The sequence below is a fragment of the Pseudomonas sp. KBW05 genome (genome assembly GCF_003852405.1).
Classification (GTDB): Bacteria; Pseudomonadota; Gammaproteobacteria; order Pseudomonadales; family Pseudomonadaceae; genus Aquipseudomonas.
In genome coordinates, this window is record NZ_QAJM01000011.1 from 1 (window position 1) to 49,664 (window position 49,664).

The 49,664-nt window shown below is 62.1% G+C and carries 38 protein-coding genes; 10 read left to right on the plus strand and 28 right to left on the minus strand.

All coding sequences use genetic code 11. The features are described 5' to 3' along the window. Positions 1-125: 125 nt before the first annotated feature. Both DBR46_RS11655 and DBR46_RS11660 read right to left on the minus strand, forming a co-directional pair. Positions 126-1,142 carry an ABC transporter substrate-binding protein gene (locus DBR46_RS11655; protein WP_124526313.1) on the minus strand — a complete coding sequence of 339 codons (1,017 nt, stop codon included), beginning with the start codon at positions 1,140-1,142 and terminating at the stop codon, positions 126-128. A 132-nt stretch (positions 1,143-1,274) separates the two neighbouring features. Further along, the gene (locus DBR46_RS11660; protein WP_177414039.1) at positions 1,275-1,724 is read right to left on the minus strand and encodes a hypothetical protein; all 450 of its coding nucleotides are present in this window, start codon (positions 1,722-1,724) and stop codon (positions 1,275-1,277) included. A 416-nt stretch (positions 1,725-2,140) separates the two neighbouring features. Here DBR46_RS11660 and DBR46_RS11665 point away from each other — a divergent pair, with 416 nt between their 5' ends. Then, on the plus strand, positions 2,141-2,416 hold the full coding sequence (locus tag DBR46_RS11665; protein WP_124526315.1) for a hypothetical protein: 276 nt from the start codon (positions 2,141-2,143) through the stop codon (positions 2,414-2,416). Positions 2,417-2,526: 110 nt separating this feature from the next. Then, positions 2,527-2,757, plus strand: coding sequence for a hypothetical protein (locus DBR46_RS11670; protein WP_017735805.1), 231 nt, complete (start codon positions 2,527-2,529; stop codon positions 2,755-2,757). Between the two features lie 11 nt (positions 2,758-2,768). Here the strand turns inward: DBR46_RS11670 and DBR46_RS11675 are convergent, their stop codons facing one another. Together DBR46_RS11675 and DBR46_RS11680 are read right to left on the minus strand one after the other, a co-directional pair. Next, positions 2,769-4,352, minus strand: coding sequence for a methyl-accepting chemotaxis protein (locus DBR46_RS11675; RefSeq protein ID WP_124526316.1), 1,584 nt, complete (start codon positions 4,350-4,352; stop codon positions 2,769-2,771). Between the two features lie 180 nt (positions 4,353-4,532). Then, complete coding sequence (locus DBR46_RS11680) at positions 4,533-4,937, minus strand: TraR/DksA C4-type zinc finger protein (RefSeq protein WP_010564800.1); 405 nt, start codon at positions 4,935-4,937, stop codon at positions 4,533-4,535. Positions 4,938-5,311: 374 nt separating this feature from the next. On the opposite strand from DBR46_RS11680, the gene DBR46_RS11685 reads away from it, so the two are divergent. Next, on the plus strand, positions 5,312-10,018 hold the full coding sequence (locus DBR46_RS11685; protein WP_124526317.1) for a hypothetical protein: 4,707 nt from the start codon (positions 5,312-5,314) through the stop codon (positions 10,016-10,018). An 88-nt stretch (positions 10,019-10,106) separates the two neighbouring features. On the opposite strand, the gene DBR46_RS11690 is transcribed toward DBR46_RS11685, so the two are convergent. The 10 genes from DBR46_RS11690 to iolC all read right to left on the minus strand — a co-directional run bounded on the left by DBR46_RS11690 (position 10,107) and on the right by iolC (position 22,014). Then, positions 10,107-11,129 (minus strand): ABC transporter permease, encoded by a 1,023-nt coding sequence (locus tag DBR46_RS11690; protein ID WP_124526318.1) that lies wholly within the window; start codon positions 11,127-11,129, stop codon positions 10,107-10,109. A gap of 28 nt (positions 11,130-11,157) precedes the next feature. After that, positions 11,158-12,711 (minus strand): sugar ABC transporter ATP-binding protein, encoded by a 1,554-nt coding sequence (locus tag DBR46_RS11695; RefSeq protein WP_124526319.1) that lies wholly within the window; start codon positions 12,709-12,711, stop codon positions 11,158-11,160. A 56-nt stretch (positions 12,712-12,767) separates the two neighbouring features. After that, on the minus strand, positions 12,768-13,703 hold the full coding sequence (locus DBR46_RS11700) for a sugar ABC transporter substrate-binding protein (RefSeq protein WP_124526320.1): 936 nt from the start codon (positions 13,701-13,703) through the stop codon (positions 12,768-12,770). A gap of 48 nt (positions 13,704-13,751) precedes the next feature. Then, positions 13,752-13,928, minus strand: a complete 177-nt coding sequence (locus DBR46_RS30310; RefSeq protein WP_167337367.1) for a hypothetical protein — start codon at positions 13,926-13,928, stop codon at positions 13,752-13,754. Between the two features lie 128 nt (positions 13,929-14,056). Continuing rightward, on the minus strand, positions 14,057-15,085 hold the full coding sequence (locus DBR46_RS11705; protein ID WP_124526321.1) for a Gfo/Idh/MocA family protein: 1,029 nt from the start codon (positions 15,083-15,085) through the stop codon (positions 14,057-14,059). 159 nt (positions 15,086-15,244) lie between these two features. Next, complete coding sequence (locus DBR46_RS11710) at positions 15,245-16,255, minus strand: Gfo/Idh/MocA family protein (RefSeq protein WP_017735811.1); 1,011 nt, start codon at positions 16,253-16,255, stop codon at positions 15,245-15,247. Between the two features lie 19 nt (positions 16,256-16,274). Further along, positions 16,275-18,206, minus strand: coding sequence for a 3D-(3,5/4)-trihydroxycyclohexane-1,2-dione acylhydrolase (decyclizing) (gene iolD / locus DBR46_RS11715; protein ID WP_124526322.1), 1,932 nt, complete (start codon positions 18,204-18,206; stop codon positions 16,275-16,277). Positions 18,207-18,216: 10 nt separating this feature from the next. Next, complete coding sequence (gene iolB, locus DBR46_RS11720) at positions 18,217-19,005, minus strand: 5-deoxy-glucuronate isomerase (RefSeq protein ID WP_124526323.1); 789 nt, start codon at positions 19,003-19,005, stop codon at positions 18,217-18,219. Continuing rightward, positions 19,002-19,895 carry a myo-inosose-2 dehydratase gene (gene iolE / locus DBR46_RS11725; RefSeq protein ID WP_124526324.1) on the minus strand — a complete coding sequence of 298 codons (894 nt, stop codon included), beginning with the start codon at positions 19,893-19,895 and terminating at the stop codon, positions 19,002-19,004. Before iolE ends, iolB begins: the two co-directional genes overlap by 4 nt. Positions 19,896-20,076: 181 nt before the next feature. After that, a complete protein-coding gene (iolC, locus tag DBR46_RS11730; protein WP_124526325.1) occupies positions 20,077-22,014 on the minus strand; it encodes a 5-dehydro-2-deoxygluconokinase in 1,938 nt (645 codons plus the stop codon). 284 nt (positions 22,015-22,298) lie between these two features. Here iolC and DBR46_RS11735 point away from each other — a divergent pair, with 284 nt between their 5' ends. Next, complete coding sequence (locus DBR46_RS11735) at positions 22,299-23,207, plus strand: MurR/RpiR family transcriptional regulator (protein WP_124526326.1); 909 nt, start codon at positions 22,299-22,301, stop codon at positions 23,205-23,207. Positions 23,208-23,325: 118 nt separating this feature from the next. On the opposite strand, the gene DBR46_RS11745 is transcribed toward DBR46_RS11735, so the two are convergent. The 5 genes from DBR46_RS11745 to DBR46_RS11765 form a co-directional block, all read right to left on the minus strand. Next, positions 23,326-26,436, minus strand: coding sequence for an efflux RND transporter permease subunit (locus DBR46_RS11745; RefSeq protein ID WP_124526327.1), 3,111 nt, complete (start codon positions 26,434-26,436; stop codon positions 23,326-23,328). After that, the gene (locus DBR46_RS11750) at positions 26,433-27,644 is read right to left on the minus strand and encodes an efflux RND transporter periplasmic adaptor subunit (protein ID WP_124526328.1); all 1,212 of its coding nucleotides are present in this window, start codon (positions 27,642-27,644) and stop codon (positions 26,433-26,435) included. The genes DBR46_RS11745 and DBR46_RS11750 overlap by 4 nt, the downstream gene beginning before the upstream one ends. After that, positions 27,637-28,875 carry a TolC family protein gene (locus DBR46_RS11755; RefSeq protein WP_124526329.1) on the minus strand — a complete coding sequence of 413 codons (1,239 nt, stop codon included), beginning with the start codon at positions 28,873-28,875 and terminating at the stop codon, positions 27,637-27,639. Before DBR46_RS11755 ends, DBR46_RS11750 begins: the two co-directional genes overlap by 8 nt. Positions 28,876-28,971: 96 nt before the next feature. Then, positions 28,972-29,310: a hypothetical protein gene (locus tag DBR46_RS11760; protein WP_124526330.1), complete on the minus strand. Its 339-nt coding sequence runs from the start codon at positions 29,308-29,310 to the stop codon at positions 28,972-28,974. A gap of 26 nt (positions 29,311-29,336) precedes the next feature. Continuing rightward, on the minus strand, positions 29,337-30,758 hold the full coding sequence (locus tag DBR46_RS11765) for a PLP-dependent aminotransferase family protein (RefSeq protein ID WP_124526331.1): 1,422 nt from the start codon (positions 30,756-30,758) through the stop codon (positions 29,337-29,339). A gap of 92 nt (positions 30,759-30,850) precedes the next feature. Here DBR46_RS11765 and DBR46_RS11770 point away from each other — a divergent pair, with 92 nt between their 5' ends. After that, positions 30,851-32,089: a multidrug effflux MFS transporter gene (locus DBR46_RS11770; protein ID WP_124526332.1), complete on the plus strand. Its 1,239-nt coding sequence runs from the start codon at positions 30,851-30,853 to the stop codon at positions 32,087-32,089. Between the two features lie 147 nt (positions 32,090-32,236). Here DBR46_RS11770 and DBR46_RS11775 read toward each other — a convergent pair whose 3' ends face one another. Beyond that, the gene (locus DBR46_RS11775) at positions 32,237-33,121 is read right to left on the minus strand and encodes a hypothetical protein (RefSeq protein ID WP_124526333.1); all 885 of its coding nucleotides are present in this window, start codon (positions 33,119-33,121) and stop codon (positions 32,237-32,239) included. 411 nt (positions 33,122-33,532) lie between these two features. On the opposite strand from DBR46_RS11775, the gene DBR46_RS11780 reads away from it, so the two are divergent. Together DBR46_RS11780 and DBR46_RS11785 are read left to right on the plus strand one after the other, a co-directional pair. Beyond that, positions 33,533-34,216, plus strand: a complete 684-nt coding sequence (locus tag DBR46_RS11780; protein ID WP_003219726.1) for a response regulator transcription factor — start codon at positions 33,533-33,535, stop codon at positions 34,214-34,216. Continuing rightward, entirely contained in the window at positions 34,194-35,585 is a 1,392-nt protein-coding gene (locus DBR46_RS11785) for a HAMP domain-containing sensor histidine kinase (RefSeq protein ID WP_124526334.1), read from the plus strand. The genes DBR46_RS11780 and DBR46_RS11785 overlap by 23 nt, the downstream gene beginning before the upstream one ends. Before the next feature lie 136 nt (positions 35,586-35,721). Here the strand turns inward: DBR46_RS11785 and DBR46_RS11790 are convergent, their stop codons facing one another. From DBR46_RS11790 to DBR46_RS11805, 4 genes are read right to left on the minus strand one after another with little or no spacing between them, the layout of a single operon-like run. After that, the gene (locus tag DBR46_RS11790) at positions 35,722-36,132 is read right to left on the minus strand and encodes an SRPBCC family protein (RefSeq protein WP_124526335.1); all 411 of its coding nucleotides are present in this window, start codon (positions 36,130-36,132) and stop codon (positions 35,722-35,724) included. Between the two features lie 57 nt (positions 36,133-36,189). Next, positions 36,190-37,485 carry an FAD-binding oxidoreductase gene (locus DBR46_RS11795; protein WP_124526336.1) on the minus strand — a complete coding sequence of 432 codons (1,296 nt, stop codon included), beginning with the start codon at positions 37,483-37,485 and terminating at the stop codon, positions 36,190-36,192. After that, entirely contained in the window at positions 37,482-38,570 is a 1,089-nt protein-coding gene (locus DBR46_RS11800; RefSeq protein ID WP_124526337.1) for a polyamine ABC transporter substrate-binding protein, read from the minus strand. Before DBR46_RS11800 ends, DBR46_RS11795 begins: the two co-directional genes overlap by 4 nt. Before the next feature lie 23 nt (positions 38,571-38,593). Then, positions 38,594-39,952 (minus strand): glutamine synthetase family protein, encoded by a 1,359-nt coding sequence (locus DBR46_RS11805; protein WP_124526338.1) that lies wholly within the window; start codon positions 39,950-39,952, stop codon positions 38,594-38,596. A gap of 129 nt (positions 39,953-40,081) precedes the next feature. Between DBR46_RS11805 and DBR46_RS11810 the strand changes: the two genes are divergently transcribed. Beyond that, the gene (locus tag DBR46_RS11810; RefSeq protein ID WP_124526339.1) at positions 40,082-40,969 is read left to right on the plus strand and encodes a helix-turn-helix domain-containing protein; all 888 of its coding nucleotides are present in this window, start codon (positions 40,082-40,084) and stop codon (positions 40,967-40,969) included. Positions 40,970-41,101: 132 nt separating this feature from the next. Here DBR46_RS11810 and DBR46_RS11815 read toward each other — a convergent pair whose 3' ends face one another. Genes DBR46_RS11815 through DBR46_RS11825 form a run of 3 tightly spaced genes read right to left on the minus strand, consistent with a single transcriptional unit; the run spans position 41,102 to position 44,225 of the window. Continuing rightward, complete coding sequence (locus DBR46_RS11815) at positions 41,102-42,205, minus strand: acetoin dehydrogenase dihydrolipoyllysine-residue acetyltransferase subunit (RefSeq protein WP_124526340.1); 1,104 nt, start codon at positions 42,203-42,205, stop codon at positions 41,102-41,104. Next, entirely contained in the window at positions 42,202-43,221 is a 1,020-nt protein-coding gene (locus DBR46_RS11820) for an alpha-ketoacid dehydrogenase subunit beta (protein WP_124526341.1), read from the minus strand. Before DBR46_RS11820 ends, DBR46_RS11815 begins: the two co-directional genes overlap by 4 nt. 26 nt (positions 43,222-43,247) lie before the next feature. After that, positions 43,248-44,225: a thiamine pyrophosphate-dependent dehydrogenase E1 component subunit alpha gene (locus DBR46_RS11825; RefSeq protein ID WP_124526342.1), complete on the minus strand. Its 978-nt coding sequence runs from the start codon at positions 44,223-44,225 to the stop codon at positions 43,248-43,250. Between the two features lie 299 nt (positions 44,226-44,524). On the opposite strand from DBR46_RS11825, the gene DBR46_RS11830 reads away from it, so the two are divergent. Continuing rightward, complete coding sequence (locus DBR46_RS11830; RefSeq protein WP_124526343.1) at positions 44,525-46,387, plus strand: sigma-54-dependent Fis family transcriptional regulator; 1,863 nt, start codon at positions 44,525-44,527, stop codon at positions 46,385-46,387. A 128-nt stretch (positions 46,388-46,515) separates the two neighbouring features. On the opposite strand, the gene DBR46_RS11835 is transcribed toward DBR46_RS11830, so the two are convergent. Beyond that, on the minus strand, positions 46,516-47,295 hold the full coding sequence (locus tag DBR46_RS11835) for an acetoin reductase (RefSeq protein ID WP_124526344.1): 780 nt from the start codon (positions 47,293-47,295) through the stop codon (positions 46,516-46,518). A gap of 194 nt (positions 47,296-47,489) precedes the next feature. Here DBR46_RS11835 and DBR46_RS11840 point away from each other — a divergent pair, with 194 nt between their 5' ends. After that, entirely contained in the window at positions 47,490-49,640 is a 2,151-nt protein-coding gene (locus DBR46_RS11840) for a TonB-dependent siderophore receptor (protein WP_124526345.1), read from the plus strand. The last annotated feature ends 24 nt before the right edge of the window (positions 49,641-49,664 follow it).

The window sequence follows — 49,664 nt, forward strand, 5'->3', positions numbered from 1 at the left end:
CCGCCGTAAGGGCGGAACCAATAGCCGCCGTTACCCAAATAACGGATATGTACCCCGACCGACAGACCGCCATCGCAGGCAAGCCAGCTCCCACATTTTGATCTCCACACGGCTGAGAAACCGGCTTACTTCAGACTGGTCTCAACCTTCTGCGCCACATCCTCCGGCAACCACGCCTTCCACACCTCAGGATGTTCCTTGAGAAACGCCTGAGCCACCTCCCGTGGCGCCGTGTGGTTCTCACTCATCGTCGCCAACGCCTTATTCAGCGGTTCAATGGGAAACTCAACCTTGGTGAAAAACGCCGCAATCTGCGGATACTCCTGCTGAAACGGCGTCGACACACCAATACTCAACTTGGACGCCAACGACCGCGTCGGCCTGGGATTGGGGTTATCGGCATCCGTCAGAGTCTTCCAAGCGTCGGCATCAAAGGGCGGCTCTTCCAACTGGATCAGCTTGTAGCGACCCATCAAGGGCGTCGGCGACCAGTAATAGAACAGCACCGGCTTGCCCCGGCGGATCGACGAAGCAATCTCGGCATCCAGCGCCGCCCCCGAGCCACTGCGGAAATTCACGTAGCTGTCACTCAGGCCATAAGCCTTGAGCTTTTGTGCGTTGACCACCTCGGACGTCCAGCCGATCGGGCTGTTGAGAAAGCGCCCCTTGCCGGGCGACTCCGGGTCCTTGAACACGTCCTTGTAGCGCGCCAGGTCCTGCACGCGCTTGAGATCCGGCGCCAATGGCTTGAGGCCCTTGGCCGGGTCGCCCTTGACCACGTACTCCGGCACCCACCAGCCCTCGGTCGCCCCCTTGACCGTATCCCCCAGGCCCACCACTTTGCCTTCCGCCTCGGCCTTGATCCATACCGGGCTGCGGCCGGCCCACTCTTCGCCGATCACCTGGATGTCGTTCTTGGCCAGGGCCGTCTCCAGGGTGATGGTGGTGCCCGGCAAGGTATCGGTGGGCAAGTCATAGCCCTTCTCAACGATAACCCGCAGCACTTCGGTGATCAGGCTGCCGCTTTCCCAGTTCAGGTCGGCGAAATGAATCGGTGCCTGGGCAGCCGATACCGGCAGTGAAACCATCGACAGGCTCAGTGTCGTAAGCGACACGGCCAACAGCGCTCTCAATCCTTTCATGCCTGTGCACCTCGCATTTTCGCAGCAACAGCGGACGGCTTTGCTGCCAATGCGCGAAGCCTCTGAATAGTTAAGTCAACTCAACTGTAGTAGAGGTTCCGGGAGAGACGAATTACACGTGGCGTTTACAACTCACTCACTGGCCTTGAAGGTAACGAGTTCACCCTTGCGCCACTTGGCAGCCTTGCCAGTCACGGCCTTGAGGGTCTTGGTCAGGCCTTCTTGCAATTGTTCATTGGCGGCAAACACCAGCATTACGCTATGGCCTTCCTTGAACACAATGCCCTGGCCTTCAGTGCTGGAAACAAAGGCGTAATCGCCCAGGCCATACACCGTCAACTTGATATCGCGAAACTTCAATTCAAACTTGCCACCTTCGCGACTGGGCAACACCGCCGCACGAAAATGGTCACCCACCTTGAGTTCCAGGCGCTGTTTGTCATCCACCACCAGCGCCGCCTCGGTATCGATCTCGGCGATGTAAATACCTTCCGGCGTCTGTTCAGTGACGTAAACAAAACGGGATTGGAACAGTTTGACCAACTTTGCGCGCAAATCACCCAGCACGAATAACGCGTGCATATCCAGATTACTGACTGCCAAGGAAACGCCCCCACATTAAAAGAAGTGCTGACCGCCAGAACGGACAGCACAAAAATACGGCCGTTACGGCACGATCACACAACCTGTTCATTGAAAAAACTGAAGAGACTCCCGATGCTGCGCCCCAAGACGAGTACAGACGTACTCGACGGACCTTATGCAAGGTCACCAGGCATCACAGCAAATCACAGGTTCGCCGACCCGAGAATACGGGGCGACCCGCTTCAGAGAATAACCCTATTAAAAAGCGTAGCTTCCGACAGGCTACACAAAACTACACACCTGGCCTGGAACCTAATATCGGCCGGCGACGACAATACTAAAACAGCAGCACAGGTCAAAACTACCTGAAACGCAGCTGGCGTGTCACGACGATCGACCGAAAGGAGCTGACCATGCAACCACGTCAACACAACACTGCGTCTGCCAGCACTCATTCATCATGGCATGACGAGCACCAATACTACTGCCTGCAAAGCCTCAGTGGGTACTCGAATTCGGTTCTTTACCAAGTTATACCTGCCGGCCGGAACTTCTTTCATATCCGCGAAGTGACCAGCGGCCGGATCAAAGGCTTTCGCACCAACCATATCCAGGCCTGCCAATTCGCCCAGAAGTTGGAAGCCAGCCGGCATGCCACTCAGGACGCAATCGTTTCGTCACCTGGGTGACTTTACTGCGCCGCCGCCCGCCAACAACTGCCATACTGGCCCGTCCATTGAAGTTTGCCCCCAGCGGGTCAGGTTTCATCAGTGCAGTTACCTTGAAGGGAAGGCTATACGTGACGGAATTTGATATTGGTGAGTTTTTCATCCATGGCGACGCCAGGGAAGTGGACGGGGAGTTTCAAGCAGTCATCGTGATGCGCGCCAAGCCGCCACTCAAGGCTGTCACCACGCACCAGGTGGAAAAGGACCGTTGGTTCAAGACCGCAGACGCCGCCGCCATCGCGGGAAAAGAAGCCGCAAAGGCGCTCAAGACCGCCGTCGATTCGGGCGCGCTGACCTCCTGACCCCTTCGCCTCTACACGCCTTCCGGCTTGTACCCCAGTCGCAACCCACCCCAGTGCCGGCCCTTGACCATGATCGGCACTGACAGGTCATGCATCAACTCGCCGGTATCGCGGGTGTAGGTCTGCAGCAATACCGCCTGTTGATGGCTGCCACAGCGAATCCCGGTGCGGTCTTCGAACTTGCGCTTGGTGCGGTTCTGCAGCGCATCCACCTGGGCATCGCCAGTCAAGGCTTGGGCAAACGCCTTGTTGTGCGTCGGCACATAGCCTTGCGGCGTGCAGGCAATGGCGAATACCAAGCCCTCGTGACGCGGCAACAGCGCCTCCTGAATCCCCGGCAGCACCTGGTCGGTGTAACCGTCGAACCGCGTGTGGTACTTGCTCGGACGGGTGTTCGGGATCGGCGTGTAGCTGCGGTCGAACAAGTCGTCCAGGCTGATGCGGTTTTGCAGTAGATCGGCCTCGAACTGCTCAGCGATGCGGCTTGCGCCTTCACGGGCGAGGTCATAGATGCGCTGGTGATAGTCATCCAGCCCGACTTCGGCCAAACGCTCACTGATGGTTTCAGCCTGCCCTTCCATCTGCACGGCGGCATCGGCCAGTTGGCGGGTTTGCTGGTCGCTCACCGCCAGGTCGCTGCGCATTTGCTCCACGGCATGGAACAGGCTGTCGAGCTGGGTGCGATTGGTATCGGTACCCTGGGCGATTTCATTGACCTGCCCTTCCACATCGGCGGCCAGGCTGGCGATATTCGCCAACTGTTCGCCGGCGTGTTCCACCTGCTCGACACCGGTGTTGAGGTCTGCCGACAGCTGGCGGATCTGCTCCACCACCTGGGCCGTACGCTGCTGGATATCCGCGACCATCACCCCGACTTCATCGGTCGCCGTGGCGGTACGCCCGGCCAACCCGCGCACCTCATCGGCAACCACAGCAAACCCACGCCCGTGCTCACCGGCCCGCGCTGCTTCGATCGCTGCGTTCAAGGCCAACAGGTTGGTCTGGCTGGCGATGGATTGAATAACCAGGGTCACCCGCTGGATTTCCTCACTGCGCTGGCTCAAGGCCTCGATCAATTCACGGCTGGCATTGGCGCGCTGGCTGAGCTGGTGCATGCGTGTGATGGACTGCGCCAGCACCTCGCGCCCTTCGGTACTGCGCTGATGGGCCTGGCTGGCAGCACCCAGCGCCTGACGGCTGAGCTGGGATGTGACCTGCTCGGTGCCGATCATCACTTCGGCGCTGCTGACGATCTGCTTGGCCGCGCTCAACTGCGATTGCAGGCGAGCCGCCAGTTGCTTGACCGAGTAGGCCACGCCTGCGGCGGACAGCGCGTTATGGCTGGTGGTATGGGACAAATCACGCGTCAACTCGCCCATTGCGTCGGTGGCATCGGACTGCGCGACAACGGGTGTAGGATTTTTCAGGCGTGGCAGCCAGATCACCAGCAAGGCCAGTGGCAGGCAGAGGTACAGCGGCAGGCCGGCAAACGCCAGGCCCAACAGAATCAGCACCAGGGCGGTGCTCTGCAAGAGCGGCGTCAGCCAGCCGGGCAGCCCGCGCGCCACCGTTTGCGGTGGCACTGCTGCACCCATCAGAGATCCGTCTCCAGCCATCGTCGTCACCCCACTGTTTGTCATTATTGTCGCTGCATTAAACGCCACTATCTAGCCATTATCCATGGGCCTTTAGTGGGGTAGCTTGCAGCAGATCAATAGACGGGGTGTAACGGGTATTGCCTGGGGGCCACGTGTGCGCCCCCCAGCTTCAGCGCATCAAGCTTGGCGCTGGTGCTTGTCGATCTGCTCGTGGCGCTCTTGCGCTTCGATGCAGTACTTGGTGGTAGGACTAATCAGCAGGCGCTTGAGGCCGATAGGCTCGCCGCTGTCATCACACCAGCCAAAGGAATCTTCCTTGATGCGCTCAAGTGCACGCTCAAGTTGCGGCAGCATGCGCTGGTCGCGGTCGATGGCATTCACCAGCCAGGTACGCTCTTCTTCGACGGAAGCGGCGTCAGCCGGGTCGGCCGGGGTGTCCAGGCTTTCAATGGCGATACGGTTCTGCTCAATGCGCTCGTGGTGTTCCACTTTCATGTCTTGCAGCAACTGCTCAAAAAAAGCGTGCTGTTCGGCATTCATGTAGTCATCCGCCGGCATGGCCAGCAACTTTTCCTTTGTCATTGATTTCTCTATAAAAAATACGTGCATTAAGGCGAATAAGGGAGCGTTCCGGCCGACCTCTGCAGGTCTCGGAAGGGCGCCGTCCATTTCAAGCGCCACCCGGCACTCAATTTACGAGGGGCGGCAGTCTAAGGCCGACTTGAGGGCGCAGCAACTGAAAAGACAGGCAATTTTTCCGAGATAACCCTTAAAAGCACCAGGACGGGCTCATTGAACGGTTATCGGAGTGCGTTTATAGCAAGAAATTCAGTGTTGTGGATCGAAATGAAAGACGAATGGTTAATTCACCGCCCAGCAATACATAGCGCCAATCAAGGATGCAAAGAGCATTAGCTAAGGCCCCTTATGCGTTATCACGACGAAAAGGACATGCTATGCCCCTGCCCCCATCACTTGCCGGCGAACCCCTTGCCGGCGCCGTCACCACTCAATTCGCCACGCGCCCGACGCTCGCCGCCGTTGCCCGGCAGTTGCTCGCCACAACCCTCGCCCAGACCTACCCATCGCTGGCCATCGACCTGGCCCGCACCGTGCTGCTCACGCCCACCTCCCGAGGTGGCTGGCGTCGGCAACCGCTCATGGGGTTGGTGCTCGACTGGCTGGCCAACGGCACCGCACTGGACTTCAGTGACCGTCATGGCCGCCCTTGCCGGCTCAGCGACCACCCGCCCACGGCCCTGACACTTGCAGATGCCCAGCCACTGGACCTGCAAGCGATCCAGGCAATGTTGCATGCCCTGCCCCAGACCCTGCCCCCAGCCCTGCAAAACGCCCTCGCCGCGTATTGGAAAGAAAGCAGTGACAGCGGCATGACACGCTGGCAGTGGCTCAGCGATACCTTGAGGGACACTTTGCACATGATGGTCATTCAAGACAGCGACCTCATGGCGCAAGAGCGTGAAATGCTCGAGCAACTGATCAACTTCCCCGACCGTGACCAACGCATTGCCCGTTATGGCGATGCGGCCGCCCATGCCTATCACCCGATGGCGACGCTCACTGCCGGTAAGCAGGCAAGGCAACGGGTAGGCCCGGACTTGATCCTGGTGCCGGTGGTCGACGGCCAAGCCCACATTCTATGGTGCACCCTGGCAGGCAGTTACGAGCGTTTCTACACCCTGGAAGAGGCCCTGGACACATGGGCCCAGCGCCTGGAGCAGGACACGGTGATCGAGCGCGTCACCACCCAACGCTTTGAGGCAGACGGCCACGTGTTTGATGCCCAGTCGGCGATCATCTTCAATCACCAACTGCAACAGTTGCACGACCTCAAGCTAGGCACCCAGTTCGGGCTTGAAGCTTTGCAGGCGGTGTACCGGCACATTACCGACCCCATCATGAGTTTTGACAATGCCGCGCTGTACACCTCACCAGCGCTGGTGACCCTGCGCCGAGACCTGCCACATTGGCTTGCCCAGGCCACACCGGTGGAGCGCATGCAGTACCGGCACCACAGCCTGCAACTGGCGAGCGCGAAAAAGCGCAGCGGCGGCTTGACCTTCCTCAGTGGTGTACCCGATATCCGCGCCTTCACCCAAGCCGCCTTGCTCAACCAACTGCTGCTGGATGAACGCCGCTTCGACAACGTCCTCCCCGGGCAGTCCCGCTCGGCGCAGTTCCAGCCTGACGACCTCCAACTGACTTTTCACGTCGCCGTCGGTTACCCCGGTGGCGATGGCTATGTCGAAAACGTCCACATGAGCCTGACGGACCTGGCAATCAACAACCTGCAAGGCCGACCCAGTGGCCAGCTCAGTGTTGCCCATCGCAACGCCCACCCCCTGCCGGCCTGGCTCACGGCCGACTATATCCAAGGCAGTACCGGCCTGATCCAACAGGTCAACATTGGCCAGGCTTATCCTGAGATGCTCAAGGCCCATCTGCTCGGCGACAGCGAAGAAACGCGCCAGCGGGAGCAGCGTTTTGCCGAGCAAACCCGCGCGCACCTGCCCTTGCTGGCGCTGGAATCGAGCCTCAGGCAGACAAACGGCTTTACCCCCCAAGGCGCCGCGTTCGTCGCCGCGCTGATAGGCAATCATGACGGCAGGTGCGTCGTCGACGGGCACCCCATCGTCATTCGCCAACTCGCCCTGCTGCGCAAGCCTCACGCTACAGCGGATGCGGTCGCGAACATGTACCTCATCGAACCCGAAAACGGCCACGCGGGCCCGCATATCCTGTACCGCCCGCTCTATGCCCAAACCTTGCTGCAGTTCAGCAGCCGCGACCAATTGATGAGCGCCATCGCCTTGCCCGGCGAGCTGCAAACCAGTGTCCTCACCTGGCTCTCCGATGGCGCACGGCCGGTCTATGACAACGGCGGCTTTGCGCAACCCCACTACGTCAGGTTTGGTACCGGGGATGAGTTCGAATTGCCGCACATTCCTGCGCCGGCCACTCTCGCCGAGGACGGTGTCAGCGATGAACTGCTGCAGTTCCTGGCCAACGGCCAATTGATGCAATACCTCTACGGTGCCAACGCAAGGGCATTGGTTGACCAGGCCGAGCATGAGTCGGTGTCCAATGCCGAAAGCCGCTGGCGCGTGTTCCTGCAGGGTGCCGAGCTACTCTTCAGCACGCTCCTGCTGCCGTTGGCGCGCGGGCCGTTGATGCTCACTGGCTGGCTGTTGAGCCTGGCGGGCAGTGCCAGCCGGGATATCCCGGCCCTGAACAGCCACGACTCCGTGACACGGGAACTGGCCTGGGTTGATCTACTGCTCAACGTCGGCATGTTGATGTTCGAGTTGGCGCCGACGCTGGCCCCCCCCAAGCGCAGCTTGCCCGACGACCTGAAATGGCAGGCCCTGCACTCGCCACTCGAGCGACGCACCGCCGAACAGTGGCCCCCCTCCCCGGCGCCGCTTGTCGAATACGGCCCGGTCATGCTGGGTGGCGGCAGCTCGGGGATGGCCGATAGCGTGTTTGACTTCAGTTTCACTAGCGCACGCCAGCGGTTGACGGCCGACCAGCAGCAGCGCCTATTGCAATTACAGGCCCCCAGGCCGCCGGTGTTGCCTGAGCCAGTGATGACCGGCGCACACCGGGGCCTGTACGCCTATCAGGGCGAATGGTATGCGCTGCTCGACATCGGCTGGTACCAGCTACACCTGGAGGACGGTGATGGGGTGATTGTCGACCTCTTGAACCCCGATCGCCACGGCCCCAACCTGCAAACGGACGGCCAAGGCAATTGGTCAATCGACCTGAACCTGCGCCTGCGCGGCGGCATGCCGCCCAAACGGATTGCCGCCGCACGCGAACGCAAGGCCCAGCGCAAGCAGCAGTTGGTCGATGAGCAGGCGCACTTTATCAGCAGCCGCCAGCAAGCGTTGCAGACCAAGACCGACATGGCACAACAGTTGATGAACCACGCCGCCAGCGATGCCAAATACACCGACGCAGCCCGAGCCAACACGCGCAAGAACTTCGACAGCGCGCTGCACGAGCAGATAGACGCCTTCCAGGCGTTGCTCGACAGCCGCCAGGAACGCGCTGAGCTGGGCATCCCCATGCCCGCCAACGTCGCAGCGGTTTTCCTGGAAAACACAGTGAACAATGCGCGCAAGTCGGTGGTGGTGGCCGCGATGGACCGCCAGGTGCTGTATGCCCAAAACCCTGACTTCAGCGGCACGTACGCGCAGGTGCTGCCGTCGCTCATCGTCAACCAGCCGCGCTATGCGCAGTTCCTCAAGGACATGAGCCACCTCAACGAACGCCAGATCCAAGCCCTGGAACTCAAGGACCGTTGCCTGCTGGACCTGTACGCGCTGGGCCAACCCGGACTGGAGGCGTTCAACCGCCTGACACTCGACCGCCCGGATGAACTCAGTGCCCTGTCACTGAAATACCTGCAGCTGCAAAACCTCAAATACCTGAGCCGAAAGGACTGGCGCGTCGGCTTGTTTACCAATGAGCTGGACCTGGCCCTGGACCCTCTGGGCCCGCACCTGCGCACCCACAGCGAGCTGAACCTGCTCAATGTCAGCCCCGCCGACCGCATGGCGATACTGGACAGCCTGTTCGTGCAGTACGGCCAGGCGGTGGACGCGCTGCAAGGGGTGGCGCTGGTGCACGCCGAAGCGTTGGATAGCACCTACTTTGATCCCTTGCAGGCCTTGATCGCTTCCCTGTATCACGATGTGCTGCTGCAATTGGCAGCCGAGGTCAAACCACCTGCCGAGTCACCGAAACGGCCGCCTAAGCGGGCATTGGCGATGCCAGGAAAACCGCAGAAAAAAGTGATCAAGACCCGCCGACAAGGCATTTTGATCGGCGAGGTGAAACCCGCTGGCAGCACCTTGCCCATCGAGGTGGTGGAGGTGCGCACTGAACAGGAGGATCAACTGCTGGCGACTTACTCGCAGCATGAAAGCGGCTGGGATGAAGTCCGCGAGGCGCACCGCCCGACCGAGCCAACCCCGACACCCCTCACCCGCGCCTTGAGTGTGGTCAAAGGCGAAGCGCGCAAACGCGCCAGGGACCTGCACCCCATCATCCAGCGCCAGGAAGGTTACGCCAGGGTGTCCCGGTTCCCGATTGAAATCCAGGAAAGCCTGGAGAGCGAGGCGGCACGCTTCATCGAACTGGCGGACGAACTGGAGCGGGCCATTGCGGCCCAGGCCCCAGACCTGCAAACAGCGGCCGACCGCAACCTGGCGGTAGAACTGCGCGGTGCGTCCGACACCTTGATTGCCAAAGGCCGTGAGCTGCGCATCCAGCGTACATTGGACCTGCCGCCCACCGGCAACCACGTGGCGTACCTGCTCGAACAGGATAAAATCCAGCTCGCCCGCCTCGGCACACGGGTGGCCTTGCGTGGAGAGCGGCGCGATTTCATTCAGGAGTATGCGGTCAACGACAAGCTCGGCTTCACGCTGTGGTACGCGCACTTGCACTACCCCAAGGCCGATACCCCCAAGGGCGAGTACAGCGTGGCCCATCTGAAAACCAAGGCACAGCGCACCGAAAGCTACTACTCACTGCTGAACAAGGCGCAAAGCCCGCAGAGCGTGGTAGAGGTGCATCGAGCAGAGATCAGCCGGGAGCTGGCCGAGCGGTGGTTCTTGCCGCTGGCGGAATAATCCAGGGGGGTCAGAACACTGCACCCGTGGCGAGGGAGCTTGCTCCCTCGCCACGGGTTACTGTTGACTCTTTCCAGGCATTGGGGATTCAGCGCTTGAGTTTGCGCTTGTTGCGGTATTGGTCGATCACCACGGCCACCACGATGATCAGGCCCTTGATGATGTCCTGGATATACGCATCCACCCCGACAAAGGTAAACCCGCTGGCCATCACGCCCAGGATCAGCGCACCGATCACGGTACCGGTGATGCGCCCTACCCCGCCCGCCAGGCTGGTGCCGCCGATTACCGCAGCGGCAATCGCATCCAGCTCATAGGACATGCCCATGCCCGCCTGCCCGGTTGCCGCGCGAGCCGAGGCCACCACACCGGCCAGGCCCGCCAGCAGGCCGGCGATGCTGTAGACGATGATCAGGTGACGCTTGACGTTGATACCGGAGGTGCGCGCCGCCTGCATGTTGCCGCCGATGGCGTAGGTGTACTTGCCGTACTTGGTGTAGCGCAGGGCGATATGGAAGATCACCGCCACCACCAGGAAGATAACCACCGGCATCGCACCATGGCCGATGGCCGTGTACGAATCCGAGAGCATGCTCACCGGCTGGCCTTCGGTGTAGTAACGCGCCAGGCCACGGGCCGAGACCATCATGCCAAGGGTGGCAATGAACGGCGGGATACCGGTCACGGCAATGATGCTGCCGTTGATCGCTCCCGCCAGCAGCCCCACGCCCAGCCCCATCGCCACCGGGATCCACACCGGCAAGTCCGTCAGGCTGGGGAACACGGCCCGGGAGAAGTCGGAAGTCTGCGCCAGACTGGCAGCGATCATCGCCGACAGCGCCAGAACCGAGCCGGATGACAGGTCAATCCCGGTGGTGATGATCACTTGGGTCACGCCAATCGCCAGCAGGCCAATGATCGACACTTGCAGGATCATCAGCACCAGGCGCTGGGAGTTCATCAGGAAGCTCTGGTCACGCACGATCCAGCCAAACAACTCAAACACCAGGCCGATGCCGATCAGCACCAGGAAGATACTCAGCTCGGTCGGCATGCGCCGGCGGGTTTTGGTCGGCGCCGTGGCCGGTTTGTTATCCGTTATTGCGTTCATAGCCCATCACCTTTTTTTATTCTGTACGTCAGTGAACTGCCGTCATACCGGAAGCCAACTGCATGACTTTTTCCTGGGTCGCCTCGGAGCGATCCAGGGTGCCCATCAATTCGCCTTCGTGCATCACCATGACCCGGTCGCTCATGCCCAGCACTTCGGGCAGCTCCGACGAGATCATGATCACCGCCATGCCTTCGCTGGCGAGGAAGGAGATCAAACGGTAGATCTCGGCCTTGGCGCCGACGTCGATGCCCCGCGTCGGCTCATCGAGGATCAGCAAGCGTGGGTTGGTCATCAACCAGCGCGCGAGCAAGGCTTTTTGCTGGTTGCCACCGGACAAGGTGTCGATGCACTGCTCAAGGGACGGGGTTTTCACCCGCAGCTTCTTGCACATGTCTTCGCACAGCGCGCGCAGGGCTTTCTGCTGGATAAAGCCGTTGCCCGAATAGTGCGGCAGCACGGCCATTTCCATGTTTTCCAGCACCGACAGGCAGGGGAACAGCCCACTGAGCTTGCGGTCCTCGGTCAGCAGCGCAAAACCTTTCTCAATGGCCATGTGCGGGTCGGTAATGCGCACCGCCTTGCCGTCCAGGGTGACCTGGCCGCTGCTGCTGGGGGTGATGCCGAAAATGGTCTCGGCCACGTTGGTGCGGCCCGAGCCCATCAACCCGGCGATGCCGAGGATCTCGCCGGCGTGCAGGTCGAACGAAACGTTCTTGAACACGCCGTCCAGTGTCAGTTCACGCACCGACATCAGCAGGTCACCGATGGGCGTCTCGCGCACCGGGAACAACTGGCTCAGCTCACGGCCCACCATCATCGAGATCAGGCTATCGCTGTTCATGCTGTCGGCGCGTTGCAGGCCGATGTAATGACCGTCGCGGAACACCGCCACTTCATCGGCAATCGCAAACACTTCGTTCATTTTATGGGTGATGTAGACGATGCCTTTGCCCTGGGACTTGAGGTCGGCAATGATCGAAAACAGGTGGGCCACTTCCTTGTCGGTAATGGCCGAAGTCGGTTCATCCATGATCAGGATGTCGGAGTCGTAGGACACCGCCTTGGCAATCTCGACCATCTGCCGTTCGGCGATGCTCAGGTTGCCGACGTGTTCTTCCGGGTCCAGGTTGATGCGCAGGCGGGCCAGCAACTCGGCGGTGCAGCGGTGCATTTCGCGGTGGTTGACCATGTGCAGGCCGTTGAGCTGCTCGCGACCGATCCAGATGTTCTCGGCGATGCTCATGTGCGGCATCAGGTTGAGTTCCTGGTGGATCATCGCGATCCCGGCCTTTTGGGCCGCCAGCGGTGTTTCGAACACGATGGGCTTGCCGCGCAGGCGGATTTCCCCGGCGTCGGGCTGGTAGATGCCGGCGATGATTTTCATCAGCGTCGATTTGCCCGCACCGTTCTCGCCCATCAGCGCCAGTACCGTCCCGGGGCGTACGCGCAGCTGCACATCGGCCAGGGCCACGACGCCGGGAAAGCCTTTGCTGATGTTGACGATTTCCAACAGGTAGGGTTCTTCCAACTCAATCGGCTGGACACCGGGAGGCTGCGAGACAGTGGCTTGAGCGAGCATAGGGAGGTACTCCATCGGCAGGGCAACCGCACAGTTGCCCTGCTGGCTTATTGTTGTTATTTGAAGTCTTTGAGGTTGTCCAGCGTGATCAGTTTGAACGGGATGACGATGTTCTGTTCGGTCGCCTCCTTGTTCGCCAACTTGCGTGCCGCGTCCACCGCGCCGACGCCTTGGCCCTTGGCATCCTGGAAGACCGACGCGGCCATTTCGCCCTTGGCGATCGCGTTCAGGCCATCTGTCGTGCCGTCCACACCGGCAATCAATACGCTGCCCGGCTTGCTCCCGGCGGACTTGAGGGCCATGGCCGCGCCAATCGCCATTTCGTCGTTGTTGGAGAGCACGGCGTTGAACTCGCGGCCTTGGGTCAACCAATCGTTGGTCAGGGTCATGCCACGGTCACGCAGCCAGATACCGGTCTGCTCCTGCTCGATCTTGATATCGGGGTATTTTTTCAGGACATCCTTGATGCCCTTGGTCCGGTTGGTCGTGGAGTTGTTTGCCAGGTCACCCAGCAGAATCACGATATTGCCCTTCCCGCCCATTTTTTCGGCGATGTACTGCATCTGCAACCGGCCGGCCTCTTCATCATCGGAGGTCACTGCCGCTACACCTTTGGGCAAGTCCTTCTGGTCTGGCCGGCGATTGACGTACACCAGTGGAATCCCGGCTTCGGTCGCGGCCTTGCTGATGCGCGCCGTCGAGGCGGTGTCCACCGGTGTGACGATAATCGCATCGACCTTCTGGCTGATGAAACTTTCGACCTGGCTCAGTTGCTTGACCACGTCAGCGCGTGCGTCTTCGAACTGCAACTGCACGCCATCGCCCTTGGGCAGCGCCTTGACGTGCTGTTCCATATAGCCGCGAACGCTGGTCAGGTAGTTGTCATCGAAACTTGAAAAGGTCACGCCAATCTTCAGGTCGGCGGCCATGGCAGCACCGCTGCCCAGCAACAGGGACAAGGCCAGCGCGGTAAAACGGATCGGGGTCTTCATGAACGGTCTGTCTCCACTTTCTTGTTGGTTTTTTGGACGTTGCGTTTATCAGAGCTCGGCAGGCAGCCGGACGACGGGTGCGCCTGGAATACAGCACACCAGCGCGCCTTTGTTTTCGACGCACAACACGTTGAGAAAGGAGAAGTAGAACGGCCGGGCGCGGGGCAGGCCGCGTGGCGCAAGGGCTGGGCGTAAAACTCGCAGTACAGCGTTGAAGATTTTCATCTGACGGTACCTGGTTGTTTTTGATCTTGTTTTTGTTGAGTCGCCCGGATCGAGGCCGAGACGTACTTTATGCAACCTGGAAAAGACTTTATTGGAAAATAATTTCCATATCAACCTGTTTTAGAATTTTATTCTATTTTTGTTGAAACCACCTGCTGACGCTCGGCGCTGAGGCGTGCGGCGTCCAATATACGGGTGGTTTCCAGCGCGTCATAGGCATCCACCGGCAACGGCCCCTGCCCTTGTACAGCCTGTTGCAACTGCTGATAGAACTGCGTCCAGCAGCCCTTTTCCGACGGTACCCGCTCGCGCTCCGGGCCTTGCTCGAACCAGCCCCAGCGCCGGTGCTCTTCCGCGCCCCAATGCTCGCCTTCGGTTTTCGGGGTCTTGCCGGCCATCAACGCCTCTTCCTGGCCGTCCAGCCCTTCGACGGTGTAGCAACCCAAGGTGCCACTCACACGAAAACGCGGCGCCTGGCTGTTTTGCAAGGCGCTGCCCCACAGGTGGGAAATCACCCCGTTGGCGTGGGTCAGGCAGACGAAGAAACCGTGGTCGACGGTTGGGTGCTCCGCGCTGAACTGCAACTGCGCGAACACTCGATCCACCGGGCCAAACAGTTGCAGGGCCTGGTCCACCAGATGGCTGCCGAGGTCACGCAACCAACCGCCGCCGCTGGCATTGCCGACGGCCTGCGGGCTGTAGCGCTCCACACGGGACTCAAAGCGGGTGATGCTGCCCAGGGCACCGGCATCGATGAGTTTGCGCAGGGTCAGGTAATCCGAGTCCCAGCGCCGGTTCTGGTAGACGCTGAGCAGCACCTCATGGCGTTCGGCGGCGGTAATCAACGCCTGGGCCTGTTCGGCGTTGGCAGCGAAGGGTTTGTCGCTGACCACCGGGATGCCGTGCTCGATGGCTTCCAGCACCAGGGCCGGGCGGCCCTTGAGGGTGGTGGAGATGACGAGGGCATCAACGCCGGCTTCGACGATCTGGCCGATGGAGTCAAAGGCCTTGAGGCCGGGGTGATCGCTTGCCAATTGCTGGCGGCGTTCGGGGGATCGTGTGACGACGCCAACAAAGGTGGCGCCGGGCAAGGTTGCAATCAGCGGCGCATGAAAAAAGCGCCCTCCGTGGCCGTAGCCGACTAGTCCGATTCGCATGGTTTCACTCCTTCTAAAAAGTGGAAACCCAATCTAAATGTGGGAGCGGGCTTGCTCGCGAAAGCGGCGTGTCAGTCAGCCTATCTGTAGCTGATGTACCGCATTCGCGAGCAAGCCCGCTCCCACATTTTGAACTGCGTTCCACCTGTAGGATTGGGGTCAGCCGTAGAAGTGTGGGCGATCCGGCAAGCTCACTTTCACAATCTGCTCGCTGTTCTGCGCTTCAATACACGCATCCGCCGCCACCGCCGCCGCAAAACCATCCCACGCCGAAGGCCCACCCACTTGCCCGGCACGCACGCTGTCGATAAACGCCTGCAACTCCACGTCATACGCGCCGATAAACCGGTCCTTCCAGTCCATCAGAATCGCATTGGACAGCTTGGCGCCGCTGCGCAGTTGCACCTGCGAAGGCTCCGGCAGCTTGGCAATACCGGTCTCCCCCACCACTTCGCACTGGATGTCGTAGCCGTATTGGCAGTTCACAAACACTTCCACGTCGATGCGCGTGCCCTTGGCGGTTTCCAGCAGCACGATCTGCGGGTCGCGCAGGTGGGCCAGGGCCTTGCTGGTCTTGCGCGGGAACACCACTTGCACCGACACGTAGTCGTCGTTGAGCAACCAGCGCAGCACATCCAGCTCGTGGATCAAGGTGTCGGTGATGGCCATGTCGGTCTTGTAGTTCTCGCCCACCGTCGGGTTGCGGTGCGCGCAGTGCAGCATCAGCGGCTCGCCGATCTGGCCGCTGTCGATCACCGCTTTCAGGGCGCGATAACCTTCGTCATAGGGGCGCATGAAGCCGACTTGCACCAGGCGCTTGCCGTAGGCGACTTCGGCGTCGACGATCTTGCGGCAACCGGCAGCGGTGACCGCCAAGGGTTTTTCGCAGAACACCGGCTTGCCCGCAGCGATGGCGGCGAGCACGAACTCTTCGTGGCTCGGGCCCCAGGAGGTGACGAGCACCGCCTCGACTTCGGGCGAGTTGATCAGCGCGTGGCCGTCGGCATACACCTCGGCGCTGATGTTCAAGTCCGCCACCACCTTGGCCGCTTGCTCCAGGTTGATGTCGGTCACCGCCACCACCTGACTGTTGAGCAGGGTCTGGCTGCAACGACGGATGTGGTCACGGCCGATGGCGCCGGTGCCGATTACTCCAAGCTTCAACGACATGTAAAAACTCCTCTTGTTATTAGTACTGCCGGGCTTTCGCCAGCTGTTCATTGAGTTTTTTTGCAGCAGCATTCGTGCGCTCGCTGGTGGACACCTGCGCCACACCCACTCGCCACCACGACAGGTAGCCGTGGATCATGGTTTTCGGCAGGACCTTGATATCAATCAGCGTCGACACCGTTTGTGTACGCGCATCCGCCAGCGCCGCTTCGAGTTGTTCCACGGTGCTGACCTTGTAGGTCTTGCAGCCATAGGCCGCCGCACTCATGGCGAAGTCCACCGGCACCAGGCCGCCGTCGAGCTTGCCGCTCTCGGGGTTGCGGTAACGGAACTCGGTGCCGAAGCTGTCCATGCCATTGCCGATCTGCAGGTTGTTGATGCAACCAAAGGCCATGTTGTCCAGCAGCACCACGTTGATCTTGCGTCGCTCCTGGATCGAGGTGGCCAGCTCCGAGTGCAGCATCATGTAGGAGCCGTCGCCGACCAGGGCGTAGACCTCTTTGCTCGGCTCGGCGAGTTTCACCCCCAGCGCGGCGTTGATCTCGTAGCCCATGCACGAATAGCCGTACTCGACGTGGTAGGTGTTGACGCCCTTGCTGCGCCAGGCGCGCTGCAAATCACCGGGCAGGCTGCCGGCGGCGGCGACGATGATGGCGTCGTCGGCCAGGGTGGCATTAAGCACGCCGAGCACGCGGCTCTGGGTCAGGCACGAGCCGGTCAGTTCGATGAATTCGCGCAGGACGCCACGGTCGAGGTGGTCATCGACTTCGGGTACAAAAGCATCGCCGTCGTATTCCACCTGATGCACGCGGTCCACTTCAGCATCGAGTTGCGCCTTGGCCTCGCGTACCTGTTCGCCCCAACCGCTGCGGTAGTCACCCAACGCATCCGCCAAGGCTTCAAGAGCCAATTGCGCATCGCCCAGCACTTGTACCGCGTCGAGTTTCAACACGTCGCAAGGGCTGATATTGAGGTTGAGAAACTTCACATCCGCGTGCTTGAACAACGACTTGGACGACGTGGTGAAGTCGGTATAACGGGTGCCGATACCGATAATCAGATCGGCCTCTGGCGCCAGCAGGTTGGCCGCCAGGCAGCCGGTTTCACCAACCCCGCCGACGTTCAACGGATGGCTGGAGACCACCGCGCTCTTGCCCGCCTGGGTTTCCGCGAAGGGAATGTCGAAACGTTCGGCAAACGCTTGCAGCGCCGCATTGGCGCCAGAGTACTTGACCCCGCCACCGCAGATGATCAGCGGCTTGCGCTTGCCACGGAACGCGGCCAGTGCATCGCCGATCATCAAAGGCGTGGCCGGGCGGCGGTCGATACGGTGCACGCGTTTTTGCAGGAAATAGTCGGGGTAATCCCAGGCTTCGGCCTGCACATCCTGCGGCAATGCCAAGGTGACCGCGCCGGTTTCCGCCGGGTCGGTGAGCACGCGCATCGCATGGATCGCCGCGGTCATGAGCTGCTCGGGACGGTTGATACGGTCCCAGTATTTGCTCACCGAACGGAACGCGTCGTTGGTGCTGATGCTCAGGTCGTGGAATTGCTCGATCTGTTGCAGCACCGGGTCGGGCTGGCGGCTGGCGTAGACATCGCCGGGCAACAGCAGCAGCGGGATACGGTTGGCGGTGGCCGTCGCGGCGGCGGTGAGCATATTCGCCGCGCCGGGGCCGACGGAGGCGGTACACGCATAGATCTTGCGGCGCAGGTGTTGCTTGGCAAAACCGATGGCCGCGTGGGCCATGCCCTGTTCGTTGCGGCCCTGGTGCACCACCAGGTCACCGGCGTCCTGTTCCAGCGCCTGGCCCAGGCCCAACACGTTGCCGTGGCCGAAAATGGTGAACACGCCGGCGACAAACTTGCTCTGCACGCCATCGACTTCGATGTATTGGTTGTCGAGGAACTTCACCAGGGCCTGGGCCATGGTCAGTCGGGTTGTGGTCATGTCGCGCCCCTTAAAGGTCCAGTAGCCAGCTGTGCTGCGGGTCGTTGTGGAAATGCCAGGCACGCTTGGGGCCGGCCATCACGTTCAGATAATAGGACTCGTAGCCGTACGGCACGCTGACCGGGTGATACCCCTTGGGCACCACCACCAGATCGCTGTTTTCCACGGCCATGGCCTGGTCGATGCTGCGATCGTCGGTGTACACGCGCTGGAACACGAAGCCTTGGGGCGGATTGATCTGGTGGTAATAGGTCTCTTCAAGAAAGCTCTGATGCGGCAGATCGTCGGTGTCGTGCTTGTGCGGCGGGTAGCTCGACGAATGCCCGGACGGCGTGCGCACTTCCACCACCAGCAGGGAATGGGCCGGCGACGTGTCCGGCAGGATGTCGCACACGTAGCGGGTGTTGGCGCCTTTGCCGCGCACGCTGCGCTTGCAGTCTTGCGGGCGGATCAAACGCGGTTCATAGCCTTCGGTACCAGGGGCGGCGCACACGGCAATCTGTACATCGCTCAAGGCCGTCACCTGGGCGACGGTGCCGGGCGGCAAGTAAGCGGCAAACGGTGATTTATCTTCAAACACCGACTGGCGATCACCGAGGTTCTGCCAATTGAAACCCTCGCCTTCGATATTCACCCGGCCGCTGAGCAGCACCAGGCACAGCTCTTTGTCAGCGGCGCTGACCGGCAGGGTTTCCCCCAGGCTCAGGCGGTAGGCTTTAAAGCCCACGTACTCCAGGCGCCCGTCTTCGAGGGCGACCATGGTTTGCCCGCGTTTGTTGCTCTTGACCAACAGGCTCATGCTTTTGTCCTCTCAGTGAGAAGCGCACGCAGGGTGTCGTAGCCCTTTTTTGCATAGATATAGCTGGGCGCCACGGCCGGGTCCTGCTCGGCTTCCACCACCAGCCAACCCTCGTACTTCGCGGCCAGCAGCACATCGAGCAGTTCACCAAACTCGATATCGCCATCGCCCGGCACGGTGAAGGTGCCGTTGACGATGCAATCCGGGAAGCTCCACATCTGGTTGCGCGCCAGTTGCACTACCGGCTTGCGCACGTCCTTGAAGTGCACGTGGCAGACGCGGTCGATGTGTTTTTTCAGCACCTCGAGCGGCTCGCCGCCGCCCATGTAGCAGTGGCCCGAATCGAACAGCAGGCCGACTTCCGGACCGGTGCGCTTCATGAGTTGATCAATGTCGTCCGCAGATTCGACGTAGGCGCCCATATGGTGGTGGTACGCCAGGCGCACGCCCTGGGACAGGGTGAAACGCGCCAGCTCAGTGAGCTTGTCGGCATATTCCTGCCAGGCCTGTTCGCTGTGGAAACGCGGGCGTTCGATCAGGCGGATGCGTGACCCCTGGATCGAGTCGGCCACTTCGCCGTACACCAGCACTGTCGCGCCGTTTTGTTTCAGCAGTTCGACGTGAGCGGCAATGGCCTCGATTTCTTCCGCCACCGAACGCCGCGCCAGGCGGCTGGAATACCAGCCGGAGACCAGCGCCAGGTCGTAGGGGCGCAGCACATCGCCGACGCCCTTGGCGTCCTTGGGAAACTTGCCGTTGAGTTCAAAACCTTCGTAGCCGATTTCCTTGCCTTCGCTCAGGGCGGTGCTCAGGGGCGTTTCACCGCCCAGGGCCGGCAGGTCGTCGTTGCTCCAGGAAATCGGGTTGATGCCAATTCGGATTGCGGGCATGGCTGCACCTTTTATTGTTTTTCAAAGTTGCATGAGATCTGCTTTATGTGGGAGCTGGCTTGTGTGGGAGCGGGCTTGCTCGCGAAGGCGGTGTGTCAGATAAAGATGCTGTGACTGATACACCGCTTTCGCGAGCAAGCCCGCTCCCACATTTGATTGCATTCCACATTTAGAGCTGTATTTAAGCGCGGGCGCTGCGCCAGGCATTGATCAGCTGTTCAAAGGTCGCCTGCACCCGCTGGATCAACGTCTCATCATCAATCTCCCCCGCCAGCCATGCACGGCTCGGCTCCTGGAAGATCGTGCGGCCCACCGCAAAACCCCGGCAGGTCGTGCTCTGGCCGGCTTGCTGGAAACCATCGGCCAGGCATTCGGCCGAAGCGTTCAGCCCCAGCAACACCACGCCACGGCAGTACGGGTCGCGTTCCTGGATCAATTCATCGAGTTTTTTCCAGTCCTCGGCCGACTGCGCCTCGATCTTCCACCACGCCGGGTAGATACCCAGGTTGTACAAACGCTTGAGGCTGCGATACAGCACATCCGGGTAGGTGGACGGGTGATCCTTGGGCGGGATGACTTCCAGCAGCAGCTCATGGCCGCTGACCACGGAGGCGTCATACACCGCCTTGAGCTGGGCTTCCTGCTCAAGACGCAGCAGCGGTTCGTCGTCCGGGTGGTATTGCACCAGGCACTTGATGATTTGTTCCTGGGGCCAGGCGATCAGGTTGCTGCCCAGCGAACGCCCGTGTTCCAGCGCCAGCGGGCGCGAGTTCTGTACTTCCACCGGGCGCGCGATCCACCAGTCGCGACCGCTGGCGGCATTGAGCGCGTCCTGGCCGAAGCGTTGATCGGCCAGCAGGCCGACATCGGCCTCGACGCCCTGCTCGCTCAACTTGCGTTCCACACGTTCGATGGCCTGGATAAACAGTTGCTTGATCGCGCTGATGCGCGTGGTGTCCTGGCCGCCGCGCTGGGCCAGGTCCACCAGTTGCCAGCGGTGGTCGAAGGCAAAGATGAACAGCTGCTTCCAGGCTTTGCGCGGCACTGTCACGCGGTGCAGGCGTTGCAGGGTTTCGTCGCGGTCCGGGCGGGTGATGGGCACCGGGCTGTTGAACAGGTATTCCAGCTCGGCCGGGGTCGGCATGGCCGGCGCGCAGGCGTGGCGTGACACAACAAGACCGCCGCAGGCATTCGCTAGCTGGCTGCAACGTTCGTCACTGGCGTCGTTGATCCAGCCGCTGAGGAAGCCCGACATGAACGCATCACCAGCGCCGAGCACATTGAGCACTTCCACCCGCACACCGGGGTAGATCGCGCCGTCCTCCAAGCGTGCCGGGATCGCACCGTGAATCACCGTGCAGCCCTGCGGGCCGAGCTTGACCACCAAAGTCGCCGGCGTCAGTTCGCGCACCCGGCGCAGGGCCGTGAGCAAATCTTCGCTACCGCCAGCGATGAGGAATTCTTCTTCCGTACCGACAATCAGGTCGAAACGCGGCAGGATCGTCTGCACATGCGCGCTGACATTCTGGTCGGCAACAAACCGTGTCTCGCCGTCGGCCTTGCCCGCCAGGCCCCACAGCACCGGGCGGTAGTCGATGTCCAGCACGCGCTTGACGTTGTGCTTGGCCGCATAGTCCAGCGCCTGGATGCTGGCCTTGTACACGCTGTCGGTGGAGAAATGCGTGCCGGTAATCAGCAGGGCTTTGCTGGAGGCAATAAAGGCTTCGTTGATGTCTTCGGCGCGCAGGGCCATGTCGGCGCAGTTTTCGCGGTAGAACACCAGGGGGAAGGTTTCGCGGTCCTTGAGGCCCAGCAGCACCAGCGCGGTGAGGCGCTCCGGGTCGACCTTGATGCCGCTGACATCGCAGCCTTCACGGGCCAGGGATTCGACGAGGAAGCGACCCATGTGGTCGTCCCCAACCCGGCTCAACATCGCCGACTTGAGGCCAAGCCGGGCGGTGCCAAAGGCGATATTGGCGGAGGAACCGCCGAGGTACTTGGCGAAGCTGGACACGTCCTCAAGCCGCGCACCCACTTGCTGCGCATAGAGGTCGACGCCCAGGCGCCCGAGGCAAATCAGATCCAATTGACGCCCACTGGCAAAACGAGTCTGGCCCATGCTGGCTCCTGTTATTTTTATCAGCCTGCGTTGTGCCGCCGTGGCGACGGCAAACGCTCTTGGTGGGTGCAGACTAGAACGTCCGGCGACGGCAATCAATATTTATTCCATAATTATTTTTAGTGGAATATTTTTTCCAATACGTCAGCATAGGGGCACGCCAGCCGCCGTGCATCGTTTCAGCTGGCCACGCGGGCCGTGATGCCGGGGTATTTTTTTGCGCCTACCCTGTAGACTTGCGCCACCCATCAGCGCAACAGAACAACACGCCAGAAGGATTGCCCATGTCCCGCACCGATCCCGAGACCACCCTGGAAGACACCGTCGCCAGCCCTCCGATCAATGCCGAACGTCTGTTGCAGCTGATCACCGACGAATATGAAAGTCTGCCACGCCAGCTCAAGCGCATCGCCAGCTACATGAGCCAGCAGAGCGACCGCATCATGGTGGACCGCATCAGCGACATCGCCCGCGAGTGCGAAGTGCACCCGTCGGCCATCGTGCGGTTTTCCCAGCGCTTCGGCTTCAGCGGCTTCAGTGAGATGCAGGCGCTGTTCCGCGAGGCGTATACCCACAAGACCACGCCGGTGCAGAACTACCAGCAGCGCATCCGCAGCATGATCGCCAACAAGTCGCAGAAAGCCAGCGGCGGCGACCTGGCGCGCGAGTGTGTCAACGCGACCTTGAGCGGCATCGAGCGCCTGGGGCTGGAACTGGACGATGCCGCCTTCGACAAAGCCGTGGACCTGGTGGTGAATGCCGACAATATCTACGTGGTCGGCGTGCGCCGTTCCTTCGCGGTGGCCGATTACCTGGTCTACAACCTGCAACACACCAACAAGCGTATCCACCTGATTTCCGGCCTGGGCGGCAGCTACCGCGAGCAGATGCGCAGCGTGCGCGCCAATGACCTGGTGATCGCCATCAGCTTCACGCCCTACGGCAAAGAGACCCAGCACTGCCTGCGCATCGCCCAGCATCATCAGGCCAAGACGTTGATCATCACCGACAGCAACCTGTCGCCCCTGGCCAAGCGGGCGAACGCGGTGCTGTTGGTGAATGAGGGGTCGTCGTTTGCCTTCCGCTCGTTGAGCGCCACGTTGTGTTTGTGCCAGGCGTTGTTTATTGCGGTGGCGTATCGCTTGGAATTGAAGGTAGATGAGATTCACGAACAAGTCGGGTTCGACGACTGACCCCCTGACACCGCACATCCCCTGTGGGAGCGGGCTTGCCCGCGATAGCGATGTACCAGTCAATGAACCCGTTGACTGTTGGACCGCTATCGCAGGCAAGCCAGCTCCCACATTTTGCTCAGTGCCTGGCTTGGCGGCGGCGCATCAGGTAGTACGCCGCAGGAATGACGAACAGTGACAGCAACGGCGCCGTCAGCATCCCGCCAATCATCGGCGCCGCAATTCGGCTCATCACCTCACTGCCAGTACCACCGTCCAGCAAAATCGGCAGCAACCCCGCAATAATCACCGCCACCGTCATGGCCTTGGGCCGAACCCGCATCACCGCGCCTTCGGTGATCGCCGCCAATAGATCCCCCTCTTTGCGCTCGGCCCAGGCGTTTCGCAGGTAAAGCAACATGATCACGCCGAACTCCGCCGACACCCCGGCCAACGCGATAAAGCCCACGCCCGTGGCCACCGACAGGTTGAACCCCAGCCAATACAGCAACCACACCCCACCCGTCAGGGCGAACGGCAACGTCGCCAGGATCAACAGGGCTTCGTCCACCCGACGGAACGTCAGGTACAACAGTATAAAGATGATCAGCAGCGTCGCCGGCACCACCAGCTTCAAGCGTTGATTGGCCCGTTCCAGGAACTCGAACTGCCCTGAATAACCGAGGCTCATGCCCGGCTGTAAATGCACGTGCTGGTCAATGGCGGCGCGCAAGTCCTTGACCACCGACGCCAGGTCGCGATCGCGCACGTCGATATACACCCAGCCGGAGGGCCGTGCATTTTCACTCTTGAGCATCGGCGGGCCGTCGCTGAGTGTGATCCTGGCGACCATGCCCAAGGTGATCTGGCTGCCCGAAGGCGTATAGATCGGCAAATTGCCCAGTGCCGTGACTGAGTCGCGCCAGGCCTTCGGGTAACGCAGGCTGATGGGGAAGCGCGCCAGGCCTTCCACGGTTTCACCGATGGTTTCGCCACCGATGGCACCGGACACCACGGCCTGCACATCGGCGATGTTCAGCCCATATTGCGCGGCGACCTGGCGGTCGATGTCCACGTCGATATAGTGCCCGCCGGTCAGGCGCTCGGCCAGCGCCGAGCTGACACCGGGCACGCCCTTGGCGACCTTCTCCACGGCCTGGGTGACGGCATCGATCTGCGTCAGGCTGGTACCGGCCACCTTCACGCCAATCGGGCTTTTTACCCCCGTGGCGAGCATGTCGATACGGTTGCGGATCGGCGGTATCCAGATATTGGTCAGGCCGGGCACTTGCACCACACGGTCCAACTCTTTCACCAGTTTGTCCGGGGTCATGCCGGGGCGCCATTGATCCCTGGGCTTGAACGCGATGGTGGTCTCGAACATTTCCAAAGGCGCCGGGTCGGTGGCGGTTTCAGCACGACCGGCCTTGCCGAAGACATGGGCGACTTCCGGTACGCTCTTGATCAGCCGGTCGGTACGTTGCAGCAATTCACCCGCAGTCTGCGTCGATAGCCCCGGCAGTGCCGACGGCATGTAGAGCAAGTCACCTTCGTCCAGCGGCGGCAGGAACTCACCGCCCAGTTTCGACAACGGCCACAACGCGCTGGCGACCATCAGCAGCGCCACCAGCAACGTCAGGCGCGGCCGGCGCAACACCGCTTCCAGCGCCGGCTGATAGAGCTTGATCAAACCGCGATTGAGGGGGTTGCGTTGTTCAGTGGGCACCCGCCCGCGAATCCAGTAGCCCATCAACACCGGGATCAAGGTCACCGACAACCCCGCCGCGGCTGCCATGGCGTAGGTCTTGGTGTAGGCCAGCGGACCGAACAGCCGCCCTTCCTGGGCCTGCAAGGTAAACACCGGAACAAACGACAACGTGATGATCAACAGGCAAAAGAACAACGCCGGGCCAACCTCGACGGCGGCTTCGGTCATCACCGCCCAGTGCGCGTCGCCTTTCAATTCGCGGCCGGGGTTGGCGAGATGCCAGGCCTCGATCTTTTTGTGGGCGTTTTCAATCATCACCACGGCCGCATCCACCATCGCACCAATGGCAATCGCGATGCCGCCCAGGGACATGATGTTGGCGTTGATCCCCTGCCAATGCATGACGATAAACGCAATCAGCACCCCGACCGGCAGCGAAATGATCGCCACCAGTGATGAGCGCACATGCCACAGGAAAATCCCGCACACCAGCGCCACCACCAGAAACTCCTCCAACAGCTTGAGGCTGAGGTTGTCCACCGCGCGGTCGATCAGCTGGCTGCGGTCGTAGGTGGTGACGATCTCCACGTCCGCTGGCAGGCTGCTTTTCAGCGCCTCCAGTTTGGTCTTCACGGCGGCGATGGCTTCGCGGGCATTCTTGCCGCTGCGCAGGATGACCACGCCGCCCACTGCTTCGCCCTCACCGTCCAGTTCACTGACGCCCCGCCGCAAATCGGGGCCCAACTGGATCGTCGCCACATCACCCAGGGTCACCGGCACGTTATTGGCGTCGAGGCGCAGCGGTATCGCGCGAAAATCGCTGAGGCTTTTCAGGTAGCCGGACGCGCGCACCATGTACTCGGACTCGCCCATGCTGAGCACCGAACCACCGGTTTCCTGGTTGGCCTTGGCGATGGCCTCCTTGACCTGCGCTTGGGTGATACCGCGACTGGCCAGGGCCAGCGGGTCGAGTTGCACCTGGTACTGTTTGACCTGGCCGCCGAGGGTGGCGACCTCCGCCACATTGGGCAGGGTCTTGAGTTCGAACTTGAGGAACCAGTCCTGCAAGGCGCGCAATTGCGCCACGTCGTGCCGGCCGCTGCGGTCCACCAGGGCATACTGATAGATCCAGCCGACACCGGTAGCGTCCGGGCCCAATGCCGGTTTGGCCGACGCGGGCAGCCGCGCCTGCAATTGGCTGAGGTATTCCAGCACCCGCGAGCGGGCCCAGTACAGGTCGGTGCCTTCCTCGAACAGTACATAGACGTAGCTGTCACCGAAGAATGAAAAACCGCGTACCGTCTTGGCCCCCGGCACCGAAAGCATGGTGGTGGTCATCGGATAGGTGACCTGGTTTTCAACAATTTGCGGCGCCTGGCCCGGGTACGGCGTGCGGATGATCACCTGCACATCCGACAAGTCCGGCAGCGCATCCACCGGCGTGTTCTGTACCGCCCAGACGCCCCAGGCCGTGACGAACAACGTGGCCACCAGCACCAGGAAGCGGTTGGCTACCGACCAACGAATCAATAGGGCAATCATGGTTGGGCCCCCGGCAGCCTGCTCATCGCGGCTTCGGCGGCGGTCACGCCCTTGAGGCTGGCTTCGGAATCCAGCAGAAACTGGCCAGACGCAACCACCTGCTGGCCTTCCTGCAAGCCGCTCAGAATCACGGTGCGGTCCTGACTTTCGGCACCGGTTTCAACCTGCACCGGGCGGTAGTGCCCGCCCTCCTCGACCAGCATCACCAACACGCGCTGACCGGTGCGGATCAACGCCTCACTGGGCACCTGCAAGCCGGGTTCGGAGGACTGCGCCAGGCGTACCTGAGCGGTCATGCCGGGGCGCAAGGCGCCATCGGGGTTGGGCAGTTGGACGCGAACCTGCACAGTACGACTGTCCAGCGCTGTGGCGGGCAGGATCGCGCTGACGCGGCCATCGAATACCTGGCCCGGCAGGCCGACGAAGCGGCTTTGCACGGTTTGCCCCAGGGCCAGTGCGGCGCCCTGAGCTTCAGGGACCGCAAGCTGCAACCACACCGCGTCCAGGCCATTGATGCGTGCCAGGGTCTGCCCGGCCGCCACGGTCATGCCTGCACGCACGTCCAACGCCTGCAGCGCGCCGCCCAGCGGGCTGCGCACAGTCCACACCGATTGCACGCGCCCGCTGCGCTCCAACTGCGCGATCAACCCGGCAGGCATGCCGCTCAGGCGCAAACGCTGGCGGGCAGCGGCCACGAGGTTGCTGTCGCCATTGCGGCGCAAGGCCAGGAACTCCTCCTGGGCCGCCGCCCACTCCGGTATCAGCAGGTCCGCCAACGGCGCGCCGGCCTTGAGCACATCCCCTGCTGCAAGGCCGTACACCCGCTCGACAAAGCCCGCGGCCCGCGCCTGTACCACCGCCACATCGCGGTCGTTGAAGGCGAGCACAGCGGATACGTCCACGGTGGAGGTCAACACGCCACGGCTGACGGTCGCCAGACGCACGCCCAGGTTCTGGGTCGTGCGTGGATCGATCTGCACGCCGTCACTGTGTGCAGGGCCTTCGGCATACCGCGGCACCAGTTGCATGTCCATGAAGGGCGACTTGCCGGGCTGGTCGAACTTCTGCTGCGGGTACATCGGGTCGTACCAGTACAACGCCTGTTTGTCGTCTTTGACGGGAGCAGCGGCGCCCGGATGCAACCGCGCCACGCCGTAACCGACGCCCAACCCCACCAGCAGCAACGCTGCGACGATTCGATTATTCATTGGCAGGTTCCCCATAGGCGAAATGCAGCTGCGCGCCAACCAGGGCGCGCTGTTCGATGGCATCTATCTGTTTAAAGCGGGCGTCCACCAGCTCCCGTCGGGCATTGACCAGCGCAATCAAATCGCCCTTGCCCGCCCGGTAACCGGCCAGGCTCAGGGCGACTTTCTCTGCGGCCAGCGGCACCAGGCTGTCCTGGCTGCGCTGCACCGCGCGATCCAGGCGCTGATAGGTCGCCAGGTCCTCGTCCAGCCTTTGCAGGTGCTCACGGGTGGCGGCCTCGCGCTCGGCATCCAGCTGATCCAGCTCGGCCTGCTTGGCCGCGATGCCGGGGTTCTGCCGACGGCCGGGGAAGATCGGCAGGTCAAACGTGAATTGCAGGTTGACCATGTCACCGAACTCACGGCTGCGATGCCCATAGTCCACCTCCCAACTCCAATCCGAGGTTTTTTGCGCCTTGGCTTCCTGCAGGCGCGCTTGGGCTTCACGGGTGCGCGGCGCGAACGCTTGCAACTGCGGGTGCTGATGCAGGTTGTGGCTCAGGCCGCGACGGTCGATGTTCCAGTTGGGTAACTGCCCGCTGGGGGCTTCATTGGCCGCCGGGCCAATCCAGCGCTTGAGGGCCGCGCGGGCCTGGGCGCGCTGCTCGATCAGCTCATCTTCGCGCCCGGCCAGCTCGGCCGCTTCCTGCCTGGGCATGACCGCATCCGCGGCCTGGCCGCGACCACTGGCCAGTTGCGCACGCACGCTGTCTTGCAACAGGCGGTTCTGTTGGTAAAAGTCCTTGAACAGGATGTCTTTACGCTCGACCGCATACGCACGGATCCAGGCCTGGGCGGTGGCCTGGCGTACATTCAGGCGTTCGATACGGCCTTCGGCGGCGGTGCGCTCGATGGTCGCATCGGCCAACTCGACCCGCGCCCGGCGCTTGTCGCGGCTGGGGACTTGTTGCTGGACACCGATCATCTGCTGGGTCATGTCGTCGCCATACAACGTGCCGCGATGGGGCCCGCCGATGGGGAAGTTTTGCAGGCCGACCACCAGCTTCGGGTCGGGCAATTCGCCGGCAGGAATGGCCGATTGGGTGGCGGCGTGCAACTTGGCCGACTCAGCCGCCAGCGACGGCGCGTTGATTTGCGCCAGGCGCAGGGCGTCGTCCAGGGTCAGCGCACTCGCCAACGCCGGCCACGCCAGCACGCCCACCATCAGGGCGCGCGTATAGAGGGCATTCATGGTGATAGTTCCTGATCTGTTGCGCTGTGCGGCGCTTTACGCAGCCCACAGCAAGGCCATCCCGGGTGGGGGATGAGGCTTGAGGTGCAACAGGAATCAGCCCCGGGGTGGGCGCCAGACGCCGGACGGCGTGCGGTCAGGAATAAAATCGGAAACGCCGTGGACGGCCAGAGGATGGGCCAGGTTCAAAGGCGCCTTGAGCACCGGCATCGACAGTTGCAACAGACCGCCGGTCTTGCATTCCTGCCCGGGCTTGCACGCCTTGCCATGATCAACGCCGTCCTGGCAGCAGTCTGGCGACATGTCGCTGTTCATCTGCATATCCGTCATTTTCATCGGGCACGGTTCGCTACTCGACGGCACACCCGCCATCCCGGTCAGGGGAAGCGTGAGGCTTAACAGCAAGACCAGGATTAAACGCAGAAGGCGGCTCATGGGGCGCGAGTCTAGCCAAGCGCGGGTTAAGCCGCGATTAACAATTGCGCGAGCACTCGCCCGTGATAACGAATCTGCGCGAGGGTCAACGCGGTGTAACCGAGGATCACCGCTGCTGGCAGGCGCACGTGCGTGCAGAACCGGCCCAACGGCTGCAACGTCAGTCCGACGGCGGCGGCGCGGGTGCAAAAATCATCCTCTGCGACGCCGGGCGGCAACCACAACACACAGTGCAAACCCGCCTGCTGGCCGCTGACCACAGTGGCGCGTGGCAGGCACGCGAGCAAGGCATCGCGGCGCGTCTGGTAGGCCTGCCGCGAGGCGCGCAAGTGGCGCACAAAGGCACCGCTGCGCAGAAACTCCATCAACCCCAACTGATCCGTAGCCCCCACTGAGTGCCCGGTCAGTTGCAAGGTGCGCAGCAGCGGTCGACGCAGCACCTTGGGCACCACCATGAACCCCACACGCAGCCCGGGAAACAGGTTCTTGTTGAAGCTGCCGCAGTAGATCACCCGATCACCGGAGTCCAGGGACTTCAGCGCCGCCAGGGGAGCGCTGTTGTAGTTGTATTCGCTGTCGTAGTCGTCCTCGACCACCCAGGCGTCGGCGCGGGCAGCCCAGTCCAGCAGCGCCAGACGGCGTGACACCGTCAGGGTCATGCCCAGCGGTGCCTGGTGAGCGGGCGTGACGTAGGCTAGGCGTGCAGTGTCGGGCAGTTGTACGGTATCCAGGCCCTCGGCGGTCACCGCGACGCCATGGATGTTTGCCCCCGCCAGCGCGAACAAGCGTCGCGCCGGCGGATAACCGGGGTCTTCCACACACGCAGTGTCACCGGGTTTTAGCACCGTGCGCGCAATCAGGTCGAGGGCATGGCGGATGCCACTGGTGACAATCACTTCATCCGCCTCGCACTGCATGCCGCGAAAGCTGCGCAAGTAGTCGGCGATCTCTGCGCGCAGCTCAGGCAAGCCAGCGGAATGGGCCGCTTCGAGCACGCCCGGGCCCACCGCCTGCAAGCCACGGGAAATACAGCGGGCCCAGCTCTTCAAATCGAACAGGCTGGCATCCGGGCGCCGGGCCACAAAGGGCACATGGCTTTGCACGCCTGCGTCCGGTTGATCGGGCACCGCCTCGCGGCGCGGCGCGGCACTCGCCACGGGGGCTGCAATAAATTGCTCGGGGATCACCGCACACACCCGTGTGCCAGAGCCGGCCAGCCGCTGCACGTAGCCTTCGCTGTGCAACCGATCAAAGGCCGCTTCCAACGTGCCACGGGACACCAGCCAACGCTGCGCCAGGCTGCGGGTGGACGGCAAGCGGCTGTCGGCCGGCAACTGCCGATTGAGGATGGCCGCGCGCAGAGCGTCGTAGGCGCCCTGCTGCTTCCCGGCGTCCAGGCTGTCGGGGCGCGGCAGGTCCAGGGCAGATGCAGCTTTTCCGCGGCTCATAGTGGTCCAGTCAGTTCAGCCGTAAGTGGCTCTCAGGATTAAACCACAATGCCGCTAGAGTTTGAGCCCTACCCCTTGCGAAGAAACTTCCCATGACCCAACGCGCCCTTTCCACCGGGTTCTGGCTGGTGCTGCTGACCGTGCTGATCGCCCTGCCGCGCATCACCCTGGACATGCACCTGCCCGCCCTGCCGGCCATGGCCGACTACTTCCACAGCAGCGACAGCCAACTGCAACTGACCCTGACCCTGTACACCCTCGGCTCGGCAATTTCCCTGCTCGTGGCCGGCCCGCTCACCGACCGCTTCGGCCGCCGCCCGGTATTGCTGGCCGGCCTGCTGTTGTATGTCTTGGCGACTGTGGCCTGCGCCCTGGCCGACAGCCTCACGGTGCTGATCATCGCCCGGTTGTTCCAGGCCCTCGGTGGTTGCTGCACCACCGTGATCGGCCGCGTGATTGTGCGCGACTACTTTGACCGTCACGAGCAGGCGCGCTTGCTGGGGCTGATCTCCATGGCCATGGCCGTGTCCCCCATGGCCGCGCCGGTGCTGGGTAGCCTGATGCTGCCGCTCATCAACTGGCGCGGCCTGTTTGTGCTGTTGGGGGTGATTGGCGCCGTGCTGTGCCTGGTGGTGTTTCGCCGCCTGCCCGAGACCCGTCCGCCAGAGGTCGCCGCCGCGCCGCCGAGCAACCTGTTGCGCATCTACAGCCAGCTCCTGCGCGACCGATATTTCCTGCGCTATTCCCTGGCCATCGGCTGCGTGTACAGCACGTATTTCCCGTTCATTGCAGAGTCGTCGGCGTTGTTGCAGCGGGGCTACGGCCTGTCTGCCACCGCCTACGCCCTGGTGTTTGCAGCAACCATCAGCGGCTACATGCTGGGCGCGAATCTGTTTCGCCGGCTGGTGCAGCGGTTCGAGCCGGATCGCTTGATTGCAGGTGCCATCGCGTTGAATGTGCTGGGCAGCCTGATGCTCGCGGCAGCAACCACCGTGTTGCCGGGTGAATGGCTGGCGATCGTGTTGCCGATGGTGGTGATCATGGTGTCGGTAGGGATGGTGATTCCAGCCTGTCAGCTGGCGGTGTTGCAGCCTTACGGCGCGATTGCCGGGACGGCGTCGGGGTTGTTCTTTTTTACTCAGATGTTTTTGACGGCGGTGAGTAGTTGGGCGACGGGGTTGTTGTCCGATGGTACATCTGGCCCCTTGGTCGTCATGACCTGCATGGCAACGGTGCTACTGGTGACCAGTTGGCTGACACTGCACAAAACCCAATGTGGGAGCGGGCTTGCTCGCGAAAGCGCAGTGTCAGTCGATGCATCCGGTGGCTGACACGCCGCCTTCGCGAGCAAGCCCGCTCCCACAGGGGGGACCGAGCCAGGCTCAGGTTTAGTGCATGAAGATGGCAATCAGGATAATCACCGGGATAGGTACACCGAGGAAAAAAAGCAGTATCGAGCGCATGATGTTCTCCTTGAATTAACGGACAAAGTGTTCGGTTTCGACATACACCACGGCATCGCGACGGCGACCGCCGTAGGTGGCAGCGAAGCTGGCAAAGAACGCGCCGATCAGCAGGGCAATGAAGGTCCACAGCGAGGTATAGGCAGCCACCTTCGCAGCAGTATCCGCCGCCTGCTTGGCTTTGAGCTTGGCATCCTCGATCGCTTTACGGGCATCGCCATACACCTTGTCGATCCGCGCCTCGGCATCCGCCTGGCTGAGGTTGGTGCGCTGGCTGATCAACTGGGCCAGGTAGGCACGGTCTTCGGCGGCGAGCTGGCCATCGTTGCTCAGGGTGCGCGCAAAGATGCGGGCAACCACGCCGTGGGCGGCGTCATCGCTGACGGCCACTGGGCGGTCGTCGCGGAACAGGCTGTCGACGTAGTAGCCGAAGTCGTCGCCCTTCACCGCCGTACCGACCGCCTGGGTCACACCCGAGGCCACGCTGGCACCGGCTTTCACGCCACCGCCGACAACACTGCTGACGGAGCCGACGATCAAGGTTGCCGCCACCAGCGTAGCGACGGCCCAAGACAGGAAGCCATGGGCGGTATCGCGGAAGTACACCTCATCGCCATGCATATTGGCCCACTTCACCCGCAACCGGCCGGCGATGTAACCGCCCAGGCCCGACGCGACGATCTGGGTAAAGGCCAGCCAGATAATCGTGGAAATGCCCAGTCCCTTGGCACTGATACCGCTGTCGGCCCACGGCGACACCGCCGAAAAGCCCAGGCCGAAGCCCAGCAGTACGAGGATCAGGGACAGGGCCGCCGCAGCAGCGGCCCCGGCAAAGATCGCGCCCCAGGAAACCCCGGAGCGCGTGCTCGATTCTTGCAGCGTGGATGAGGATGTGATCATTGTTGTTTTGCTCCCGGCAGGAAAAATGGTGTTACATGTCTCGGAAGGGACAGTGCAGGCACCATGCCAGTCGCCTGAAAATTAAATATTCATTACTTTCAACAAGTTAAATAACTTGAACTTCCTAGGACCATGCAACTTGCAAGAACAACCTCTTCCGGGCAGGCGTTATGCAACCTCCAGCCGAACTCGGTCAGTGTGGGAGCGGGCTTGCTCGCGAATGCGGTCCATCTGTAACAGATGTGCTGGCAGGCAAACCGCTTTCGCGAGCAAGCCCGCTCCCACATTGACCCAGCCAGCCAGTAGAAATTCTGGTGGTTCTGCCAACATGAAGTTTAATTTAGGAAGCGTTCAGGCATTTCTTGGCAAAATGCCCCCACTTCTAGTGTGAATCGCTCACCAGGTAATCCTATGACCCGCATTTTGACCATCGAGGATGATGCCGTAACAGCCCGCGAGATCGTCGCCGAGCTGAGTAGCCATGGACTGGACGTAGATTGGGTAGACAACGGCCGCGAAGGCCTGGTCCGCGCCGTGAGCGGCGATTACGACCTGATCACCCTCGACCGCATGCTGCCGGAACTCGATGGCCTGGCCATCGTCACCACCTTGCGCACCATCGGCGTGTCGACACCGATCCTGATGATCAGCGCCCTCTCCGATGTGGACGAACGGGTACGCGGCCTGCGCGCCGGGGGTGATGACTACCTGACCAAACCCTTCGCCTCCGACGAAATGGCCGCCCGCGTCGAAGTACTGCTGCGGCGTAAAAGCACCGTCAAGGAATTCGAAACCGCCCTGCGCGTGGCCGACCTGGAACTCAACCTGATCAGCCGCGAAGCCAGCCGTGCCGAGCAACCGCTGAGCCTGCTGCCCACCGAATACAAGCTGCTGGAATTCCTGATGCGCAACACCGGGCAGATCCTCTCGCGGATGATGATCTTCGAGGAAGTCTGGGGTTACCACTTCGACCCCGGCACCAACCTGATCGACGTGCACATCGGTCGCCTGCGCAAGAAAATCGATCCACCGGGCCTCACGCCGCTGATCCGCACGGTACGAGGTTCCGGTTATGTCATTGCTGAACCCCTCTAAGGGCTGGCGTTCCTCCAGCAGCCGCTTGTTGGCGCTGTACAGTTCGCTGTTCGTGGCCTGGAGCTGCATCCTCATGGGGGTGCTGTATTACGAGGTGTCCGGTTACCTGGGCGACCTCTCGCGCCATTCCTTGATGCAGCGCCAGCACCTGTTCCAGCGCTTCGACGGCGAGGAACTGGTGGAAGCGCTGACCACCAGCATGACCTTCGACATGAAGGGCGTGGACGCCTACGGCTTGTTCGACGAGCAATTCAACCCGCTGAGCGGGCCGATCCGTGCCGTGCCGCCCGACTTGCCGCTGGACGGCAAGATCCACGCCCTGGCCAACTGCGTGGATTCCGACGACCCCAAACTGCCCAAGGACAGCTGCGACGCCGTGGCCACCCATACCGACGACGGCCGCTGGCTGGTGCTGGTGCGCGCCAACGGTTCGCTGTTTGGCGTGACCCGGATCATCTGGCATGCGCTGCTGTGGGCGCTGTCGTTGACCATCATCCCCGGCGCCGCCGGCTGGCACTTGCTGCGCCGCCGCCCGCTGCGGCGCATTCGCGGTATTCAAGCCAGCGCCGAGGCCATCGTCGCCGGAGACCTGACCCACCGCCTGCCGCTGTCGAATCGGCGTGATGAACTGGACATGCTCGCCGCCATCGTCAACGCCATGCTCGACCGCATCGAAAAGCTGATGAACGAGGTCAAGGGCGTGTGCGACAACATCGCCCACGACCTGCGCACCCCGCTGACCCGCCTGCGTGCACAGCTCTATCGCATCCGCCAAGAGGCCGAGCAGGACTCCAACTACGCGGTCAAGCTGGACGATGCGATTACAGAAACCGACACCCTGATGGCGCGCTTTCGCGGCTTGCTGCGCATCTCGGAGCTGGAAGACCACCAGCGCCGCTCGGGCTTCCTGGTGATGGACCCGCTGCCGCTGCTGCGCGAACTGCATGACTTCTACCTGCCGCTGGCCGAAGAAGGCGAGCTGCAACTGGTGCTCGACACCCCGGAATCCCTGCCCTGGATCACCGGCGACCGCGCCCTGTTGTTCGAGGCCCTGGCCAACCTGCTGAGCAACTCGATCAAGTTCTCCCCGGCGGGTGGCGAAGTGATCCTGCGGGCCGTGAACGACGCCGGCAGCACGCGCATCGAAGTGCACGACTCCGGGCCGGGCATCCCGATTGCCGAACGCAACGCGGTGTTCCAGCGCTTCTATCGTGTGGATGAAAACGACCAGCAAGGCGGGTTTGGCTTGGGCTTGTCGATTGTCGCGGCGATCATCAACTTGCACGGGTTCAAGCTGGAAGTGGGCAGCAGTGAGAGCGGTGGTGCGCGGTTGGTGCTGGAGTGCCGGCAGCAGCTGATGCCCGAGTAATCCAGTCACCACAAAACCCTGTGGGAGCGGGCTTGCTCGCGAATGCGGTCTATCAGTAACAGATATGTTGACTGACACACCGCATTCGCGAGCAAGCCCGCTCCCACATTGGACTTGCAGCGCCGGTTAGATCAGGTCAAAAGTTCGCCCGCAACGCCTCAACCCCACCTTTATAGACGCCGGCAAACAGCTCTTCCACCGCCGCATCCGTCACACCCTCCACCGGCGTGAACACACCCGACCAGGTCACCTTCGCCGACGCATCGCTCAACGCTTCAACCTGCAACGTCGCCAGGTAGGCACTCACCGGAAACGGCGATTGCTCAATGGTGTAGCTGTAGGTGCGCGCCACATTATCAAAGGTCTGCAACCGCTCCACGATCTCGCCACCGTCGGCGGTCGTCAGGTGACGCAGGCGGCCGCCTTCACTCGGTTCGCTCTTGGCGATCAGTGGCAGCCATTTCGGCAAGTCGTTGAAGCCGCCAACCAATGCCCAGACCTTGTCAGCGGATACCGGGATTTCAATTACTGCGGATGCTGTTGGCACGGTAAATCTCCAAAAAAGTCGTAGGAAAACGTCGCCCAGCCTGCCACGCCCGGCGCTTCAATGCATCAACTCCCGCAACCGATACCACAACATGCCCAACGCCAGCAGCGGCGAACGCAACACCTTGCCGCCGGGAAACGTCATGTGCGGCACCTGGCTGAAAACGTCCAACCCCTGGCTCTGCCCGGCATCAATCGCCTCGGCCAACAGGCGTGCGCACCAATGGGTCACGTTCAAGCCATGGCCCGAGTAACCCTGGGCGTAGAACACGTTGGGGTACTGCTGCAAGCGCCCCACCTGGGGGAAACGGTTGGCGGTGATGCCAATCTTGCCGCCCCACTGGAACGCGATTTCGGTGCCTGCCAATTGCGGGAATACCTTGAGCATTTTCGGCTGCATATACGCGGCGATATCGACCGGATCACGCCCTGAATAGTGACAAGCGCCGCCGAACAGCAAACGTCGATCAGCGGACAGGCGGTAGTAATCCAGGCCGACTTTCTGGTCGCACAACGCCAGGTTCTGTGGGATCAGTTCATTCGCCAACGCTTGCGACAACGGCTCGGTGGCGATGATGTAGCTGCCCGCTGGCAGCACCTTGCCACTCAAGCGTGGTTCCAGTTCTTCGAGGTGCGCATTGCACGCCAGCACCAGGCTGTTGGCGCGTACGGTGCCGCCGGCACAGCGCACCTGCACCGTGTCGCCGTGGATCAGTTCCAGCACTTCAGTGTGCTCGAAAATCCGCACGCCAAGGGACTCGGCCACCTGCGCTTCCCCCAGCACCAGGTTCAGCGGATGCAGATGCCCGGAGCCCATGTCCACCAGGCCTCCGGCATACACTGCTGAGCCGACCACCTGGGACATATCCTTCGCGCCGACGAGGCGGGTTTCATGGGCATATCCCATTGCCGCCAGATGCTCCTGCTCCCCCTTGAACGCAGCGAATTGCGCCGGCGTATTCGCCAGTTCACAAAAGCCCCAGCGCAAGTCGCAGTCGATGCCGTGCGCGCGGATACGCTCCCCCACCAGCGCCACCGACTCGATCCCGGCCCGCTCCAGGTAGCGCACGCCCTCCTCGCCCACATGTTTGGCGAACCCCGACACATCGTGACCGATGCCGCGAATCAACTGACCGCCATTGCGCCCGCTGGCGCCCCAGCCAATGCGCCGGGCCTCCAGCAGGATCACCGAAAGCCCGCGTTGGGCCAGTTCGATGGCGGTGTTCACACCGGTGAAACCACCGCCGATCACACACACATCGGCGCTCAGGTCACCGCCCAACGCCTGGCGCTCGGGCATGGCATGCGCCGAAGCGCGGTAGTACGACTGGGCGTGGTCACTGGACTGCATCATTTGTTGGTCTTCACTTTGCTCCAGGCGCGGGTCATCAGGCGCATGGTCGCCGGGGTCGGCGTGGTGGAAATATAGAGTTTGTCGAGCACTTCCTGGGACGGGTACACCTCGGGATTGTTCACCAGCTCCGGGTCCATAAAGGCCTTGGCCGCCGGGTTGGCGTTGGCGTAGCCCACCGAGGCGCTGACCTTGGCGATCACCTCAGGGTCGAGCAGGTAGTTGATGAAGGCGTGGGCTTGTTTCGGGTTGCTCGCGTCGGCAGGAATGGCCAGCAGGTCAAACCACAGGTTGGAGCCCTCCTTGGGAATCGAATACGCAATATTCACGCCGTTCTTGGCTTCCTTGGCACGGTTGGCCGCCTGGAACACATCGCCGGAATAACCGAAGGCCACGCAGATATCACCGTTGGCCAGGTCCGAGATGTACTTGGAGGAATGGAAGTAGGTGATATACGGCCGCAGCGTCAGCAGCTTGGCCTCGGCCTGCTTGTAGTCCTCGGCGTTCTCGCTGCGCGGGTCCTTGCCCATGTAGTTGAGGATCGCCGGGAACAGCTCATCCGCCGAATCGAGGAAGGCCACGCCGCACTGGTTGAGCTTCTTGATGTTCTCCGGTTCAAACAGCACCGCCCACGAGTCGATATGGTCGATGCCCAGCACCTGCTTGACCTTGTCGACGTTGTAGCCGATGCCGTTGGTGCCCCACAAATAAGGCACGGAGTGGGCGTTGCCCGGGTCGTTTTTCTCCAGCAGCGCGAGCAATTTGGGGTCGAGGTTCTTGAAGTTCGGCAGTTGCGCCCGGTCCAGCTTGAGGAACGCGCCAGCCTTCACCTGGCGCGCGAGGAAGTGGTTGGACGGCACCACCACGTCATACCCGGTGCGCCCGGCGAGCAGCTTGCCCTCCAGGGTTTCATTGGAGTCGAACACGTCGTAGATCGGCTTGATCCCGGTCTTGGCCTGGAAATCCGTCAAGGTGGTTTCGCCGATGTAGTCGGTCCAGTTGTAGATGCTGACCGTCGGCGCCGCCTGACTGGTGCTGCTGAAGGCGGCCACCAGGGCCAGCGGGAGAAGCTTGTGCACAAGACGCATATCGACACCCCTTTTATGGATTTTTAGACGCTCAACAGCAGGAACTCACGCTCCCAGGAACTGATCACCCGCTTGAAATTCTCATGCTCGGCGCGCTTGACCGCGACGTAGCCACGCACAAACTTGTCGCCCAGGTAGTGCCTGACCGTGGCGCATTCCTCCATGCGCGCCAGGGCGTCCTCGATGGTGATCGGCAGGCGCAGGTTGCGGCGTTCATAGGCGCGGCCCTCCACCGGCGCACTCGGCTCGATCTTCTCGATCATCCCCAGGTAGCCACACAGCAGACTAGCGGCAATTGCCAGGTAGGGATTGGCATCGGCGCCGGGCAGGCGGTTTTCCACGCGCATCGCATCCGGGCTGGAGGTGGGCACGCGCAGGCCGACGGTGCGGTTTTCTTCGCCCCACTCCACATTGACCGGTGCCGAAGTGTCCGGCAGGAAGCGGCGGAACGAGTTGACGTTGGGGGCGAACATCGGCAGCAGTTTGGGGATGTACTTTTGCAGGCCGCCGATATGCTGGAGGAACAGCTCGCTCATCTTGCCGTCGGCGTCGACAAACACCGGTTTGCCGGTGGCGATGTCCACCACGCTCTGGTGCAGGTGCATCGCACTGCCGGGCTCATCGGCCACCGGCTTGGCCATAAAGGTCGCCGCGACGTTGTGCTTGAGCGCCGCTTCGCGCAGGGTACGCTTGAACACGGTGATCTGGTCGGCCAGGTCGAGGGCATCGCCGTGGCGGAAGTTGATTTCCATCTGCGCCGGGCCGTCTTCGTGGATCAGCGTATCAAGGTCCAGGCCCTGGGCTTCGCACCAGTCATAGACGTCTTCGAACAGCGGGTCGAATTCGTTGGCGGCGTCGATGGAGAACGACTGGCGCCCGGTTTCGGCACGACCGGAGCGGCCCACCGGGGTTTTCAGCGGCAGGTCCGGGTCTTCGCAGCGCTGGGTCAGGTAGAACTCCATTTCCGGCGCGACAATCGGCTGCCAACCTTGGTCGGTGTAAAGCTGGAGGACCTTCTTCAGCACGTTGCGCGGCGACAGCTCGATGGGGTTGCCCTGCTTGTCGAAGGTGTCGTGGATCACAATCGCGGTGGGCTCGATGGCCCACGGCACCACATACGTGGCGTTGGACACCGGGCGGCAGACCATGTCGATATCGGCCGGGTCCAGCAGGTCGTAGTAGATGTCGTCGTCGACAAAATCCCCGGTCACCGTTTGCAGCAGCACACTTTCCGGCAGGCGCATGCCTCGCTCATGCAGGAACTTGTTGGTGGGCGCAATCTTGCCGCGTGCGATGCCAGTCAAGTCACTGATCACGCATTCGACTTCGGTAATCTTGTGTTCTTTCAGCCAGGCGGACAGCTGATCGAAAGGGGCGTTCATAAGGACCTCGGCAGGGTTACCCGGCTTGTATTGCCGGCGCATTGAGGTCTATCTTGGGCCGGCCTTCGAACCGCATCTATCCACTTTGCACGAACCACAGCGCACCAATAGAGTGCGCACGGATCTCCCATGACCCAGGCAACCGCCTCTCGTGTACAGGCCTTCACCACCGGTGATGTAGCCGCCCAATGCAGTGCCACACCCGGTTGGGTGCAGCAGTACCAGCAGATGTCCCCGGGGCATTTTGCCGGGCAGATCCGCTACCTCGACCTGCAAGGCGTGGAAGTGTACGAAGAGTGCATGAACACGCGGGTGGAGCAGCATTTCAACGCGCCGCCGGGGTCATTGGCGTTCTGTTTCGACGGCAGCGATAACGCGCTGTACATGCTCAACGGCGAAAGCCGCAACACCTGGATCACCCCGGAAAACTACCGCGAAGTGGCCGTGGTGTTCGGCCCGCAGTTCGTGCAGCGCCATGGCCTGGATGTCGCGAAGTTGGAAGGCCTGTTCATGGCCCCGCTGAGCGGTCAGCAAAATGCCCTGTTCACCCGCTGGCTCAGTGGGACGCTGACGCGCCTGCCCACCGTGATCGACCCCGTCAGCCTCACCCAGCAACTGCTCGACGACTGCCTGTTTATCCTCGACAACGCCTGCGTGGGCCTGGACCGCAGCTCGTTGCAAAAACGCAGTGAAGAACGCCGCTTGATGGCACGCATCGGCGAATGGGCGGCGGATGCACCGGACGAGACCGTCAACCTACTGCAACTGGCGCAGATTGCCGGCGTGCCGTTGCGCCAGTTGCAGCAAGGCTTCAAGACCTACACCGGGATAAGCCCGGCGCAGTGGTTGAGACTGCGCCGGTTGAACGGGGCGCGGCGGGAGTTGTTGAGCGGCGGCGATACCACCGTGGCTGAGGTGGCGATGAACTGGTCGTTTTGGCACTTGGGGCGGTTTTCGAACAGTTATCGGGCGTTGTTCAAAGAGCTGCCCAGTGAAACCCTGAAACGTCACTGTTAGAACTCGGTTAAAAATGTGGGAGCGGGCTTGCTCGCGAATGCGGTGGGTCAGCCAAAATATCTGTGCCTGATACACCGCTTTCGCGAGCAAGCCCGCTCCCACAGTTGATCGCGTCCTACCTTTGGATCTTGGTCAGGCTTGGGATTTGAGGAAAGTCGCCATCAGTTGGTTAACCTGTTCTGCCGCTTCCAACTGCACCATATGCCCCTGCCCCGGCAGCACTTCCACCTGCGCCTCCAGCCCCTGCGCATGCCGCACCGGGATGATTGCATCATCACTGCCCCAGATCACCAGGCTCGGCTGGCGACCGACCACATGACGCAAGTCCATCTTCTGCTGCCCGCCGTCAAACAACACGCTGTTCAGCTGACGCAACGCCTGATCCACCCCCTCCAACCGCTTGAACTTGAGCATGTCCTCCAGCATCTGCCGCGTCACCAATGCGGGATCGCTGAACAGTTGCGTCAGTTGCGGCTTGAGGCCGTTGCGGTTGCTGGCCTCGGCAAACCCTTGTAGGTAATCGCCGTTGATATCCGCGCCGAGACCGGCGCTGGCGATCAGGGTCAGCGAGGCGACGCGCGCGGGGGCCTGGTCGGCAACGGTCAATGAAACCAGGCCGCCCATGGAATGCCCCGCCAGGTGCACGCGGTCCAACTGGAGATGATCGAGCAGGCCCAACACGGCCTGACTCAGCTCGCCAGCATCCCCGCTGTGCAGCTGCTTGCCCGACTCGCCATGCCCCGGCAGATCCAGAGCGATCACCCGCCGCTCGGCGGCCAGCGCCGGTTGGTTGAACAGCCAATTGTTCAAGTCGCCGCCAAAGCCATGCACCAGCACCAGCGGCGTGCCGCCCTCGCCGAGGTCGAGATAACGCAGCAGACGCCCGCCGATCTCAACTTTCTGCGCACTCGGCCCCGACGCTTCGGCTTCGGCCGCACTGGCAACAAACCCGGCATTAAAGCTGTCGATCACCGCGTCAATCTCAGCTTCCGTGGCCTCGCCCTCAACAACAATCCCCAACAACGCGCCCACCGGCAAGGTCTCATCGCTCAGCGCCAAGACGCGGCGCAGCACGCCACTGAATGGCGCCTCCACACTGCTGGAAATCTTGTCGGTCTCCACATCCAGCACTTCCTCGCCCTTCTCCACCCGGTCGCCGGGTTGCTTGAGCCAGATATCGATGCGCCCTTCGGTCATCGACAGCCCCCATTTGGGCATGGTCAGGGTATGGATCATGCGGCGTTCCTCTTGTCGGCGATCTTCAGCACGGCGGCCTCGATCTTCGCGGCGTTGGGGATGTACAGGTCTTCCAGCGCATCGGAGAACGGCACCGGCGTGTGCGGCGCGGTGACCATTTCGATGGGCGCGCGCAGAGAGGAAAACGCCTGCTGGGCAACCAGCGCGCTGATATCGGTGGCAATGGAACAACGTGGGTTGGACTCGTCGATCACCACCAGCCGCCCGGTTTTCTCCACGCTTTCAAGGATGCTGTCGACGTCCAGCGGGCTGGTGGTGCGCAGGTCCAGCACTTCGCAGTCGATGCCCTGGCGCGCCAGGTTGGCTGCGGCTTCCAGGGCGATATGCACCATGCGCCCGTAGGTCACCAGGGTCACGTCCTGGCCTTCGCGCACAAAGTTGGCTTCGCCGAACGGCACGGTGTACAGCTCTTCCGGCACCTCGCCTTGCAGGCTGTAGAGCATCTTGTGCTCAAGGAAGATCACCGGATCGTTGTCGCGGATCGCCTGGATCAGCATGCCCTTGGCGTCATACGGCGTGGCTGGGCATACCACCTTGAGGCCGGGAATATGCGTCCACATCGAGGTGAGCATCTGCGAATGCTGGGCCGCCGCGCGCAGGCCGGCGCCGTACATGGCGCGGATCACCAGTGGCGTGGTGGTCTTGCCGCCGAACATGTAGCGGAACTTCGCCGCCTGGTTGAGCAGTTGGTCGAGGCAGCAGCCGATAAAGTCGACGAACATCAATTCACACACCGGGCGCATGCCCCGGGTGGCGGCGCCGACGGCCATGCCGACGTAGCCGACCTCGGACAACGGCGCGTCCAGCACGCGGTCGGGGAACTGCGGGTACAGACCCTTGGTCACGCCAAGCACACCGCCCCAGGCGTCTTGTTCACCGGGAGCGCCGGTGCCGCCACTGACGTCCTGACCGATGATGAACACGCTCTGGTCACGGCGCATTTCCTGGGCCAGGGCTTCGTTGATCGCCTGCTGGTAGCTGATTTTGCGAGCCATAAGATTCTCTCCAAATGTTGTTTTTATTAGGGATAGGCGACGTAGACATCACTGAGCAGGTCGGCGGCTTGCGGCTTGGGATCGGACTTGGCGCGGCGCACGGCGTCTTCGATCAACTGCGCGACTTCGCTGTCGATGCGCTCGAATTGCGCCGCGTCCAGCCAGCCCTCGGCGCTGCAACGCTGGCGGAACAGTGCCAGGCAGTCGGCGCTTTCCCGCAGGTTTTTCACTTCATCGGGGCCACGATAGGTTTGCGCATCGCCTTCGAAGTGGCCGTAGAAGCGGCTCAATTTCACTTCCACCAACGTCGGCCCCTGGCCTGTGCGCGCACGCTCGACGGCAACGCCGAGGGCGGCGTGCACGGCGAAGAAGTCATTGCCATCGACGATCACCCCCGGCATGCCAAAGCCCACGGCACGCTCGGCGATGTCCTTGCACGCCACCGACCAGCCGGAGCCGGTGGCCTCGGCATAGCCGTTGTTTTCGGCGACGAACAGGCACGGCAACTTCATGATCGCGGCCAGGTTCATCGCTTCAAACACCGCGCCCTCGTTGGAGCCACCATCGCCAAAAAATGCCACGGCCACGCCCTGGCTGCCCTTGAGTTTCGATGCCAGCGCCGCGCCGGCCGCCAGCGGTGCGCCGGCACCGACGATGCCGTTGGCACCGAGCATGCCCTTCTCCTGGTCGGCAATGTGCATGGAGCCGCCCTTGCCGCCGCACACGCCGGTCTTCTTGCCGTAGATCTCGGCCATCATGCCGAACACATCCACGCCCTTGGCGATGCAATGGCCGTGGCCACGGTGGTTGGAGGCGATGCAATCGTCATCGTTGAGGTGGGCCATGACCCCGGCGGCGCTGGCTTCCTGGCCGGCATACAGGTGCACGAAGCCGGGGATCTCGCCGGTGGCGAACTCCACGTGCAGGCGTTCTTCGAAATCACGGATGGTGCGCATCACGGTGTAGGCATGCAGCAATTGATCGGTGGACAGGTGAGTGGACATCTTGTTGTTCTCCAGGTTGTCTCGACACACAAAAGGCTGATCGTGTTCAGCTACAGGGCCTTCAGCACAGCCTGTGCCAAGGCCCGGAAAAACCTTGCAAAGCCTTGATCCAGAGCAGTTGTAGTGGTGCGGCACAGCACCGCAGAATGAGACGGTTGATTGCACCGCGCAGGCCGCGTCTCAGGCGCGATGAGACGCGGCGTCTCAACCCGGGCAGTTGGTCAGGCCACACTTGTCCCACGCGACCCATGCGCGCTTAATGGCGGGCATAACAACAAAGATCGAGAACCGGAGGCCTTATGCTCGCCGCGAACTCCAGGGAACACGTCGACTGCGTCAGTCGTGTGGTCCGCAATGCCGACCGCCTGCCCCAGGCGCCGGTGCCGTCGCTGATTTTCGATTCGTGGCGGCGTTCCATGGAGCAACACCACCTCGACCCCGGTTCCTTGCAGGGGCCACGCATCCTCAGCGAACCCTTGCTCAAGGAATGCCGCGAGCGCGCCGAACTGTTCATGCGCATCGCCGGCGAGGCCGTCGGCCAACTGCACCACCGTGTGCGCCAGGCCGACTACTGCGTGATGCTCACCGACGCCCAGGGACAGACCATCGACCACCGCGTGGACACGGCGATACGCACCGACTGCCGCAAGGCCGGCCTGTACCTCGGCACCTGCTGGTCGGAAGCCGAAGAAGGCACCTGCGGCGTGGCCACAGTGCTCACCAGCAAAGCCGCCGTGACCGTGCACAAGCGCGACCACTTTCGCGCCGCGTTCATCGGCCTGACCTGCTCCGCGGCGCCGATCTTCGATCCCCAGGGCAACCTGCTCGGGGTGATGGACGCCTCTGCGCTGAAATCCCCGGATGACCGACGCAGCCAGCACTTGGTACGCCAGCTAGTGGCGCAAAGTGCCGAAGCCATCGAAAACGCCTTCTTCATGCACAGCGCCCGCGAGCGCTGGGTGTTGCAGGCCCACAGCACGCCGGGTTTTGTCGACAGCCAACCCGACCTGCTGCTGGCCTGGGACCGCGACGGCCGCCTGCATGCCTTGAACAGCAAGGCGCGCCAGGCCCTGCGCCTGCGCTTTGGCCAGGTGCCGGCACATATCGGCGAGGTGTTCGACCTCGACGCGTTGCGCGCAGTGACCGATCAATCCGCCCAGCAATTGCACTGGCTGGGGCAGCCTGGCGCCCTGCACGCACGCGTAAACGCGCCCCGCCGCACACCGGCACGCACCGCGCTGGCCCCTCAGGTTGATGCGCGGGTGGAAGAACATCTGCGCCTGGCCGTAAGGGTCAAGGACCGCAACCTGCCGGTGCTGGTGCAGGGCGAAACCGGCGCCGGCAAGGAAGTCTTCGCCCGCCAACTGCATGAGCGCAGCGCCCGTCGCACCGGGCCGTTTGTGGCAGTGAACTGCGCGGCGATCCCCGAGAACCTGATTGAAAGCGAGCTGTTCGGCTATGTCGCCGGGGCCTTTACCGGTGCGTCCAGCAAAGGCATGCCGGGGCTGCTGGTGCAGGCCGATGGCGGCACCTTGTTCCTTGATGAAATCGGCGACATGCCGCTGGCCTTGCAGACGCGCCTGCTGCGGGTGATGGCCGAGGGCGAAGTGGCCCCGCTGGGCGCGGCAAAGACCCGCGCGGTGGATATCCAGGTGATCTGCGCCAGCCACCGCGACTTGGCGGTATTGGTGGGTGAAGGCCGCTTTCGCGAAGATCTGTACTTTCGCCTCGGCTGCGCACGCTTCTGCCTGCCGCCGTTGCGCGAGCGCACGGACAAGCTGGCGCTGATCAACCGCTTGCTGGAGCAGGAAGCACGTAACAGTGGCGTTTCAGTGGGCATCGGCCAGGCAGCGCTGGAGTTGCTGCTGGGCTACGCCTGGCCGGGGAATGTACGGCAACTGCGGCATGTTTTGGCGTATGCCTGTGCGGTGTGTGAGGGCGGCACGGTGCAAGTGGCGGATTTGCCGGTGGAAGTGCGTGGGGAGCAGATTGAAGCGTTGGTTGAAGAGAGCGTGAGCCCCGAAAGGCAGAGAGTCCTGGATGCTTTGATTCGCCATCGCTGGAAGCCTTTGCCGACCGCGCAGGCATTGGGGATTTCACGGGCAACCCTCTACCGCAGGGTCAACCAACTAGGCATCGACATGCCCAACAAAACCACCTGACACAATGGGATCAAAATGTGGGAGCTGGCTTGCCTGCGATAGCGGTGTATCAGAACCAAATGGGCAAGCTGACCCACCGCTATCGCAGGCAAGCCAGCTCCCACACTAGATCGAGCATATCTTGAGGTTTAGCGGTAGACCAGGCCACCATCGATCAGCGGCGCTTGGCCGGTCATGTAATCCGCATCCGGCCCCGCCAGGAACGAGACCAACCCCGCCACATCCTCCGGCGTCTCCGCGCGGCCCAACGCTATGCCATCCACGTACTTCTTGTACGTCGCGCCAATCTCGGCGCCGGTAATCTCAGCCATGCGCTTGTCGATTTCGACCCACATATCCGTGCCCACCACACCCGGGCAGTACGCATTCACCGTGATCCCCGCGCTCGCCAATTCCTTGGCCGCCGCCTGGGTCAATGCGCGCACGGCAAACTTGGTGGCCGAGTACACGCCGAGCAGCGCAAACCCTTCATGGCCGGCGATGGAGCAGGCATTGATGATCTTGCCCTTTTGCTTGAGCGCCTTGAATTTCTTGCCGGCAGCCTGGATACCCCACAGCACGCCCTGCACGTTGATGCCCAAGGTGCGTTCGACTTGCTCCGGGCTCACGTCCAGCAGCGAATCGATCTGCGCCACCCCGGCGTTGTTGACGATGATGTCAAAGCCGCCAAGTGTCTGGTGTGCATGTTCAACGGCGGCCACCACTTGCTCCAGCTTGGATACATCAGCGACAAATACCGCCGCCTTGCGGCCCAGGCCGACCACTTCGGCGGCCACGGCTTCGAGCTTGGCGCCATTGATGTCCACCAGGGCGATGTCGGCACCGTCCTGTGCCAGGCGCAAGGCAATGGCCCGGCCGATGCCCTGCCCGGCGCCGGTGACCAGCGCAACTTTTCCAGCAATAGCCATGACACTCTCCTGCAATCGATGAGGGAAGCCTTGTCTATCGCAGGTCCATGCCAGCGCTGTCGAGGCGCAACGGGATTGGCGTGAGGGCTGAGACGGGGCGTCTCAAGCCGCGAATCATTCTCGAAACCTTGTAAAACCACGCACTTATGCCTAGCTTATGCGCCCCCCGCCCTGCGCTTTAAGGCCCTGCCCCCATGGTTTTGCGTTTTCGTCCCGTTGTCACCTCACGTTTCGCCCTCGGCCTGCTGCTGAGCGGCAGTCTTGGCAACAGCTTTGCGGCTGAGCTGGAACTGCCGGCGGTGAACGTCCAAGGCCAGGATGAGTCCGGCCTGAGCAGCCAAACCGCGTCGGTGGGTGGCTTCGATGAAGCCCCGCTGCTGGACACCCCCGCCTCGATCACCGTGCTCAATGCCGTGCGGATCAAGGACCAGCAAGCGCGCCTGCTCAGCGAACTGCTGCGCAACGATGCCTCGGTGGGCGACAGCTACGCGCCCATTGGCTACTACGAAAACTTCGTGGTGCGCGGGTTCTCGCTGAATGCGGCGAGCAGCTACAAGATCAACGGGCGCACCATCACCGGCGAGCAGAACGTCGCCCTGGAAAACAAGCAACAGGTGGAAGTGCTCAAGGGCCTCGCCGGCTTGCAGAGCGGGATTTCCGAGCCCAGCGGCGTGATCAACTACGTGACCAAGCGCCCGGAAGAGGTGCGTTCGGTGACGGTGTCTACCGATGATCGCGGCAGCGGTTATATCGCCACCGACGTCGGCGGTTGGTTTGGCAGCGAAAAACAGTTCGGCCTGCGCGCCAACGTCGCCCATGAAGATTTGAATTCCTACGTCGAACACGCCAATGGCCAGCGCGATTTCCTGTCCCTGGCCTTCGACTGGAACATCAGCCCCGACGCCGTGCTGCAACTGGACGCCGAATACCAGGACAAGCAACAGCGCTCGGTGCCGGGTTATCAGCTACTGGGCGGCACCGAAGTGCCCCACGACGCTTCGCCGAAGAAACTGCTGGGGCACCAGAGTGGGTCCAAGCAAGTGGGCATTGATTCGCTGAACCTCAACGGCAAGTTTGAGTACCGTTTCAGTGATCAGTGGAAAGGCAGCGTGAGTGCGGCGCGCAGCAAGGTGGTGATTGACGATTACAGTTCGTTTGCCTACGGCTGCTTTTACGTGACCGATTGCGGCCTCGCCACCTTCGGCCCCACGGGCGACTACGACATCTACGACTACCGCAGCCCCGACGACACCCGCCGTGACGACGAAGTGCAGGCGGCGATGACCGGGCTGTTCGACACCGGTGGCCTGGGCCATGAGCTGACCTTCGGCACCAGCGCCTTCCGCCGGGTGATCGACAAGCGCAAGTCGGTCAACGAATACATCGGCAGCTCCAATATCAACACCGACGCGCCGACCTTCACGCCCACCGACGTGCCGCTGAACGACAAGCACCGTCGCCTCGACAGCCGCCAATATGGCCTGTTCGTCACCGACCGCATCCGTTTCAACGAGCAATGGCAAACCATCATCGGCGGGCGCGAAGTGCGTCTGGATGAAAAGGCCTTCGATAAGAATGGCGATCAGGAACGCCACACGCAGAAATACCAATTCCTGCCCCAAGCGTCGCTGATCTACAAACCCGTGGAAAACGTGTCGCTGTACACCAGCTACAGCAAGGGTCTGTCCCTTGGCGGTGAAGCGCCGTGGACAACCACCAACGACGGCGAAACCCTCGCCCCCACCACCTCCCGCCAGATCGAAGCCGGGGTGAAATACGACTGGCGCCGCATCAGCTTCGCCGCCGCCGTGTTCCAGACCCGCCAGGCCTACCAATACGCCAAGCCGGACGGCACGGGCCTGTTCAACTACGTGCAACAAGGCGAACAAAAGAACACCGGCCTGGAACTGTCAGCCAATGGCTGGGCCACCGAACGCTTGCAGATCGCAACCAGCGTCGCCGCCATTCGCGCACGCGTCACCGGCAGCGGCACCCCGCAATACGAAGGCCACCAGGCGATCAACGTACCCAAGCTGCGCGCCAGTGTGTATGCGGACTATGCGTTGCCGTGGGTCAACGGCCTGGCGGTGCTGGGCGGTGTGCAATACAGCGCGAAGAAATCGGCCAATCGCGACGGCACCGTTGAGGTAGGGGATTACGCGGTGGTGAATGTGGGCAGCCGCTACACCACCAAGGTGGACGGCTATGAAACGGTGTTTCGCCTGAGCGTCGACAACCTGTTCGACAAGCGCTACTGGCGCGACGCGGGCGAGTACATGGGTGATGACTATCTGTTCCAGGGCGCGCCGCTGACGGCGCGCCTGAGTGCCTCCGTCAACTTCTGACGCAAAACCTGTGGCGAGGGAGCT

What these genes read in the sequence shown, in the direction of transcription:
- DBR46_RS11830 (WP_124526343.1), top strand. Translation starts at nt 44,525, where the DNA reads ATGCTCGCCGCGAACTCCAGGGAACACGTCGACTGCGTCAGTCGTGTG.
- iolE (WP_124526324.1), bottom strand. Translation starts at nt 19,895, where the DNA reads ATGCCCGCAATCCGAATTGGCATCAACCCGATTTCCTGGAGCAACGAC.
- DBR46_RS11695 (WP_124526319.1), bottom strand. Translation starts at nt 12,711, where the DNA reads ATGCTCGCTCAAGCCACTGTCTCGCAGCCTCCCGGTGTCCAGCCGATT.
- DBR46_RS11785 (WP_124526334.1), top strand. Translation starts at nt 34,194, where the DNA reads ATGTCATTGCTGAACCCCTCTAAGGGCTGGCGTTCCTCCAGCAGCCGC.
- DBR46_RS11840 (WP_124526345.1), top strand. Translation starts at nt 47,490, where the DNA reads ATGGTTTTGCGTTTTCGTCCCGTTGTCACCTCACGTTTCGCCCTCGGC.
- iolC (WP_124526325.1), bottom strand. Translation starts at nt 22,014, where the DNA reads ATGGGCCAGACTCGTTTTGCCAGTGGGCGTCAATTGGATCTGATTTGC.
- DBR46_RS11705 (WP_124526321.1), bottom strand. Translation starts at nt 15,085, where the DNA reads ATGCGAATCGGACTAGTCGGCTACGGCCACGGAGGGCGCTTTTTTCAT.
- DBR46_RS11835 (WP_124526344.1), bottom strand. Translation starts at nt 47,295, where the DNA reads ATGGCTATTGCTGGAAAAGTTGCGCTGGTCACCGGCGCCGGGCAGGGC.
- DBR46_RS30310 (WP_167337367.1), bottom strand. Translation starts at nt 13,928, where the DNA reads ATGAAAATCTTCAACGCTGTACTGCGAGTTTTACGCCCAGCCCTTGCG.
- DBR46_RS11765 (WP_124526331.1), bottom strand. Translation starts at nt 30,758, where the DNA reads ATGAGCCGCGGAAAAGCTGCATCTGCCCTGGACCTGCCGCGCCCCGAC.
- iolB (WP_124526323.1), bottom strand. Translation starts at nt 19,005, where the DNA reads ATGAGCCTGTTGGTCAAGAGCAACAAACGCGGGCAAACCATGGTCGCC.
- DBR46_RS11680 (WP_010564800.1), bottom strand. Translation starts at nt 4,937, where the DNA reads ATGACAAAGGAAAAGTTGCTGGCCATGCCGGCGGATGACTACATGAAT.
- DBR46_RS11825 (WP_124526342.1), bottom strand. Translation starts at nt 44,225, where the DNA reads ATGTCCACTCACCTGTCCACCGATCAATTGCTGCATGCCTACACCGTG.
- DBR46_RS11750 (WP_124526328.1), bottom strand. Translation starts at nt 27,644, where the DNA reads ATGAATAATCGAATCGTCGCAGCGTTGCTGCTGGTGGGGTTGGGCGTC.
- DBR46_RS11820 (WP_124526341.1), bottom strand. Translation starts at nt 43,221, where the DNA reads ATGGCTCGCAAAATCAGCTACCAGCAGGCGATCAACGAAGCCCTGGCC.
- DBR46_RS11735 (WP_124526326.1), top strand. Translation starts at nt 22,299, where the DNA reads ATGTCCCGCACCGATCCCGAGACCACCCTGGAAGACACCGTCGCCAGC.
- DBR46_RS11775 (WP_124526333.1), bottom strand. Translation starts at nt 33,121, where the DNA reads ATGATCACATCCTCATCCACGCTGCAAGAATCGAGCACGCGCTCCGGG.
- DBR46_RS11815 (WP_124526340.1), bottom strand. Translation starts at nt 42,205, where the DNA reads ATGATCCATACCCTGACCATGCCCAAATGGGGGCTGTCGATGACCGAA.
- iolD (WP_124526322.1), bottom strand. Translation starts at nt 18,206, where the DNA reads ATGACCACAACCCGACTGACCATGGCCCAGGCCCTGGTGAAGTTCCTC.
- DBR46_RS11805 (WP_124526338.1), bottom strand. Translation starts at nt 39,952, where the DNA reads ATGAACGCCCCTTTCGATCAGCTGTCCGCCTGGCTGAAAGAACACAAG.
- DBR46_RS11770 (WP_124526332.1), top strand. Translation starts at nt 30,851, where the DNA reads ATGACCCAACGCGCCCTTTCCACCGGGTTCTGGCTGGTGCTGCTGACC.
- DBR46_RS11795 (WP_124526336.1), bottom strand. Translation starts at nt 37,485, where the DNA reads ATGATGCAGTCCAGTGACCACGCCCAGTCGTACTACCGCGCTTCGGCG.
- DBR46_RS11800 (WP_124526337.1), bottom strand. Translation starts at nt 38,570, where the DNA reads ATGCGTCTTGTGCACAAGCTTCTCCCGCTGGCCCTGGTGGCCGCCTTC.
- DBR46_RS11700 (WP_124526320.1), bottom strand. Translation starts at nt 13,703, where the DNA reads ATGAAGACCCCGATCCGTTTTACCGCGCTGGCCTTGTCCCTGTTGCTG.
- DBR46_RS11655 (WP_124526313.1), bottom strand. Translation starts at nt 1,142, where the DNA reads ATGAAAGGATTGAGAGCGCTGTTGGCCGTGTCGCTTACGACACTGAGC.
- DBR46_RS11685 (WP_124526317.1), top strand. Translation starts at nt 5,312, where the DNA reads ATGCCCCTGCCCCCATCACTTGCCGGCGAACCCCTTGCCGGCGCCGTC.
- DBR46_RS11760 (WP_124526330.1), bottom strand. Translation starts at nt 29,310, where the DNA reads ATGAGCCGCCTTCTGCGTTTAATCCTGGTCTTGCTGTTAAGCCTCACG.
- DBR46_RS11810 (WP_124526339.1), top strand. Translation starts at nt 40,082, where the DNA reads ATGACCCAGGCAACCGCCTCTCGTGTACAGGCCTTCACCACCGGTGAT.
- DBR46_RS11755 (WP_124526329.1), bottom strand. Translation starts at nt 28,875, where the DNA reads ATGAATGCCCTCTATACGCGCGCCCTGATGGTGGGCGTGCTGGCGTGG.
- DBR46_RS11745 (WP_124526327.1), bottom strand. Translation starts at nt 26,436, where the DNA reads ATGATTGCCCTATTGATTCGTTGGTCGGTAGCCAACCGCTTCCTGGTG.
- DBR46_RS11780 (WP_003219726.1), top strand. Translation starts at nt 33,533, where the DNA reads ATGACCCGCATTTTGACCATCGAGGATGATGCCGTAACAGCCCGCGAG.
- DBR46_RS11690 (WP_124526318.1), bottom strand. Translation starts at nt 11,129, where the DNA reads ATGAACGCAATAACGGATAACAAACCGGCCACGGCGCCGACCAAAACC.
- DBR46_RS11660 (WP_177414039.1), bottom strand. Translation starts at nt 1,724, where the DNA reads ATGCACGCGTTATTCGTGCTGGGTGATTTGCGCGCAAAGTTGGTCAAA.
- DBR46_RS11675 (WP_124526316.1), bottom strand. Translation starts at nt 4,352, where the DNA reads ATGGGTGCAGCAGTGCCACCGCAAACGGTGGCGCGCGGGCTGCCCGGC.
- DBR46_RS11665 (WP_124526315.1), top strand. Translation starts at nt 2,141, where the DNA reads ATGCAACCACGTCAACACAACACTGCGTCTGCCAGCACTCATTCATCA.
- DBR46_RS11710 (WP_017735811.1), bottom strand. Translation starts at nt 16,255, where the DNA reads ATGTCGTTGAAGCTTGGAGTAATCGGCACCGGCGCCATCGGCCGTGAC.